We start from the raw sequence: 56,701 nt of genomic DNA, 5'->3' as shown, positions 1-56,701 counted from the left end.
GCGGGGCGAGCCCGGCCAGCACGGCGGCCGTGATCAGCCGGGCGTCCAGCGAGCGCCCGGGGCCGGCGGGCAGGGGCGCACGCTCCAGCAGGTCGTCCAGCACCGACACGGCGTCGTCGTCATCGAGGGGGCAGCCCATGCGGGTCGCGCACCAGTCGCGGAAGGCGGTGAGCTGCCGCTCGGCCGCGCGGGCGCGGGCGATCAGCCGCCGTCCCAGGCCGGGCTCGGTGTGGTCGGGCACGCCTTCCAGGTACATCCGCTCGACGCGGCGTGGGAACAGCTCCAGGTACGCCTGCCCGTACACCGCCCCGTAGGCGTTGCCGAAGTAGCGCAGCCGCGACTGGCCGAGCGCGGCGCGCAGGGCGTCGAGGTCGTGGGCCACCTGCCAGGAGGTGAGGCCCGCGTACGCGGGGCCGGCGGCGATGCGGCAGCTGCGGTCGTAGGCGGCGTTGTCGCGGGCGTAGGCGCGCCAGGCGGCCGGGCCGGGGGTGATCTGGAGCCGCCGGGGGTCGGGGGGCGGGACGGAGCAGCGCACCATGGAGGTGCTCCCCCGGTCGCCGATGCCGCGCGGCTCGACCAGCACCACGTCGAACCACCTGGCCAGCTCGCTCACGGTGTCGGGCCGGGCGCGCACGGCCTGGACGGCGGACTCGTCGCCGGTGTTCACGACCAGCGCGCCGAGGTTGCGGGCGGGGTCCTGGGCGGGCAGCCAGGCCAGGTCGATCTCGGTACGGGGGCCGCGCGGCCTGGCCCAGTCGACGGGCACGGACAGCTTGCCGCACCGCAGCCCGTCGCCGCAGTCCCACCACGCCACCTGCCGCCGCGCCTTCCCGGCGACCCCTGCCCCGGCCGCCCCGGCACCGCCCGCCAGCCGCCCGGACCCACTGGACACCTCCGAGCCGGGACCGCCAGGTGCGGATCGGCCGTAACCACCGGACAGCAGCGGGTCGGACCCGCCGGTCCCCACCGGGCCGAGCCCACCGGGCTCCGTCCACCCGGACCCCGTCCCACCGGAACCACCGGACACCGTCCCGCCGGGGCCACCGGGCGCCGTCCCGCCGGGGCCACCGGGCACCAAGGAACCGCGGCCCCCGGGCGCCGTACCACCGGGACCACCGGACACCAAGGAGCCGGGGCCTCCGGACTCCGTGTCGCGCCTGGCCACTCCCGGAGCGGCCACCGCCGCGCCGGAGGCGACCGCGTGCGGCGACAGTGCGGCCCAGGCGGCGCTCGTGGCGGCGCTCGTGGCGGCGTTCACCGCTCGCGGGGTGGCGGCGGCGTAGGTGGCGGGTGGGGGTGGGACGGTGGTGGCGGTCACGGCGGCCGTCAGCGCGGCCGTGCCCTGGATCATCCGCTGAACCATGCCCACTGCAACCCCTGACAAGTCGCGACGACCAACAGCACAGGCAGTGTCTCAGCGCCCAACCCCGCAGGTCAGAGCCTTGCAAAAGCTCCTGCGTAAAATCTGTGACCCGCTCAGCGAAGTATCCGGAAAAAGGCCCGTATACCCTCCACCAGCGGACCGGGCGCCGCCATGGCCACCATGTGGCTGGGACTGTCCGCCTCTCCCCAATAGACAAGGTCGTTCCCGCGCTCGGCGATCCGCCGCATCACGGCCGGCCCGCCGTGGGTCACCCCGGTCGGCACCACGCTCTGGTCGATGGGCAGGCCCGCCGCCCCTTCGTAGTACGGCCACGACGACGACGCCCCGGTCCCCGTCAGCCAGTAGAGGCCGGCGTTGGTGAGCACCAGGTCCCGGTCCACGGGCTCGTCCCCCGACCCCCACCCGTCGAACTCCTTGAACCTCTCCACGAGGTAGGACAGCTGCGCCACCGGCGAGTCCACGAACCCATGCCCCAGCGTCTGCGGCCGGGCGGCCAGGTAGGCCCCGTACCCGCTGCCGCCGGCCATCCGCTCCGCCATCAGCCCCAGCTGGGCCAGCTCCTCCTCCGTGGCCCCGTCCAGCTCCCCCGGCGCCCCCATCGGGATGCCGAGCCCGGCCGTGATGACGGCGCCGGCGACGTGCTCGGGGTCCAGGGCGGCGAGCTGGGGGGTGACCATGGCCCCGGCGTCGTTGCCGTGCGCGCCGTACCGGTCGTACCCGAGCCCGGCCATCAGCTCCGCCCACGTACGCGCCACCCGCTCGATGCTCCACGGCCGCTCGTCGGCGGGTTCGGGGAACGGCGAGAAGGCGAACCCGGGCAGCGAGGGGGCCACGACGTGGAAGGCGACGTCGGGGTCGAGCCCGTGGCGGCGCGGGTCGGTGAGCGGCCCGATGACGTCGAGGAACTCGGCGACGGTGTTCGGCCAGCTGTGCGTCATGATCAGGGGCAGCGCGCCGGGCTCGGGCGAGCGTACGTGCAGGAAGTGGATCGTCTGCCCGTCGATGCGCGTGGTGAACTGCGGGAACGCGTTGAGCCTGGCCTCCTGGGCCCGCCAGTCGAACCCGTCGGCCCAGTAGCCGGCGAGCTCGCGCAGGTAGGCCACGGGCACGCCCCGGCTCCACCCGCCGGGCAGCTGCGCGGCCCACCTGGTGCGCCGCAGCCGGTCCCTCAGGTCGTCGAGGTCGGCCTGGGGGATGTCGATGTGAAAAGGCTTGATCTCTTCCATGCCGCGAATTTAGGCGGCATTGCGGCAAGGATCGTTCCGCATTGGCCGGCCGCCACGATCAAGTGTGGCCAGGATGCCGAAAAGGCCCCGCACGGTCACCCGTGCGGGGCCTTTCGAAGCCTCAGGCCACCCGGAGGGGCCCTAGGCGGTCAGAGCCGAGCTCAGCTCTGCCCACCCGCCAGCTTCTCGCGCAGAGCCGCGAGCGCCTCGTCCGAGGCGAGCGCACCACTGGCCGGAGCCGACGACGAGGAGCCGCCCTGCGGGGCCTGCGTCTCGCCGCTGTAGGACGAAGGAGCGGCCTCGCCGGCCTCCGCCTCGGCCTTGCGGGCCTCCTCGATCTGCTTCTTGTGGGCCTCGAAACGAGTCTGGGCCTCGGCGTACTGCCGCTCCCACTCCTCACGCTGCCTGTCGAAGCCCTCGAGCCACTCCCCGGTCTCCGGGTCGAAGCCCTCGGGGTAGATGTAGTTGCCCTGGTCGTCGTAGGTCGCCGCCATGCCGTAGAGGGTCGGGTCGAACTCGACCTCGGTCCCGACGCCCTCGTTGGCCTGCTTCAGCGAGAGGCTGATGCGGCGACGGTCGAGGTCGATGTCGATGATCTTCACGAAGATCTCGTCGCCGACCTGGACGACCTGCTCCGGGATCTCCACGTGGCGCTCTGCCAGCTCGGAGATGTGGACCAGGCCCTCGATGCCCTCCTCGACCCGGACGAACGCGCCGAACGGCACCAGCTTGGTGACGCGACCCGGCACGACCTGGCCGATCTGGTGGGTGCGGGCGAACTGCTGCCACGGGTCTTCCTGAGTGGCCTTGAGCGACAGGGAGACGCGCTCGCGCTCCATGTCGACGTCGAGGACCTCGACCGTGACCTCCTGGCCGACCTCGACCACCTCGGACGGGTGATCGATGTGCTTCCAGGACAGCTCGGACACGTGGACCAGGCCGTCGACGCCGCCGAGATCCACGAACGCACCGAAGTTGACGATCGAGGAGACGACGCCCTTGCGGACCTGCCCCTTCTGGAGGGTGTTGAGGAACGTCTGGCGAACCTCGGACTGGGTCTGCTCGAGCCAGGCACGGCGCGACAGGACCACGTTGTTGCGGTTCTTGTCGAGCTCAATGATCTTGGCCTCGAGCTCGCGGCCGACGTACGGCTGCAGGTCGCGGACACGGCGCATCTCGACCAGGGACGCGGGCAGGAAGCCTCGCAGGCCGATGTCGAGGATGAGCCCACCCTTGACGACCTCGATGACGGTGCCGGTGACGATGCCGTCCTCGTCCTTGATCTTCTCGATCGTGCCCCAGGCGCGCTCGTATTGAGCCCGCTTCTTGGACAGGATCAGGCGGCCCTCTTTGTCCTCCTTCTGGAGGACCAGGGCTTCGACGTGCTCTCCGACTTCCACGACGTCAGCGGGATCGACATCGTGCTTGATCGAAAGCTCACGCGAGGGAATGACACCCTCGGTCTTGTAGCCGATATCGAGAAGAACCTCGTCTCGATCGACCTTGACGACGGTGCCCTCGACGATGTCGCCGTCGTTGAAGTACTTGATGGTCTCGTCGATCGCCGCGAGGAAGGCTTCCTCGGACCCGATGTCGTTGACCGCTACCTGCGGGGTGCTCGAGGTGGCCTCAGTGCTGGACGTCATGTGTGGAATTGCTCCGAACGCGGACAGGATGTCGATGTGGCGGATGCGCGGCAGGCCCTCTTCCGCATCAAGCCGAGCAATTACGACATCGACGTGACCGAGCGCGAGCCCGCTCCGTCTGAGGCGCGCGCGAGCCCACAGCGCAGCGATCAGCATATGAGACCTTCGCCACGGGGTCAATCCGGGGAGGAGTTAATAGGCGATGACCTGGAGCCCTCGCTTGGCGACGATATTACCTCGTAGTTCCTCCGGCATGGAGATCCGCTCCGGGTCGCCGTCGCTGACGTAGCGCTCACCAGGATGCTTGTCCAGCCACTCCAGCCAGTATTGGGAGCACCACTTGCGGCACTCGCCCTTCTTGCCGTTGCTCTGGATGCGCTGGATCGCTCCCCGGTCGAACTTTTTCGCGTAGGGCGAAAGAGACGGCTCGGCTCCGGCGAGGAACACGCCGGAAAAATTATACCTTGTACCGTCCCAGGAGCCGGTCCTGGCGGCCTTCTTCGGGCGGGGCAGCGACCCGTACGGCAGGGCCATCGTCTCGGAGGGCGGCGCGCCGAGCTTCTTCAGCAGCCGCTCGGTCCGGACGATCTGCTCCCCCACCCGCTTGCGCTTGAGCATGCGCAGGTTCGGGTGGCTCCAGGTGTGGTTGGCGACCTCGTAGCCATGATCGACCAGCCACCGTACGGCGACCGCCTGGGACTCATGGTCGCGCAGCCCGAACGGCTCCCTGTTGACCCAGAACGTGGCCACCGGCCGGAAACCCGGATGCCGGGAGGCCACCTCCTGGATGACGCCCACGGCCGTGTCGGGCAGGGGGTTGCCGCTCGCGTCCAGCCCGAAGTGGCTGGGATGCCCGTCGTCGAACGTCAGCACGACCGGGAACTTCCCCGCCGGCACCCTGATCTCGCCCCTGACGAACTCCCTGGCGGTGATCGGCACGTAGCCCCGCTCGGCCAGCCTCTCCAGCTCCTTCCTGAGCTGGTCCGGCGTCCGGTCGAGGGAGGCGAGCCGCTTGCGCAGGATGCGGTGGTACATCAGCACCGGCACCAGCCCCGCCTCGTTGGCGCGCACCTGCCGGGCGAACTCGGGCGTGGCCACGACCCCGGGCGGCTGCCCGACCGGGGCCAGGGACGGCGCGGGGCTGCTCTCGACCGTGCCCGCGGCCTTCGGCACGGCATGCGGCCGGGGCGGGCCGGGTAAGAGGCTCAGGCCGATGATGGCGACCGTGATCACCACGATGTTCGCGATGCCGATGATCCGCGTGAGGGACGCTGGTATCCGCACAGAACTCCCGGCCGCTCGGTGAAACCAGGTTCACAGGCTAGTGCAGAACCCCCCGAAACGGCCTGTCGTGTCAGTGGCCCGCGTCCTCCCAGGTGCGCCCCACGCCCACGGAGACCTCCAGGGGCACCCGCAGCTGGTAGGCGGCGTTCATCTGGTCGCACACGAGCTGGGTGAGCCGCTCCAGCTCGCCCGGCGCCACCTCGAACACCAGCTCGTCGTGAACCTGCAGCAGCATCCTGGAGGTCAGCCCCTCCTCGCCGAGCGCCTGGCGGACGTTGAGCATGGCGACCTTGATGATGTCGGCGGCCGAGCCCTGGATCGGGGCGTTGAGCGCCATCCGCTCGGCCATCTCCCGCCGCTGGCGGTTGTCGCTGGTCAGGTCGGGCAGGTAGCGGCGGCGGCCCATGATCGTCTCGGTGTAGCCGTCGGTGCGGGCCTGGGAGACGATGGCGTGCAGGAAGTCGCGCACGCCGCCGAACTCCTGGAAGTATTCCTCCTTCAGCGCCCGCGCCTCGGCCACCGGGATGTTGAGCTGCCCGGCCAGGCCGAAGTCGGACAGGCCGTAGGCCAGGCCGTAGTTCATCGCCTTGATGCGGGCCCGCAGCTCGCCGTCGATCTGCTCGGGCGGCAGGTCGAACACCCGGGCGGCGGTGGCCTGGTGGAAGTCGTGGCCCGACTCGAACGCCTCGATCAGCGACTCGTCGCCCGACAGGTGGGCCATGATGCGCAGCTCGATCTGGCTGTAGTCGGCCGTCAGCAGCGTCTCGTAGCCCTCGCCGACCACGAAGCCCTGCCGGATGCGGCGGCCCTCGGCGGTGCGGATCGGGATGTTCTGCAGGTTGGGCTTCTCCGACGACAGCCGGCCCGTGGCGGCGATGATCTGGTTGAACGTGGTGTGGATCCGCCCGTCGTCGGCGATCTCCTTGATCAGTCCCTCGACGGTGGTGCGCAGCTTCTGCTGGTCGCGGTGGCGCAGCATGATCGTGGGCAGCTCGTGCTCGGTCTGGGTGGCCAGCCAGGCGAGCTGGTCGGCGTCGGTGCTCCAGCCGGTCTTGATCTTCTTCGTCTTGGGCAGGTTGAGCCGGACGAAGAGGATCTCCTGCAGCTGCTTGGGCGAACCCAGGTTGAACTGCTCGCCGACCGCGCGGTGGGCCTCCTCCACGGCGTGCTTGACCGCCGCCCCGAACTCGGCCTCCAGGCCCGCGAAGTATTCGCTGTCGACGGCGATGCCGGCCCGCTCCAGCTCGGCCAGCACCGACAGCAGCGGCAGCTCCACGTCGGCCAGGAGCTGGGTGCCGCCGCGCCCGGCCAGGAAGGTCTCCAGGGACTCGGCCAGCTCGCGCACGGCGTGGGCGCGCAGCGCGAGGTCCTTGGCCGGGGCGTCCTCGTCGTCGCCGAACAGCGCGGCCTGCCCGTTGGGCTCCTCCTCGGCGCGCAGGTCGCGGTGGAGGTAGCGCCGGGCGAGGTCTTCGAGGGCGAAGGTGCGCTGGCCCGGCATCGCCAGGTAGGCGGCCAGGGCGGTGTCGCAGCTCAGGCCGCGCAGCTCCATGCCCTGCGCCCAGAGGGCCAGGATGGGCCCCTTGGCGTCGTGGACGGCCTTGGGCCTGGTGTCGTCGCCCAGCCAGGCCCGCAGGGCCGCCTCGTCGGCCTCGGTGAGCTTGACGGGGTCGATGTGGGCGGCGGTGCCGTCGGGCGAGGCGATGGCGATGGCGTCGATGCGGCCGGTGCCGCTGCCGTAGGCGCCCTTGAAGGCGAGCCCGGCGCGGCCCTCGGGCAGCGCCGACAGCCAGCCGGCCACCCGGTCGGGGCCGAGCAGCACGGTCTCGACCTCGAAGCCCTGCTCGGGCTCCTGCTCGCCGGTGCCGAGCACCTTGAACACCCGCTCGCGCAGCTCGCCGCGGATCTGCAGGGTGTCGAACAGCTTGTTGATCTCCTCGCGCTCCCAGGTGCCCTGCTGGAGGTCGCCGAGATCGACGTCGAGGGGGACGTCGCGGAGCAGCTGGGTGAGCCGGCGGTTCATCAGCACCTGGGCGACGTGCTCGCGCAGCTTGTCGCCGACCTTCCCCTTGACCTCGTCGACCCGGTCGACGAGCGCGGTCAGCGAGCCGAACTCGCGCACCCACTTGGCCGCGGTCTTCTCCCCCACGCTGGGGATGCTGAGCAGGTTGTCGCTGGGGTCGCCGCGCAGGGCGGCGAAGTCGGGGTATTGCGCCGGGGTCAGGCCGTATTTCTCCTCGACCGCCTCGGGCGTGAACCGGGTCATGTCGCTGATGCCGCGCCGTGTCATCAGGACGGTGACGTGCTCGTTGACCAGCTGCAGCGCGTCGCGGTCGCCGGTGACGATCAGGACGTTCATCCCCTGCTCGTCGGCGCGGGTGGCCAGGGTGGCGATGAGGTCGTCGGCCTCGAAGCCCGCCTTGGACAGGCGCGGGATGCGCAGCGTGTCGAGCAGCTCGAAGATGAGCTGCATCTGACCGCGGAAGTCCTCCGGGGTCTCGCTCCTGTTGGCCTTGTAGTCGGCGTATTCCTCATGGCGGAACGTCGGCTCGGACCGGTCGAAGGCCACTGCCACGTGCGTCGGCTGCTCGTCGCGCAGGATGTTGGTCAGCATCGAGGTGAACCCGTAGACCGCCTCGGTGTGCTGACCGTCGGTGGTCATCAGGTTGGCGTCCTTGAGCGCGTAGAACGCGCGATAAGCCAGGGAATGCCCGTCAAGCAGCAGCAGGCACGGGCGGCTGGGGGTCACTTCACTCTTCGGCACGTACGCAGCCTAGTCTGCGTCAGCGACAGAAAACCTGAGCTCGGAAGAGTGGAGGCGTCCCTTTGACGCAGACCAATCCTATAGACGCGTCCCTGTTCGGCGAACTGCACAAGAACACGCTCGCCGACCGGATGGGCATCGAGTTCCTCGAGGCCGGGGCCGAAAGGGTCGTGGGCCGCATGCCGGTCGAGGGCAACACGCAGCCGTACGGGCTGCTGCACGGCGGGGCCTCGGTGGTGCTCGCCGAGACGCTGGGATCGGTGGGGGCGGCGATCCACGCCGGGCCGGACCGGATCGCCGTGGGCATCGAGATCAACGCCACCCATCACCGCTCGGCGACCTCGGGGTACGTCACGGGCGTCGCGACCAGGTCTCATGGCGGCCGCACCCTGGCGACGTACGAGATCGAGATCACCGACGAGGAGGGGCGGCGGGTGTGCACCTCGCGCCTCACCTGCATGCTGCGCGACCGCTGACCCTTCCGTCACTTTCGGGGACCCTTTGCGCAGCGCCCCCGCGGGTCGCTACGGTTGACCGAACAGAGCCCGCGGGGAGGCCCAGTAGAAAACGTGTTCGGCCCCACGTATGCGCGGTGTTCCCGCGTACGGCCGGGGAAGCCCTACATGGCCCCAAAGGCCGTCCCCGCGGGCTCGTCCAGCGTTTTCCGGAGATCGTTACCGATCCGTTCCCTCGAACGCCAGGCGTCTAGCCCGATTTAGCCCCTGACCAGGGTCGTTGTTTCCTCACATGAGTGACACGCACATGTCACTAATTGGTGACGAACGATACTGAACCGGGCGTCGCCAGAATAAGCTCCCGCCATTGCATCCCAGTTGTGCCTGCGATGCGCGCGTGTCGAGAAGGAGGGGCACAACCCCACCTTGACCTACTTGAGGAGCACCATTGCGCAGAGCCGTGATCGCGTTCACGGCCTTCCTGGGTGGACTCATCTTCCTGCTGGCAGGCCCCGCTCACGCGGGTCCCGCCGACTGCCAGGGATTGAGGGGAACACTCAAACTCCAAGGCCAGCCAGTGAACGGCGCCAAAATCGCCGTGACCACCGAGGGCGGACAACCCGTCAAGGAGGTCACAAGTAACGCACAGGGCACGTGGGACGTCCAGGTCGACAATCCAGGTAAGTTCAAGGTCACCCTGGATGTCAGCACCCTTCCGCAGAATGCCGAAGTGCGCGGCGGCAACAACGTCCGCACCCCGACCGTGTACGAGGGCAACTGCTCCACGGTCCTCTTCGCCCTGCAGCCCAAGGCAGCCCCCGGCCAGGCCCAGGAGGACACCAGCGGCCAGACCACGTTCTGGGAGCAGGCCGCCCAGCTGACCTTCGAGGGCGTCAACCTCGGTCTGATCATCGCCCTGGGCGCGCTCGGCCTGTCGCTCATCTACGGGACGACCGGCCTGACCAACTTCGCCCACGGTGAGCTGATCACGCTGGGCGCGGTGATCGCGTATGCCTTCAACGTCGGATTCGGCATCCAGCTCATCCCGGCCGCGATCATCGCCGTGATAGTGGCGGGCGCGCTGGGATACGGCCAGGACCGCCTGTTCTGGGGCCAGTTGCGCAAGCGCGGCACCGGCACGATCGCCATGATGATCATCTCGATCGGTCTGGCGATCCTCCTGCGCAACCTCATCCAGTTCTTCTTCGGCGCGCAGAACGAGAGCTTCGTCGACTACAACACCCAGGCCGGCATCACGGTCGGCCCGATCAGCGCCGCACCGAAGAACTTCTGGGCGATCGGCATCGAGCTCCTCGTCCTCGTCGTCGTGGGCATCGCCCTGATGAAGACCCGCACCGGCAAGGCGGCGCGGGCGGTGGCCGACAACCCGGCCCTGGCAGCCTCCTCCGGCATCAACGTCGACCGGGTCATCCGCATCATCTGGGCCGCGGGCTCCGCGATCGCCGCGCTGGCGGGCATCATGCTCGGCCTGTCGCAGTCGCTGAAGTTCACCATGGGCCAGGACATCCTGCTGCTCATCTTCGCGGGTGTCACCCTCGGCGGGCTCGGCACGGCCTTCGGGGCCCTGGTCGGCTCGCTCGTGGTGGGCATCTTCATCCAGGTGTCCACCCTGTGGGTGCCGCCGGAGCTGAAGTCCGTCGGGGCGCTGGCCGTGCTGATCATCGTGCTTCTCTTCCGGCCGCAGGGCATCCTGGGCCGCCGCGAGCGGATCGGGTGACGGGGGTAACCATGGACTGGCTCACGATTCTCACCACCACCGTCCACGCCGCCATCGGCTGGGAGACCGTGGTGTACGGCCTGGCCGCGATCGGCGTCAACATCCACTTCGGCTACACCGGCCTGCTCAACTTCGGCCAGGCGGCGTTCATGGCCGTGGCCGGGTACGGCCTGGCCGTCGCGGTCACCGTCCTGAACCTGCCGTTCTGGATCGGCATCCTGGTCGGCCTGGGGGCCGTGGTGGTGCTGGCGCTCCTGCTGGGCCTCCCGACGCTGCAGCTGCGCGCCGACTATCTGGCGATCGTCACCATCGCCGCGGCCGAGATCGTCCGGCTCGTCTTCCGCTCGGTGTACTTCAAGGACACCTTCGGCGGCTCGGACGGCCGGCGCGGCTTCAACGGCGACTTCTACGCGATGAACCCCTACCCGCCCGGCCACTACGGCATCGGCCCGTTCGGCTTCGACGAGCGCGTGATGTGGTTCCTCACGGTCGGCTGGGCCGTCCTGCTGCTCAGCTGCGCCGTGGTCTACCTGCTGATGAAGAGCCCGTGGGGCCGCGTGCTCAAGGCCATCCGCGAGGACGAGGACGCCGTGCGCGCCCTGGGCAAGAACGTCTTCTCCTACAAGATGCAGTCGCTGCTCCTGGGCGGCGTCATCGGCTCCTTCGGCGGCTTCTTCTACGGCCTCTACAACGGCGCCGTGCAGCCCGACGTGTTCGGCACCGAGATGACGTTCTTCGCCTACACCATCGTCATCCTCGGCGGCGCGGCCCGCGTCTTCGGGCCGGTCGTCGGCGCGATGATCTTCTGGGTGCTGTTCGTCTTCGTCGGCAACACGCTCGCGGAGCTCGTGGCCCACGGGTACATCCCCTTCATGACCAGCATCCAGGTGGGCCCGATCAGGTACGCCCTGGTTGGACTAGGCTTCATCCTGTTGCTAGTCATCCGGCCACAGGGCATCTTCGGGGACAAGAGGGAGATCGCCATCGATGCGCGATGACACGCTGACCACCAGCCCCAAGGCCACGGCGCTGGCCGCGTTCAAGGACATGCCGCGCGAGCCGGGCGTGCCCAAGCCGGACCCGATCCTCGTCGTGGACAAGGTCGTCCGCCGCTTCGGCGGCCTGACCGCCGTCGACGTGGACCACGTCGAGATCCAGCGCGGCTCCATCACCGCGCTGATCGGCCCCAACGGGGCGGGCAAGACCACGTTCTTCAACCAGCTCACCGGGTTCGACACGGCCGACGCCGGCTCGTGGTCGTTCAACGGGCGCTCCATGAACGGCGTGCCCGCGCACAAGGTCGTCAGGAGCGGCATGGTGCGCACCTTCCAGCTCACCAAGGCGCTGTCCCGGCTGACCGTGCTGGAGAACATGCGCCTGGGCGCCCAGAAGCAGAAGGGTGAGACCTTCTGGCGGGCCCTCGTGCCCGGCTTCTGGCGCGGCCAGGAGGACGAGATCACCGAGCGGGCCGAGGAGCTGCTCGTCCGCTTCAAGCTCGACGCCAAGCGCGACGACTTCGCCGGGTCGCTGTCCGGCGGCCAGCGCAAGCTGCTGGAGATGGCCCGCGCGCTCATGGTCCAGCCCGAGCTCGTCATGCTCGACGAGCCCATGGCCGGCGTGAACCCGGCGCTGACGCAGTCGCTGCTCGGCCACGTCAAGGACCTGCGCGAGCAGGGCATGACGGTGCTGTTCGTGGAGCACGACATGGACATGGTCCGCGACATCAGCGACTGGGTGATCGTCATGGCGCAGGGCGCGGTCATCGCCGAGGGCCCGCCCTCGACGATCATGTCGGACGAGCGCGTGATCGACGCCTACCTGGGCGCCCACCACGACGCGCCGCTGTCCGAGAGCGAGCTGGAGGCCCAGCTACACGAGGCCGAGGCGGCTCTGGAGGCCGAGATCGAAGAGGAGACGAAGTGAACGCCGAAGAGCCGGCCCAGTCACCCGAGCTGTCCCAGGCCGCCATCACCGACCGCAGCGCCCACCTGGAGGGCGCCGAGAGCGCGGTGCTGCGGTGCGACGAGCTGATCGCGGGCTACCTGCCGGGCGTGAACATCCTCAACGGCTCCGACCTGTACGTGAAGGAAGGCGAGCTGATCGGCATCATCGGCCCCAACGGCGCCGGTAAGTCGACCCTGCTCAAGGCCATGTTCGGGCTGGTCAACATCCGCAGCGGCACCGTCCTGCTCAAGGGCGAGAACATCACGAACATGAAGGCCCACTCGCTGGTCTCGCGTGGCGTCGGCTACGTGCCCCAGACGAACAACGTCTTCCCCAGCCTCACCATCGAGGAGAACCTCGAGATGGGCGCCTTCCAGGTGCCGGGGAAGTTCAAGGAGCGCTTCGAGTTCGTGGCCGAGCTGTTCCCCGCGCTCAAGGAGCGGCGCAAGCAGCGCGCCGGCTCCCTGTCCGGCGGTGAGCGGCAGATGGTGGCGATGGCCAGGGCCCTCATGACCGAGCCCTCGGTGCTGCTGCTGGACGAGCCGTCGGCCGGCCTGTCGCCGAAGCTGCAGGACCTGGTGTTCATCCAGGCCCAGCAGATCAACAAGGCCGGCGTGACCGTGATCATGGTGGAGCAGAACGCGCGGCGCTGCCTGCAGATCTGCCACCGCGGCTACGTCCTCGACCAGGGCCGCAACGCCTACACCGGCACCGGGCAGCAGCTCGCCAACGACCCCAAGGTCATCGAGCTCTACCTCGGGACCCTCGCGAGGGCATGACGGGACGAGCGAGACGGGGAAGGGGCTCCCACGGGGCCCCTTCCCCGTTTTTTAATGAGCGTTGTGAAACGTTTGGCGACAGTCGCGCTCATCCTGCCCGCCCTGCTCGTCGGCTGCCAGGACGACACGTCCTCGGCGGAGCAGTACAGCACCGGTGGCGACCCCACCGACAGCCCGTGCGCCCGCGTGGTCTCCTCCATCGGGTACGCGGGCCTCATGCTGGAGCCCAAGGGCCAGGAGGAGCGGCAGAACTTCGAGGATGCCCTCATCGGCCGCCTGGCTGAGGTACGCGGCATCACACTGCAGTTCGGTCCCCGGTTGCCCGCCTCGCTCAGCAGGGCCGTAGAGACCGTCAGGAGGGCCACCGCGGGCCTGTCCAGGAACGACGTGCCACGGGATCGGCAGGTGGCGCTGCTGAAGCAGTACCGGGCGGCGGCCGACCAGATCGTGGCCGGGTGCGAACAGGGCCGGGCAACAGCAAGGGCCCGGTCGGGATGACCGGGCCCTTCCCACGCTACGGGCGATGATCAGCCGGCGATGTTGCCGGTGCGGTACTCAAGCGCCTTGGTGGCGTACTTGTTGTCGTCGCCGTACTGGTAGATGCCGATGGTGGCGACGGCCGGGTCACCGGCCTCGTTGAACTCGACCGGGCCGCTGACGCCCTCGTAGTCGATGTCCTTGCCGGCCTTCAGCAGGTCGACGCACTCCTTGAAGCTCTTGCACTTCTCGCCGCCCTTGCTGACCTCCATCAGCTTGGTCGCGACGTCGGTGCCCGCGTCGCTCTTGGCGGCCTCGGCGGCCAGGGCGATCAGGTTGGCGGCGTCGTAGGACTCGGGGGCGTAGCTGAAGTCCTCGAGCTTGGGGTTGACCTCGAGGAGCTTCTTCTGGAAGTCCTCAGGAGCGGCCGCGCCGGGGATGGTGCCCTTGACGCCTTCCAGGGTGCCCTTGGGCATCTTCACGTAGTTCGTGTTGGACGTGTTGCCGTCCACCATGTACCACTTGTGCTTGCTGGCCGGCATGCCCTGCTTGACCAGCTCCTGCACGACCTTGGCAGTCTCCTCGAAGCCGATGAGGACGATGCCCTTGGGGTTCTTCGCCTTGATCTTGGCGACGTCGGCGGAGAAGTCGGCCGCCTTCGGGTCGTAGTCGACGCGCTCGACGACTTCGGCGCCGCCGTCGGTGACGGTCTTCTGGACCTGGTCGGCCAGGCCGGTGCCGTAGGAGTCCTGCATCGCCATGATGCCGACCGTGTCGTTGCCGTCGGCCACGATCAGGTCACCGAGCACGCGGCCCTGCAGCTTGTCCGGCGGCGACGTACGGAAGTACAGGCCCTGGTCGGCGATGGTGGTGAACTTGTCGGAGGTGTTGGCCGGCGAGAAGTGCACCACGCCCGCACCGGTGATCTTGTCGATCACCGACTCCGACACCGACGAGGAGGCGGCGCCGATGATGGCGTCGGCCTTCTGCGCCAGCAGCTTGTCCACCGACTGCGAGGCGATGTTGGTGGTGGTGTCACCCGAGTCCGTGTCGATCTTCGTCACGGGCTTGCCGAGCACGCCGCCAGCCTCGTTGATCTCCTTGAGAGCGAGATCCACACCCGCGAACTCGGGCGGGCCGAGGAATGCCAGCGAACCGGTCTGGGGCAGCAGCGTGCCGAGGGTGAGCGTGCCGTCCCCCTTGGCCGCGGGCGCGGATGAGGCCGGCGCGGCAGTCTGGGACGTCTGCGTGGCGGTGTCGCCGCCGCCACCACCGCAGGCTGTCAGGGCGAGGCTCGTGGCAGCCACGACAGCCAGCGCCCGCCCCACGGGAGCAATGCGGATCATGAAGTGTCTCCTTCATTTCCAGGCCGGGATCCGTCAGCACCGCCGAGCGTTCCCGATCGAATGACGGAAACGTACAAAACTGCAGCATGTTCCAACCAGATGCGCTGGGGAACTGTCGGCACTTGGATGCGGAGTCGTAATCACTCCTCAACTTACGGGACCTGCGCAAGGACACTTAATGTGCGACGGGTGAAGCGCATTACGCTCCCTCTCGCGATCGCCGTCCTTCTCGCCGGGTGCGGTTCATCGGAGCCGGCCTCCCCGCCGACCGCCGCACCGGCCGCCGCACCGATCACTGGGCCACCTGCGGGAGTATCCGTCTCGCTGGCGCAATGGCGTTCCGACGAGCCCGTGCACGCGCTCCAAGTGGCTGTCCGAAATACTAGTGAAACGCCTGTTTATTTCGCTGACGTCCAGCTTGTCACGCCGTCATTCAAGACGCTGCCGGCGCGGCGGGCCGGCGCCGTCATCGGCAAGACCGAGCGCACGGACCTGCCCATCCCGTACGGCGCCGCCAACTGCTCCCCCAGGGCCTGCCCGAGGTCCAGCCCGCCACCGTCGTGGCCCACGTCCGCACCGGCTCCGAGCAGCCGCGCAAGGTGGTCTTCGAGGTGCCGCACCCCGACCCGCTGCTGGCCAGGCTGCTGCGCGACGAATGCTCGGAGTTCCTCATCAAGCAGGCCACGACCATCGAGTTCGGCCCCGACTGGCGGGAGTCGGGCAAGGTCATGCGGGGCGACCTGGTGGTCACCCGGCGCGGGCAGGGGACGGTCGCCCTGAACGACATCGGCGGCACCACCCACTACATCGCGACGGCGAAGAGCAAGCCGCTGGGGGTGCTGGAGGCCGGGTCGCAGCGGCTGGAGGTGCCTGTTGAGCTCACCCCCGGCCGCTGCGACCCGCACGCGTTCGCCGAGGCCAAGAAGGCCTTCCTGTTCCCCGTACGGGCCGCCATCGACGGGGGCGAGGAGCGCGTGGTGATCGTGACGCCGCCCAAGCCGGTGCAGGACCGCCTCATCGACTACGCGCTGCGGGCCTGCGGGCTGGGCGGCTGAGGGGGTCAGCCCTCGATCTTGCCGGTGCGGTACTCCAGCGCCTTGCCGGGGTACTTGTTGTCGTCGGCGTACTCGTAGACGCCGATCGTCGCCACGGCCGGGTCACCCGCGTCGTTGAACTCGATCGGCCCGCTGATGCCGTCGTAGTCGATGTCCTTGCCGGCCTTCAGCAGGTCGACGCACTCCTTGAAGGTCTTGCACTTCTCGCCGCCCTTGCTCACCTCGGGCAGCTTGGCGGCGATCGACCTGCCGGTGTCGTCCTTGGCGGCCTCGGCGGCCAGGGCGATCAGGTTCGCGGCGTCGTACGACTCGGCGGCGTAGGTGAAGTCGTCGAGCTTGGGGTTGAGCGCGACGAGCTTCTTCCTGAACTCGTCCGGCGCCTCGGCACCCGGGATGGTGCCCTTGACGCCCTTGAGCGTGCCCTTGGGCATCTTCAGGTAGTTGGTGTTCGACATGTTGCCGTCCACCATGTACCACTTGACCTTGTCGGCGCCCAGGCCCTGCTTGACCAGCTCGGCCACGACCTTGGAGGTCTCCTCGAAGCCGACCAGCACGATCGCCTTCGGGTTCTTGGCCTTGATCTTGGCGACGTCGGCGGAGAACTCGGCCGCCTTCGGGTCGTAGTCCACCCGCTCCACGACGCTCGCGCCGGCCTCCTCGGCCGTCTTGGTGATCTGGTCGGCCAGGCCGGAGCCGTACGAGTCCTGCATCGCCATGATGCCGATCGTGTCGTTGCCGTCGGCCACGATCAGGTCACCGAGCACGCGGCCCTGCAGCTTGTCCGGCGGCGCGGTACGGAAGTACAGGCCCTGGTCGGCGATCGTGCTGAACTTGTCGGAGGTGTTGGCCGGCGAGAACTGCACCAGGCCCGCGCCCGTCACCTTGTCGATGATCGACTCCGACACCGACGACGAGGCGGCGCCGACGATGGCGTCGGCCTTCTGCGCCACCAGCTTGTCCACCGACTGCGAGGCGATGTTGGTGGTCGTGTCGCCCGAGTCGGTGTGGATCGTGGCGACCGGCTTGCCGAGCACGCCTCCGGCCTCGTTGATCTCCTTGACGGCCTGGTCGACGCCGGCGAACTCGGGCGGGCCGAGGAACGCCAGCGAACCGGTCTGGGGCAGCACCGTACCGAGGGTCAGCGTGCCGTCCCCCTTCGCCGCCGGCGCCGACGAGGCCGCGGTCGACGGCGCCGCGGAGCTGGGCTGCTGCTCGGCGGTGTCGCCACCGCCGCCGCCACACGCCGTCAGTGCCAGGCTCGCCGCGGCCGCGACGGCCAGAATGCGCCCCGTTGGAGCAATGCGGTTCATATAAGAGACTCCCCCTATCGCAGCGAAGGAACGATCACCTTCGCCGGGTTTTCCGAGCTCAGCATGCCTGTCCGGCGACGTCGGGGGGAGTTCTTACGCGGCTTTTATGCTGATTCGTAATGTCCCAAACACCCATAGTAATGGCATGTTTCATGAGAGTTACGGACACCCCCTGATATGAGATGCCCTGATCCGAAATTTCCGGATCAGGGCATGAACGAGATGGTCCGCCGGGTTGCGCCGGTTCAGCGGGCTCGGCTGCTCAGTGGCTCGGCGGCTTGGTGGCTCGGCGGCTCAGCCGGCGATGTTGCCCTTGCGATATTCGATCGCCTTGGCGGCGTTGAACCGGTTGTCGGCGCCGTACTGATAGACACCGATCGTCGCGACCGACGGGTCACCCACGTCGTTGAAGTCCACCGGGCCGCTGACACCCTCGTAGTCGATGTCCTCGCCGGCCTTCAGCAGGTCGACGCACTCCTTGTAGCGGGTGCACTTCTCGCCGCCCTTGCTCACCTCGGCCAGCTTCCCGGCGATCGAGGCGCCCGAGTCGTCCTTGGCCGACTCCGCCGCCAGCGCGATGAGCGTCACGGCGTCGTACGACTCCGCCGCGTAGGTGTACTCGGCCAGCTCCGGGTCGACCGTCAGCAGCCGCTTCTGGAACGCCTCCGGCGCCGCCGCCCCCGGCAGCGTGCCCTTGACGCCCTCCAGCGTGCCCTTCGGCGCCCTGGCGAAGTTGGTGTTCGACATGTTGCCGTCCACCATGTACCACTTGTGCTTGTCGCTCGTCAGGCCCTGCTTGACCAGCTCCTGCACGACCTTCGCCGTCTCCTCGAACCCGATCAGCACGATCCCCTTCGGGTTCGCGGACTTGATCTTGGCGACGTCGGCCGAGAAGTCGGCCGCCTTCGGGTCATAATCCACCCGCTGCACGACCGTCGCGCCGCCCGCCTCCGCTGTCTCGCTCACCTGGTCCGCCAGGCCGGAACCGTAGGAGTCCTGCATGGCCAGGATCCCGATGGTGTCGTTGCCATCGGAGACCACCAGGTCACCCAGGACCCGCCCCTGCAGCTTGTCCGGCGGCGCGGTGCGGAAGTAGAGCCCCCGATCGTTGATCGTGGTGAACTTGTCGGAGGTGTTGGCCGGCGAGAACTGCACGACCCCCGCCCCCGTGATCTTGTCGATCACCGACTCCGACACCGACGACGAGGCCGCCCCCACGATGGCGTCCATCTTCTGCGCCAGCAGCTTGTCCACCGACTGCGAGGCGATGTTCGTGGTCGTGTCACCCGAGTCGGTGTCGACCTTCGTAACCGGCTTGCCCAGCACCCCGCCGGCCTCGTTGATCTCCTTGAGCGCCAGGTTGACGCCCCCGAACATGGGCGGGCCCAGGTACGCGAGCGAGCCCGTCTGCGGCAGCACCGTACCGATGGCCAGCGTGCCGTCCCCCTTGGGAGCGGCCGAGGAGGGCGCCACGGACGCCGAGCCCGTGGCCTCGGGCCCCGCGGTCGTGCCGCCACCGGAGGAGCAGGCGGCCAGCGCCAGGCACACCGCGGCGACCAGTGCCGGGGCGGCGAGCGGGGCGCGCGAATTGCGGATCATCGAAAGCGTCTCCGTTCGTAACGAGCGGACCTTCCGTCCGCCCATCAGTTACGCGCCGGGACGCCGCCCCGCGAAAGCACCCGAAGCCGGTTGGATGCCCAGTCGTGACCGCACCACAACCCAACGGGTCAAATCACCTGATATAGGGCTTTTTCAGGATCGCTCGGCCGTGTCATCTATAACGATCTGAGCAACCTCACGCATGCTCAGCCGCCGATCCATCGACGCCTTCTGGATCCACCGGAACGCCTGCGGCTCGCTCCAGCCGTGCTGCGCCATCAACTGCCCCTTGGCCCGCTCCACCAGCTTCCTGGTCTCCAGCCGCTCCGACAGGCTCGACACCTCGGCCGCCAGCGCCACCATCTCCTCGTGCCGGCTGACCGCCATCTCGATCGCCGGCACCAGATCCGCCTTCGTGAACGGCTTGACCAGGTAGGCCATCGCCCCCGCGTCCCTCGCCCGCTCCACCAGATCCCGCTGGGAGAAGGCGGTCAGAATGAGGCAGGGGGCGATCCGCTCGGACACGATCCGCTCGGCCGCCGAGATGCCGTCGAGCACGGGCATCTTCACGTCCAGGATGACGAGATCGGGCCTCAGCTCGGCGGCCAGCCGGATCGCCTGCTCACCGTCACCGGCCTCGCCCACGACGACGTAGCCGTCCTCCTGGAGCATCTCCTTGAGGTCGAGGCGGATCAGGGCCTCGTCTTCCGCGATCACTACTCGCCGCTGCGTACTCACGAGCAGAAGAGTACAGACGTCCGGTAGATTAGATCCACGCCGGATCTGCGTGGCCCCAGGTTGAGCTAAGCTTCTGGCTGCGTGATACGGGTGAATTCGGGATTTTCCGGATTCCGGCCCCGGTACCCCAATTGGCATGAGGGAGCGGATTCAAAACCCGTACAGTGTGGGTTCGAGTCCCACCCGGGGCACCGACAACCGCCCGGCCTGCGGCTGGGCGGTTTTGTCGTAGCCCGGTGCCACACTCTCCGCATGCACGATCTCGCCGTACGTGACCGGGCGCTCAGACTGCTGGCTTCGGGGCTGAGTCTCAGCGAGGCAAGCCGCCAGACCGGGGTGCACCGGTCGACTGTCCGCGCGTGGCGGGACAGGCCTGGTCGTTCACCGATGACCGGCACCTGCCCCCGCTGCACCGAGGCCCCCCACGCTCCCGAGCCGCCTGACGCCTACGCCTACCTCCTGGGCCTCTATCTCGGCGACGGCTGCATCTGCTGGGTCGGCGACCAGGCCAAGCAGGTCTGGGCGCTGCGCATCGCCTGCGCCGACAGGTGGCCGGGCCTCGTCCAGGAATGTGTCGAAGCCCTTCGGGCCGTCCGGCCGACCAACAAGGTCCGCGTCATCCAGAAGCGGGGCTGCAAGGATGTCAACTCCTACTCCAAGCACTGGCCGCACCTCTTCCCCCAGCACGGGCCCGGCAAGAAGCACAACCGCGCGATCGTGCTCCATGACTGGCAACAGGAGATCGTCACGGCACATCCCGGGCCGTTGGTGAGAGGGCTCATGCACTCCGACGGCTACCGGGGGCTCAACCGTGTCCGGCACGACCTCGCCGGCGGAATCCGCTGGTACGAATATCCCCGTTACCTGTTCAAGAACGAATCCTCGGACATTCTCGCTATCTGCGGCGAAGCACTCGATCTGCTCGGTGTCGCCTGGCGGTTCAACAAGCGCAACGAGCTGTCCGTCGCCAGGCGGGAGGCCGTCGCGTTGCTCGACCGCCACGTCGGGCCCAAATACTGACCCCCGCAATCGCCCGGGAGCTACCAGGGCACCGTTCCGGCGTCGTCGAAGAAGCCGCCCGTCGGGCCGTCCGGGCCGAGGGTGGCCAGTTCGATGATGATCGCGGCCCCATCCGCCGCCGTGCGGGTGATGCGGAAGGGGAGGTCCTTGGTGAAGTCGGTGGCGCAGGCGCCGGGGGCGGCGGCGTTGACGAGGATGCCGTCCTTGTGGAGCTCCTTGGCGTACTGGACGGTCAGGGAGTTGAGCGCGGTCTTCGACGGCGGGTAGGTCGCGGAGGCGGGCAGGCCGGAGATGTAGTGGGCGGGGTCGGTGTGGTGGGTCAGGGAGCCGACGCCGCTGGAGACGTTCACGATGCGGGCCGCGGGTGAGCGTCTGAGGAGGGGGAGCATGGCGTTGGTGACGGTGAGGACGCCGATGACGTTCGTCTCGAGGACCGCGCGCATCGTGCGCGCGTCCGTGGCGCTGGGCTGCGGGCCTATGGGGCCGGAGATGCCGGCGTTGTTGACGAGCACGTCGAGGCGGGTGAGGGAGCCGGCGGCGGCCTGGACGGTGTCGGGGTCGGTGACGTCGAGGACGATCGGGCGCACGTCGGCCCCGGTCGCGCGCAGGCGGTCGGCGGCCTCCTCGCCGCGGGCGCGGTCGCGGGAGCCGAGCAGGACGGTCATGCCCCGGGCCGCGAGCCCGGCGGCCACCTCGTACCCGATGCCCTTGTTCGCCCCGGTCACCAGGGCGGTGGTGGTGTTCTCGGTCATGTCAGGAAGCACATCATCGCGGCCGGGCCGCGGGCCAACACCGGGTGGGTCATGGGCAATACCCTGGAGGTATGGAGACGCGCGAGCTGGCCTATTTCGCCGCCGTCGCGGAGGAGCTGCACTTCGGGCGGGCGGCCGCGCGGCTGGGCATGGCGCAGCCGCCGCTGTCCCGGGCGATCCAGCAGCTGGAGCGGCGGCTGGGCGTGCGGTTGTTCGAGCGGTCCAGCCGTGGGGTGTCGCTGACGCCGGCGGGTGAGGTGCTGGCCCGGGAGGCGGTGAAGGTGCTCGACGCGGTGGCCGCCGCGACGGCGCGTACGCGGCGGGCCGGGCTGGACTCGCCCCGGCTGGTGGTGGCGCTCAAGCCGGGCGGCGACGGGGGGCTGCTGCCGGACATCCTGACCGCCTACGGTTCCCGTCCCGACGCGGTGGACGTGGAGCTGGCGCTGTGCGGGGTGGCGCAGCGGGCCCAGCTGGTCCGTGACGGCACGGCGGACGTGGCGTTCCTGCACGTTCCGTACGAGGACCTGACGGGGTTCGACAGCGAGCCGCTGCGGGTGGAGGGCACCGTGGCCGTCATGCCCATGGGGCACCCGCTGGCGGGGCGGGCCTCCGTGTGCCTGGCCGACCTCGACGCCGACCCGACGCCCCGCTGGCCGGGGCGGCATCCGGAGGTCACCGATCCGGCGATGTTGATGCAGCTCGTGGCCCTGGGGCGGATGATCGTGGTGGCGCCGGAGTCGGTCAGGGGGCAGATACGGCGCGATCTGGCGTGCGTTCCGGTCCTGGACGCGGAGCCGACGACGGTGGTGCTGGCGTGGGCGGAGGAGACGCGGTCGCGCGCGCTGGCCGCGTTCGTGCGCACAGCGACGGAGGTGGCCGGGCGCCTCACGCACGCGCGGGGGTGACGGAGGTGGCCGGGCGCCTCACGCACGCGCCGGGGTGACGGAGGTGGCCCGGGCCGCCGCTGGCCTGCGCTCAGGAATGGCGTCCGCCTGGCCGCCACCGCGGTCGTGGGGTCGGGGGATGGATGGCGGGGGGACTTTTCGGGATCGCTCCCACCGGGAATAGCCGGTTCAAGATCGATGAATACGGGGGGTGGGGCGGGATGCCGTTGAGCATGGCGGTGCGGGAGGCGTTCCTGGCGGAGCCGCACATCGCGAGCCTGGCCGTGGAGGCGGGTGACGGGCGGGCGCCGCTGACGGTGCCCGTCTGGTACGACTACAGTCCCGGCGGCGAGATCCGGTTCCTGACGGACGGCGACTCGCTGAAGGCCAGGTTGATCTCGAAGGCGGGCCGGTTCTCGATGATGGTGCAGCGGGTCAGCCCGACCTACCGGTACGTCTCGGTGGAGGGGCCGCTCGTGCACTCCGGGCCGACGACGATGGAGGACCTGACCCGGATCTCGGCCCGCTACCTGCCGCCCGACGCCGTGTCGGGGTACGTCCAGGGCTCGGATCTGAACGTGCTCGTGACCTTCAGGATGCGGCCGGAACGCTGGCTCTCGGCCGACCTGGGCGCCCTCGGCTGATCTGCGAAACGGTAGTTTTGGCCCGTGACTGCTATCGATCCCACTTCGACCGGCGCCGTCGGCACCGGCCTCGCGACCATCGCCGCCGACGGCACCGTACTCGACACCTGGTTCCCCGCCCCCGAGCTGGGCGACGCGCCCGAGTCGGGCACGCGGCGGCTGTCCGCCGAGGAGGCCGGCGAGCTGGCCGGGCTGATCGGCCCCGATCCGGCGCGGGGCGTGGACGTGGTGGCGGTGCGCACCGGCATCGCCAAGCTCTCCGAGCCGCCGGCCGACACGCATGACGTCTATCTGCGCCTGCACCTGATCTCCGCCCGCCTGGTCCGGCCGAACGGGGTCAACCTGGACGGGATCTTCGGCCTGCTGGCCAACGTGGTGTGGACCAACTTCGGGCCGTGCCCGGTGCCGGACTTCGAGCGTACGCGGCTGCGGCTGCGGGCGAAGGGGCCGGTGACGGTGTACGGGGTGGACAAGTTCCCGCGCATGGTCGACTACGTGCTGCCCTCGGGGGTGCGGATCGCCGACGCCGACCGCGTACGGCTGGGGGCGCACCTGGCCGGCGGCACCACGGTCATGCACGAGGGGTTCGTGAACTTCAACGCGGGCACGCTCGGCGCGTCCATGGTCGAGGGCCGCATCTCGGCCGGTGTGGTCGTCGGCGACGGCTCCGACGTCGGAGGTGGCGCCTCCATCATGGGGACGCTGTCGGGCGGCGGCAAGCAGGTCATCTCGGTGGGCGAGCGCTGCCTGCTGGGCGCGAACTCGGGCCTGGGCATCTCGCTGGGCGACGACTGCGTGGTGGAGGCCGGTCTGTACGTGACGGCGGGCACCAAGGTCGCCCTGCCGGACGGCACGGTGGTCAAGGCGGCCGAGCTGTCGGGGTCGGACGGCATCCTGCTGCGGCGCAACTCGCAGTCGGGCGCGGTGGAGGCGGTGCCGCGCAAGGGCGGCGGCATCGAACTCAACGCCGCCCTGCACGCCAACGACTGACCCGGGTCGGTGCGGGTGGCCCGGCGGCCCTTGGATGGCGTCAGGGCTCCCTTGCACCACGTCGGGGGCCCACAGCGCGCTCCGTAACGGCGCTGAGCCGGTGAAGGGTCAGCGGCCGTTTCCTGGAGGGCCAGCAGCCGAAGTGCGGCGGGTGGCAGGCCACGGCGGAGCGTAAACGGAAAGGCCGCTGACCTGGGTCAGCGGCCTCGGCGGTGGAGAAGGTCAGTGCGCGTGGCTGACGGCGGAGCCGATGGTGTGGACGCGCAGGGCGTTGGTGGAGCCGGGGGTGCCGGGAGGGGAGCCGGCCACGATGACCACCTTGTCACCCTTCTCCAGCCTCCCCAGCGACAGCAGCGACGCCTCCACCTGCCGCACCATGTCGTCCGTGTGGTGCACGAACGGCACGTGGAACGTCTCCACCCCCCACGTCAGCGAGAGCTGCCCGCGCACGTGGGGCGCGGAGGTGAAGGCCAGCAGCGGGATCGGCGAGCGGTAGCGGGCGAGCCGCCGCGCCGTCTCACCCGACATGGTGAACGCCACCAGCGCCTTGGCCCCCACGATGGCCCCGACCTCGGCCGCGGCGCGGGCGATGGCGCCGCCGGTGGTCTCCGGCATGCGCTCCAGGGTGTGCGTGGCGTGCAGGGAGGCCTTCTCCGCGGCGCAGGCGATGCGGTCCATCGTGGAGACGGCCTCGATCGGGTAGTTGCCGACCGAGGTCTCGCCGGAGAGCATGACGGCGTCGGCGCCGTCCATGACCGCGTAGGCCACGTCGGAGGCCTCGGCGCGGGTGGGGCGCGGGGAGTTCATCATCGAGTCGAGCATCTGGGTGGCGACGATGACCGGGCGGGCCTTCTCGCGGCACAGCTCGATGATGCGCCGCTGCACGATCGGGACCTGCTCCAGCGGCAGCTCGACGCCGAGGTCGCCGCGGGCCACCATGATGCCGTCGAAGGCCTCGACGATGTCGGGCAGGCGGTCGACGGCCTGCGGCTTCTCGATCTTGGCGAGCAGCGGGAGGCGTACGGCCTCCTGCTCCATGATGTTGCGCACCACGTCGGCGTCGGACGGGCGGCGGACGAACGACAGGGCGATCATGTCGAAGCCGGTGCGCAGCGCCCAGCGCAGGTCGGCCTCGTCCTTGTCGGTGAGCGCCGGGGCGCTGACGTTGATGCCCGGCAGGTTGAGGCCCTTGTTGTCGGAGATCATGCCGCCGATGACGACGCGGGTGATGACGCGGTCACCCTCGACGCGGGTGGCCTCCAGCACGAGGCGGCCGTCGTCGACCAGGATCGTGTCACCGGGGCGGACGTCGTTGGGCAGGCCCTTGTAGGTGGTGGAGACCTGCTCGCGGTCGCCCGGCACGTCTTCGGTGGTGATGGCGAAGACGTCACCGAAGCCCAGCCGGACGGGGCCTTCTTCGAAGGTGCCGACCCGGATCTTGGGACCTTGCAGGTCGGCGAGCACGCCTACGCCGCGGCCGAGGTCGGCCGCCACCTCCTTGACCCGGTCGTAGACCTCTCTGTGCATGTCATGATTGCCATGGCTGAGGTTGAACCGTGCCACGTCCATGCCTGCGGCGATCAGCTCGCGGAGGCGTTCTTTGGAGGAAGTGGCGGGGCCTAGGGTGCAGACGATTTTCGCACGACGAGTCACGAGTCCTACCTTAATTGGTACAGACCACTTGGCAGTCATTGACGACGGAGAACGTACCCGGCGTAGGAGAACAGAACGAGAACGGCGACCCCCAGTCTCGCCAAGTTCGTGTACTGCTCCGGGTAGATCACGCCTTCGATGTAGTGGTCGATGAAGCCGCTTGCGGGCAGTGCCTCCTGTCCGGCGTGGCGGCGCGCCCAGTCCTCGACGAGGGTCAGCGGGCATTCGACGCCGGTCAGGATCGAGAGCACCCCCCATGCGGCGACTGCGAGGTGCGCCCAGATAGTACGCCGCCAGCGCCATGCGACGAACCCGCCCACGGCCATGTAGACGAGAAAGGTGAAGTGCACCACCATCGCGGCGTCCGCGAGAAGGCGATACATCATGACTTGACGGTAGGGAGCCGCGGCCCCGGCGTCCACACCTCACCGCCCGGTGGCCCCCGCCTCCCGGATCTCGGGTCCGTACCTCAGAAGCTCTCAAGGCTCGACGGTGGCCGCCTTCCAGGCGTCCACGATGCCGTGGCCGTAGAAGCCGTTGTCGGCGGTCCCGCCCTCGCAGTCGTGCGTCTCGGTCTGGCCGAACGCCTTGTAGACGTACTGGCGGGGCGAGGGGCACGCCTTCTGCGCGGCGGTCTTGTAGAGCAGTTCCTCCACGGTGGCGGGGGCGAGGTCGAGCCCGCCCTTGCCGGGCTTGCCGAAGCGGCTGACGAGGATCGCGGCGACGCCGGCGGCGTGCGGCGAGGCCATGGAGGTGCCTTCGAGGTACTGGTAGTAGGCGCAGCTGCCGCCGGTGCAGTCCTTGACGACGTCCGCGCCCTTGGGCTCGCCGGAGGCGTCGATGCGCCCCGCGGCGCGCAGCACGTGCTCGGGGGCGGCGGCCAGGATGGACCTGGTGGCCTTGGTGCCCTGCCCGTCGAGCACGTCGCCGCCGGGCGCCGAGACGTCGGTCTGCTCCACGCCGTAGTCGCTGTAGATGGCCTTGCGGCCGGAGGGGCCGAGGGCGGAGACGGAGATGACGCCGCCGGACTCGGCGGGCACGTTGATGCAGGAGTTGTCGATCCGGCGCTCCTTCTCGTCGCCCTTGGGGTAGCCGGGGCTCTGCTTGTCGACCTGCGGGCGGCCGAGGTCGGTCGAGCCGTTGCCGAGGGCGGAGACGAGCGTGACGCCCTTCTGGCGGGCGTAGTCGAGGGCGCGCTGCATGCCGGTGATGATGGCGCGCTGCTCGAGCTGCTGCTTCTTGGTGTCGGACTGGTTGGAGGCGCAGTTGAACAGCCAGGGGTCGACGAAGTAGCTCATGTTCACGACGTCCACGCCGATGTCGCCGGCGTAGGTGAGGGCGTCGAGGCTGGGCTTGAGGAAGAAGAACCCGGAGTCCTGGCCGGCCCGGAGGTTCACGATCTGGACGGCGGGCGCGACCCCGGCGATGCCCTTGCCGTTCACGGGTGAGGCGATGGTGCTGGCCACGTGGGTGCCGTGGCCGTCGTCGTCCACGTCCACGGCGTCCTTGCAGTTTGCGGCCTCGCAGGGGCCGTCGAGCGTCTCGCCGTACTCGTCCTTGGGCTTGTCGGTGACGAAGTTGCGGCTGAGCTCGCGGTTGAAGTTGGCGGCGAGGTCGGGGTGCTTGCCGTCGACGCCGGTGTCGATGACGCCGACGAGGACCTGCTTGGTGCCGGGGGCCTTCGCGTTGGCGCGGTCGGCGCCGATCATCCGCATGTCCCACTGGCGGCCGGCGAGCGGCTCGCCCCTGCTCTTGGTGAACGAGTCCGCGTCGGGGAAGGCTCCGGCGGTACGGCGGGCGGTGGCGAAGCCGATGCGGCGGTCCGGCGAGACGCCGACGACGGCCCTGTCCTCGCCCACGGCCTCCTCGAACCCGTCGCCGTCGCCGCTGGCCATGAGGTACCCGAGCCGGGTGTCCACCGAGACCGTGGTGCCGCCGGCGCGCTCGACGGCGGCCTCGGCCGCGCGCTGCTTCCCGCCGGCGTAGAAGACGAGGTATTCGGCCTGCGGGGCGGTGGGCTCGCGGGGCGCGGCGGGCGAGCAGGCACCGGCCGCGAGCAGGGCGGCCAGCGCCGTCAAGCCAGAGGCGACCCGCCGCATTGTTCCCCCATCTCACCGACTCGCCGCAGAACCTGAATCTTCCCGACAGTCAACCAGTGATGCAACTTAGTGGTGAAATTTCGGTCGATGGTGGGCGAAGCGTACCCATGGTGGGGGTCCGCTTCGGCTGATCGAGGACGAGCGGGCCCGGCTGCGCGTCCGGGACGCCATCGCCCGCGCCTGCCGAGCCGGCGCCTGCCGAGCCGGCGCCTGCCGAGCCGGCGCACGCCGTTGCCGGGGCCGTACGGGACGGCCCCGGCGGGGACGGCTCAGACCAGCGGCCGGGCCGTCGGCAGGATCGGGTACGGCAGCGCCGTGTCGCCGGTCAGGAACCGGTCCACCCCGGAGGCGGCGGCCCGCCCCTCGGCGATGGCCCACACGATGAGCGACTGCCCGCGGCCCATGTCGCCGGCCACGAAGACGCCGTCGACCTTGGACATGTACGTCTTGTCGCGGGCCACGTTGCCCCTGGCGTCGTAGAAGCCGTCACCGGCGACCTCGGCCAGGTCCTGCAGCAGCGCGCCCTTCTCCGGCCCGAGGAAGCCCATGGACAGCGTGACCAGCTCGGCCGGGATCTCCCGCTCGGTGCCAGGGATCGGCTTGAACCCGGCCTGCGGCCCCTCGACCTCGACCAGCCGCAGCGCGCGCACGTTGCCGTCGTCGTCGCCGACGAACTCGGTGGTGGAGACCGCGTACACCCGCTCTCCGCCGCCCTCGGCCAGCTCCTCGTGGGCGCTCTCCATCTTGAACAGGATGGGGAACGTCGGCCACGGCTGGCTGCCGGGCCGCGAGGCCGGCGGCTGCGGCATGATCTCGAGCTGGGCGACGGACTTGGCGCCCTGCCGGATCGCCGTGCCGATGCAGTCGGCGCCGGTGTCACCGCCGCCGATCACCACCACGTGCTTGCCCTCGGCCGAGATGGGCGGCTTGGGGAAGTCGCCCTCCTGGACCTTGTTGGACAGCGGCAGGTATTCCATCGCCTGGTGGACGCCCTTGAGCTCGCGCCCGGTCACCGGCAGGTCGCGCCACTGGGTGGCGCCGCCGGACAGCACCACGGCGTCGAACTGCTCGCGCAGCTCGGCGGCGGTGATGTCCACGCCGACGTTCACGCCGGTGCGGAACTCGGTGCCCTCGGCCCGCATCTGCTCCAGGCGGCGCTCGATGTGCCGCTTCTCCATCTTGAACTCGGGGATGCCGTAGCGCAGCAGTCCGCCGATCCGGTCGGCCCGCTCGAACACCACCACGTCGTGCCCGGCCCTGGTGAGCTGCTGGGCGGCGGCGAGCCCGGCGGGGCCGGAGCCGACGACCGCGACCCTCTTGCCGGTCTTGACGGCCGGCGGCTGCGGGGTCACCCAGCCCTCGGCGAACGCCCGGTCGATGATCTCGACCTCGACCCGCTTGATCGCCACCGGGTCGGAGTTGATGCCCAGCACGCACGCCGCCTCGCACGGAGCCGGGCAGAGCCTGCCGGTGAACTCCGGGAAGTTGTTCGTGGCGTGCAGGCGCTCGATGGCCTCGCGCCAGTCGGTGCGGTGGACCAGGTCGTTCCACTCGGGGATGAGGTTGCCCAGCGGGCAGCCGTTGTGGCAGAACGGGATGCCGCAGTCCATGCAGCGGGCCGCCTGCTTGGTCAGCTTCTCCTGCGAGAAGTCCTGGTAGACCTCGCGCCAGTCGCTGATGCGGACGTCCACGGGGCGGCGCGCCGGCAGCTCCCGGTCGTGCGTGAGAAAACCCTTCGGGTCAGCCATTCGGTACGCCTCCCTTAACCCTGAACCGCGGCGGCCATGACCGCCTCGTCGATGTCCCTGCCTTCGGCGCGGGCGGCCTCGGCGGCCTCCATCACCCTCTTGTAGTCGGTCGGCATGATCTTGCCGAACCGGCCGAGCGCCTCGTCCCAGTCGGCCAGCAGCTGCTTGGCGACCGGCGAGCCGGTCTCCGCGAAGTGCTTCTCGACCGTTTCCTTGAGGAACTCGGTGTCCTCCTCGGTGAGCGCCTCGATGGCGACCATCTCGCGGTTGACCCGCTCGGGCTTGAGGTCCAGCAGGTACGCGATGCCGCCCGACATGCCGGCCGCGAAGTTGCGCCCGGTCGGGCCGAGCACGACGGCCTTGCCGCCGGTCATGTACTCGCAGCCGTGGTCGCCCACGCCCTCGACGACCGCCGTGGCGCCGGAGTTGCGCACGCAGAACCGCTCGCCCACGACGCCGCGGATGAACACCTCGCCGGACGTGGCGCCGTACAGGGCGACGTTGCCGGAGATGATGTGGCCGTCGAGCGGGGCCTCCTCGTGCGGCCGGACGGTGATCCGCCCGCCGGACAGGCCCTTGCCGAGGTAGTCGTTGGCGTCGCCGGTCAGCCGCAGCGTGATCCCGCGCGGCACGAAGGCGCCGAACGAGTTGCCCGCCGAGCCGGTGAACGAGATGTCGATCGTGTTCTCCGGCAGGCCCTTGCCGCCGTGGCGCTTGGTGACCTGGTAGCCGAGCATGGTGCCGACCGTGCGGTTCACGTTGCGGATGGGCAGCTCGAGCGTGACCGGGGTGCCGTCCTTGATGGCGCCCTCGGCGAGCTGGATGAGCGTGTTGTCCAGCGCGTGCTCCAGCCCGTGGTCCTGCCCGACGATCCGGCGCAGCGCGGTGCCCGCGGGCAGCTCGGGCTGGTGCAGGACCGGCGACAGGTCGAGGCCGCTGGCCTTCCAGTGGTCCTCGGCCGCCGTCATGTCGAGCATCTCGACGTGGCCGATCGCCTCGTCGAGCGAGCGGAAGCCCAGCTCGGCCAGGTATTCGCGGATCTCCTCGGCGATGAACTCGAAGAAGTTGACCACGAACTCGGGCTTGCCGGTGAACCGCTTGCGCAGTTCGGGGTTCTGCGTGGCCACGCCCACCGGGCAGGTGTCGAGGTGGCAGACCCGCATCATCACGCAGCCGGAGACGACCAGCGGGGCGGTGGCGAAGCCGTACTCCTCGGCGCCGAGCAGCGCCGCGATGACGACGTCGCGGCCGGTCTTGAGCTGGCCGTCGACCTGGACCACGATGCGGTCGCGCAGGTCGTTGAGCAGCAGCGTCTGCTGGGTCTCGGCCAGGCCGAGCTCCCACGGGGCGCCCGCGTGCTTGAGCGACGTCAGCGGCGACGCGCCGGTGCCGCCGTCGTGCCCGGAGATGAGCACCACGTCGGCGTGCGCCTTGGACACGCCCGCCGCGACCGTGCCGACGCCGACCTCGGCGACCAGCTTCACGTGGACCCTGGCCTCCGGGTTGGAGTTCTTCAGGTCGTGGATGAGCTGGGCCAGGTCCTCGATCGAGTAGATGTCGTGGTGCGGCGGCGGCGAGATGAGGCCGACGCCGGGCGTGGAGTGCCGGGTCTTGGCGATCCACGGGTAGACCTTGTGGCCGGGCAGCTGGCCGCCCTCGCCGGGCTTGGCGCCCTGGGCCATCTTGATCTGCAGGTCGGCCGCGTTCACCAGGTATTCGGAGGTGACGCCGAACCGGCCGGAGGCCACCTGCTTGATCGCCGACCGGCGGGCCGGGTCGTACAGGCGCTCGGGGTCCTCGCCGCCCTCGCCGGTGTTGGACTTGCCGCCGAGCTGGTTCATCGCGATGGCGAGCGTCTCGTGCGCCTCCATCGAGATGGAGCCGTACGACATCGCGCCCGTGGAGAACCGCTTGACGATCTCGGAGACCGGCTCGACCTCCTCGATCGGGATCGGGCTCCCCTTGCGCAGCTTGAACAGGCCGCGCAGGGTCATCAGCCGCTCCGCCTGGGAGTCGACGAGGTTCGTGTACTCCTTGAAGATCTCGTAGCGGCGGGTCCTGGTGGCGTGCTGCAGCTTGAAGACGGTCTCGGGGTTGAACAGGTGCGGCTCGCCCTCGCGCCGCCACTGGTATTCGCCGCCGACCTGGAGCTTGCGGTGGGCGTTCTCCACGCGCGGGTAGGCGTGCTGGTGACGCTGCCTGACCTCTTCGGCCAGCACGTCGAAGCCGACGCCGCCCAGTCGGGAGGTGGTGCCGGTGAAGCAGGCGTCGATGACCTCCTGGCTCAGGCCGAGCGCCTCGAAGATCTGCGCGCCGGTGTAGGAGGCCACCGTGGACACGCCCATCTTGGACATGACCTTGATGACGCCCTTGCCGTACGCCTTGATCAGGTTGCGCACGGCCTTGCGCTTGTCGATCGGCAGCGCGCCGGTGTCGACCAGGTCCTCGATGGTCTCGATCGCGAGGTAGGGGTTGATCGCGGCGGCGCCGTAGCCGATCAGCAGCGCCATGTGGTGGCACTCGCGGGCCTCGCCGGTCTCGATGACCAGGCCGATCTTGGTGCGGGTCTTCTCCTGGATCAGGTGGTGGTGCACCGCGCCGGTCAGCAGCAGCGACGGGATCGGGGCGAGGGTGTCGGAGGAGCCGCGGTCGGACAGCACGATGATGCGCGCGCCGTCCGCGATCGCCTGGGACGCCTCGGTCCTGATCTCCTGCAGCCGCCGCAGCAGCGCCTCGCCGCCGCCGGCGACCTCGTACAGGCCGCTGATGACGTACGGGTGGAAGCCGGGCAGGTCGTGCTCGTCGTTGATGTGGATGATCTTGGCGAGCTCGTCGTTGTCGATCACCGGGTACGGCAGCACGAGCTGGCGGCAGGAGCTCGGCCCCGGGTCCAGCAGGTTGCCCTCGGGCCCGATGGTGCTGGCCAGGGAGGTGACCAGCTCTTCCCGGATGGCGTCCAGCGGCGGGTTCGTGACCTGCGCGAACAGCTGGGTGAAGTAGTCGAACAGGAGCCGGGGCTTCTCGCTCAGCACGGCGACGGGCGTGTCGGTGCCCATGGAGCCGATCGGCTCGGCACCGCTCTTCGCCATCGGCGACAGGATGATCCGCAGCTCTTCCTCGGTGTAGCCGAAGGTCTGCTGCCGCTTGACGAGCGCCTCGTGCGTGGGGATCTCGCGCTGGCGGGCCGGCAGCTCCTCGAAGCGGACGAGACCGGCGTGCAGCCAGTCGGCGTACGGCAGCTCGGCGGCGAGCTCGGCCTTGATCTCGTCGTCTTCGATGATCTTGCCGCGGGCGGTGTCGATGAGGAACATGCGGCCCGGCTGCAGGCGGCCCTTGCGGACCACGTCCTCGGGCTTGAAGTCGAGCACGCCGGCCTCGGAGGCCAGCACGACCAGGCCGTCGGCGGTCACCCAGAAGCGGCCGGGGCGCAGGCCGTTGCGGTCGAGCACGGCGCCGGCCAGGGTGCCGTCGGTGAACGTGATCGAGGCCGGGCCGTCCCACGCCTCCATCATCGAGGAGTGGAACTCGTAGAAGGCCCGGCGCGCCGCGTCCATCTCGGTGTGGTTCTCCCACGCCTCGGGGATCATCATGAGCACGGCGTGCGGGAGGCTGCGGCCGCCGATGTGCAGCAGCTCGAGGGCCTCGTCGAAGCTGGCGGTGTCGCTGCCGTCCGGGTCGCAGATGGGGAAAAGTCGCGAAATATCGCCTGGAATGTGGGCGGACTCCAGCATCGCCTCGCGAGCCCGCATCCAGTTGCGGTTGCCCTTGACCGTGTTGATCTCGCCGTTGTGCGCGATGTAGCGGTAGGGGTGGGCCAGCGGCCAGCTCGGGAAGGTGTTGGTGGAGAAGCGCGAGTGCACCAGCGCGATGGCGCTCTCGTAACGCTCGTCGCTCAGGTCGGGGAAGAACGGCTCGACCTGCTCGGGCGTGAGCATGCCCTTGTAGACGATCGTCCGGGCGGACAGCGACGGGAAGTAGACGTCGGCCTCGTGCTCGGCCCGCTTGCGCAGGCAGAACGCGAGCCGGTCGAGCTCCAGCCCCTCACGCCCGTCGGGGGCGGCGACGAAGAGCTGGGCGAAGTGCGGCATCACGGCCCGGGCGCTGGGCCCCGGCAGGTCGCGGTCGACCGGCAGCTCCCGCCAGCCGAGCACGGTCAGGCCCTCCTCGGCCGCGATCTCCTCGATCAGCCGGGTGGCCACGCTCCTGGCCTCACCGTCGAAGGGCAGGAAGGCGATGCCGGTCGCGTACGCACCGGCGGAGGGCAGCGCGAACGGCACGCTCGCGCGGTAGAACCCGTCGGGAATCTGCGTCAGGATCCCGGCTCCGTCGCCGGTGTCCGGCTCGCTACCCTTGGCCCCCCGGTGATCGAGATTGCACAGCGCCGTCAGCGCCTTGACCACGATGCCATGATCACGGCGCCCCGCGACGTCGGCGACCATGGCGACACCGCAGGCATCGTGCTCGTTGGCGGGGTGGTACAGGCCCTGGGGCTCGGGGAACCCGAGGTGGGCAGCAGGCATTGAATCCCTCCCGTCGTCTTCGTCTGTCTCAAACTGCTCTACAGGCGGGGACGACGTTGGCCCTGCTGCATATCGTGGGTAGAGGTTACCCCACCCTGCCGGAATGGTGCCCGCCGCGTCCGCATTGCGAACATTCGCGTGGTCCCAACATCCGAACTCCCTATCCCAAACCCCGGACCTGGCTGGCGAAATTCCCGATCCAGACGACGGAAATGCGGTACCGGGAGCGAGTCCTCCGGATGCCGGCAGGGTCCCGATAGGGTTTGCCCATGGAGCGCGACGGGGTCGAACGGTTGCTCGCCGAGGCCGGGGCAGACAGCAGGCGGTTGCGGCACGCCCTGACCCTGGTCTGCGACGGCCAGTGGTGGACCCTGGCCGGCCTGGTCAGGGAGACCGCCACGTCCAGGCGTACCGTCGAGGCCCTGCTGCGCGAGCTCGTCCTCGAGCGCGACGGTGACCGGCTGCGGGTCCCGCTCGCCGACACCCCCGCCTATCAGGACCTGCTCGCCCTGGCCCCGCCGCCGGAGGACCCGGTGGCCCACCTGCTCCCCCACTACGCCCACGTGCTCGACCGCCTCACCGCCCTCGTCGCCAAGGCCCCGCGCGCCCGCCACGTGCTCGACCACGTCTCGGCCACGCCGGAGACCGTGCTGCGCCGGGCGCTGCTGCTCGGCGCCCGTTTCTGGCTGCCCGGCGCCCGCCTGCTGTGCGTGGGCGACCACGACCTGACCTCGCTGGCCGTCAAGCTGGTCCACCCCGGCACCGACGTCACGGTGGTCGACGTCGACGAGCGCATCCTGGCCTACATCGACGACCAGGGGCTGGGCGTCCGCACCCGCTGGGCCGACCTGCGGCTCGGCCTGCCCGCCTCCGCCAGGGACCACGACCTGGCGCTCACCGACCCGCCGTACACGCCGGAGGGGACGGGGCTGTTCGTGGCGCGGGCCGTGGAGGGGCTGAAGGACGAGGGGCGGGTGCTGCTGGCGTACGGGGCGAGCGAGCGGACCCCCATGCTGGCGCTCAAGGTCCAGCAGGAGCTTTCGGAGCTCAACCTCGCCTACGAGGCCATCTATCCCGATTTCAACCGCTATTTCGGGGCAGAGGCCATCGGTTCGGCCGCCGACCTGTACATCCTGCGGCCCACCACCAAGACCCGCCCGGCCGTTCAGTCCCGGCTGAGCCGCCAGGCCACCGCCATCTACACCCAGGGCCCGCAGGCCGTGGAGAGCGCGGAGAGCGCGGTGAGCGCGGTGAGCGCGCCCTCGGCCTCCGAGGAGGCCCTTTCGGGGTTCGGGCCCGACCTGCTGGTGGGCGACTGGCCCAAGGAGCTCGCCCAGCCCCGGGTCAGGCTCTCGACGTGGCTCGCGAAGCCGTACGCGGCCGCGCCGGAGCGGGTGGCCGTGGCCGTGCCGGCGGGCCTGGAGGCGGCGCTGCCGCGCCTGCTCCTGGCCACGCGCGCCGCGCACGTACGCGTGCTGTGCCCCGGCTCACCGCCCCCGCTGCCCGAGGTGCTGTCGGCCGTCTACACGCTGAGCGAGGCGGGCGACGGCCTGCTGGACGCCGTACGCCTGCCGCCGCCGGCGGGCGAGGCGGACTCGGTGCTGCGCAGGATCCTGGACAACGGGCACGCCAAGCTGGCGAACACGTGGCGGGAGGCGCTCATCGCGGTGGCCCGCGCCCAGGGCACGACGCTGACGAAGAACGAGGCCCGCTCCCTGATCCGCGAGGCCGCCGACTGGTCGGACGACCTGACCCCGCTGGAGACCCCGCTCCACCACCTGTCCGCCCTCCCGGCCGCCGTCACCACCACAGTCACAGCCCTGACCACCATCACCTCCTGACCCGGCACCCACCCACCACCAGACCGGACCACCGGACCGGACCACCGGACCGGACCGCCGGACCGGACCGGACCGCCGGACCGGACCACCGGACCTGATCCCGCCCCCGGCCACCCCACAGGGGGCCGTGACGCTCACTGCCGCACTCGACCCCCGAGCGGCATTGCCCCACGCCTGGCCCGCGCCGGGCGACCGGACCGCCCCCGCGCACACCCCTGCGCACGGACACCCGAGCACGCCAGGCGACCCCGCTGACGATCGGGGCCGGTTGGTGTGCGGTCAGGTTGCGGCGACGATGCGGCCCTGGACCACCCGGCCGAGGCCGTCCAGCGAGACGAGCGCGGTGACCAGGTCCTGCGCGGGTGCGGGCCCTCCGACCCAGCTCACCGTCACGTAGTGCCCCATGGCGCGGGCCTGGGCGCGGCTCCCGGCGGGGTCGAACGCGACCTCCTGCCGTACGAACCCGTCCTTGCGCAGGGCCGCCACCAGCGCGTCGGCCGCCCGCCCGTCGCCGAGGTTGAAGATGACGAACTGGCCCACCATGGAGCCGCCCCTGTACGTCGCCTGGAGCGCCTGCGTGCAGCCGGCCGCCGTGGCGCCCCAGAGCACCTCGTCGCACTCGGTGAACTCGCGCGTCGCCTCCAGGGTCAGGCTGCCCAGGCTCCGGGCCGCCGGGGTGAAGACCTCTTGCAGGGTCAGCGGGGCGGCGTCGTTCTGGCGGGTTTCGATGGCCGCGTAGAAGGCGGAGGTGGGCTCGGCGTGGAAGGCGGCCGGGCGGGGATCCTCGCCGCGCAGCCACAGCCAGCCCGCCACGGCGACGACCGCCACGCCGGCGAACACGATCGGGAGAAGCACACGCCGGGACATCAGGACGACGGCCCCGTGATCGAGACGACGCGGCGGTAGACGGCCTTCTCCGCCCCGCGCAGGGCCAGCGTGAGGGAGACGAAGTCGTCCCTGGCCGTGGGCTCGGTGCCGTCCACCTTGCCGAGCCACACCAGCCCGACGTAGTGGCCGAGGGCGTAACCGCCCGCCTCCGAGTAGCCACCGGCCGGGAAGGCGGCCTTGGTGGAGGACAAGGGCCGCGCCCATCCGCCTCGGTAAAGCGTCTTCAATGACTCGACCAGCTCGGCGGCCGACTGGCCGTCCTTGAGGTTGAGTAGCGTGTACTGGCCGATGTAGCGGCCGTCGGAGCTGGCGTACAGGCCACGGGCGGCCTGGGTGCATCCGGCGTCCGACACCTGCTCGAGGAGGACCCCACCCCACAACGCCGCCGAGCAGTCGGCGTCGAGCTGCTTGGCGACGAGCTTGAGCTTGAGCTTCTTGGAGACGGCCAGCTCGCTCTGGCCGAACACCTCCTTCTCGGTCAGCGCCTTGCCGTCCTTGGTCCGTTCGGTCACGGGGTCGAACAGCTTGGGCGAGCCCCAGCCGCGGAACACCTGGGGCACGGCCGCGTTGGGACCGAGCACGGCGGCGCTGGCCTCCCGCTCGGGCGTGTAGGTGCCGAGCGAGCCCACGACCGCCACCAACCCCACGACGGCGGCGATCGCGGCGACGACGCTGGTGATGATGACGAGCAGCCGTTGCTGGTCGGGCCGGAAGCCCCAGTCGGTGAGCACCGGGAACTGCCAGTCGGAGCGGGGGGTACGGCGCCGCTTGCGCGACGCGGCCGTCGCCGCCCACTGCCCGCCTTCGTCGGCGTCACCCCCGCCTCGCCCGTTGTCGACCCCCAGGCCGAGCTCACCGGCGGGCCACTCGCCCGCGTCGGAGTCCTCCGTCGAACGCCGCCCGCCGCCGAACGCCTTCCGGCCCCGTTTACGGGAGTCCTCCGGCTTCCGGCCACGCCCTTCCGCCCGCCGACCATGGTCCTCAAGCCCGCCCGCCTGCTGGCCGCCCGCTTGCTGGCCACCAGCCTCCGACCCGGCCGCCTGCCAATCGCCGCTGACCGACCCGGCAGCTTGCCAGTCACCGCTGCCCACCGGCTCCGCGGACCGGCTGCCGCGGGCGCGGGCCGCCCTCCGGCTGCTACGGCTGCCCGTCGATCGCCTGGCCCGCTCTCCGCCGGCCGCCGGCTGTTCCGCACCGGCCGTTTCCCGGGCGGCACCCGCACCGGACCGGCCGCCGTCCTCGGAGCCGCCCAGAGCCCAATTGCCGCCGTCAGCGTCGGCAGACTGCCAGCCACCGTGATCCGTGCCCCCGGACTGCGCGCCTGCAGATGCGCCCGCAGATTGCCAGCCACCGGCGTCGGCGCCTGCGGCGGACCGGCCGCTGCCGGCGGCACGCCGCCCGGCCCGGCCGCCGTCATCGGCACCAGCGGAGGATCGGCCGCCCTGCGAGGGCCAGCCACCGCCATCGGTCCCGGCAGCCTGACCGCCGCCGTCCCTGCCCTCGGCCTGCCAACCGCCGCCGTCCCTGCCCGTGGGCTGCCAACCGGCGGCATCCCTGCCCTCGGCCTGCCATCCGGTGCCATCCGCCCGCCGGCCACCACCGTCGGTGCCGGGGGCCGCGTGGCTGCCTCGGCCGCGGCCGGTCGCGTCCGTGTTCCCGCCGGTGCGCCCGCCGTTGGAGCCGGGCGTGGCTCTTCTCCGGGCCATCACAGCCCCGCCGCCCCGATCAGGTTCCCGACGGCGAACGTGACCGCCGCCGCCACCGCCCCCACCACGAGCTGGCGCACTCCTGAGTACCACCAGCTACGCGCCGTCACGGCCGAGACCAGCGCGCCCGCCACGAACAGCGCCACGCACGAGACCGCGGCCGACACCACCAGCTCCCGGGCCCCGAACAGGTACGGCACCAGCGGCAGCACCGCCCCGACCGCGAACGACAGGAACGACGAGACCGCGGCCACCGTCGGCGACGGCAACTCGCCCGGGACGACCCCGAGCTCGTTGCGCGAGTGGACCTCCAGCGCCCGCTCAGGGTTCCGGGAGATCTGCCTGGCCACCTCGGCGGCCAGGTCGGGCGTCACACCCTTGTCGACGAAGGTCTGGGCCAGCTCCGCCTGCTCGTCCTCCGGATGGCGGGCCAGCTCGCGCCGCTCGACGGCGATCTCTGCCTGGGCGAGCTCGCGCTGGCTGGCCACCGAGACGTACTCGCCGCCCGCCATGGACAGCGCCCCGGCGGCGAGCCCGGCGACGCCGCCCAGCGCGACGACCCTGGTGTTGGCGGTGCCACCCGCGACGCCCGCGATCAGCGCGAAGTTCGACACCAGGTCGTCCATCGCGCCGAACACCGATGGCCGCAACCAGCCCCCGGTGACGTCACGATGACGGTGGTGGGCCTCCGCGCGACCGCTCATCGCGTGTTCTTCTCCTTCGTCACGGGTTCGGGGTCGGAAAGCTCCGCGGGCTCGGCGGAGTCCCCGGAGTCCGCGGAGTCCGCGGAGTCCGCGGAGTCCGCGGAGTCCGCGGAGTCCCCGGAGGCGGCCTTCTGCTCCTCGGCCGCCGGCTTCTCGACCTCCAGGGCCTCCGCCTCGGAGGTCTCGCCCTTCGGCTCCCCAGGTTCGGGGGCCCCGGGTTCGGAAGCCGGGCCCTCCCCGGTGTCCGGTGACGCCTTCTCCGGCGAGGCGTCGTCCGAGGACTCGCCCGTGCCGGGGTCGGCCTGGCCGGACGAGTGCGCCGGGTCGACCACTTCCGTGCCGGGTTCGCCCTCCGACGGCGGCACCACGACCTCCACGCCCGTCTTGTTCCGGGTCGCCCAGAAGAACACCAGCGCGCCGACGAACAGCACGATCGAGGTCCACTGGTTGATCCGCAGCCCGAGGAACTCCACCGCATGGTCGACGCCGCCCACCGGGTCGATGCGCAGCCCCTCGATCCAGAAGCGGCCGAGCGTGTAGCCCGCGACGTAGAGGGCGAACAGCCGTCCGTGGCGCAGCGTGAGGCGGCGGCCGAGGAAGATGAGCGCGAAGCCCAGCGCCACGTCCCAGAGCGACTCGTACAGGAACGTCGGGTGGTAGAGGACGCCGGGCTCGCCGCCGTGGTCGACGTCGATCTCCAGGCCCCAGGGCAGCGTGGTCGGCGAACCGTACAGCTCCTGGTTGAACCAGTTGCCCCAGCGGCCGATGGCCTGCGCGAAGGCGATGCCGGGCGCGACCGTGTCGGCCATGGCGCTCATGGAGATGCCGCGCTTGCGCACGTACAGCCACACGCCGACGGCGCCGAGCGAGATCGCGCCCCAGATGCCGAGGCCGCCCTCCCAGATGTACAGCGCCTTGTAGGGCTCCTTGATCGCGCGGTCGCCGAAGTAGGTCTGCCAGTCGGTGATGACGTGGTAGAGGCGGCCGCCGATCAGGCCGAAGATGACCGCGGGGACCGCGATGTCAATGATCGTCCCCTTCTGGCCACCGCGAGCGCGCCAGCGCCGCTCGCTCAGCCAGACGGCGACGATGACGCCGAGCACGATGCATAGCGCATAAGCCCGGATCGGGATGATTCCGAGATACCAGACCCCTTCGGCAGGGCTGGGAATCGAGGCAAGGGGCATGTCAGGTGAGGGTAGCGGAAGCGAGCCTACTTAGCCGCCTCCGTAATCTCATCGCGCAGTTGCGACGGGCTGAACAGTACCTGATTGTCGATTTCTGTACCGTTCAGTTTCACCGTCGGCGTGTGGGTGAGCTTCTGCTCTTCGCTGACCTTCTTGCTGTACGCCAGTTGCGCCTGAGCGTGCTTCTGCGACGTGACGCACTCGTCGAAGCCCGGAGCGGTCACCCCGGCCTCCTTGCCCCACTGCTTGAGCTGGTCGGGCAGGAAGCCCTCCGCGGTCTCCGAGGGCTGGTTCTCGAAGAGCAGGTCGTGGAAGGCCAGCCACTGCTTGCCGTCCGCGACGCACCGGCTCGCCGCGCCCGCGCGTACGGAGTTGGACTTGGTAGGCTCCTGCGAGAAGATCGTGATCGGGTGGAAGACGACCTTGGCCTTGCCCTCGGCGGCGAGGTTCTTGAAGGTCTGGCCGCTGACCCGCTCCAGCTCCTTGCAGGCCGGGCACTGGAAGTCCTCGTAGATGTCCACGACGGGCGCGGTGACGCCGGCCTTGGCCATCACGGCGGTGCCGTCGGGCTGCACGGCGATCGGCGCGAGGGCCGTGGTGGCCTCCTCCGGGCGCGAGGTGCTGGCGGCATACCACCAGCCCGCCCCGACCGCGGCCAGCGCGACCACGCCGGCGGTCACGTAGGTCACCACGCGCTTGCGCTTGTCGCGGGCCCGTGCGGCGGCCTGCTGCTCCTTGATCTTCTCGCGCGCCGTCTGAGACTTCGTCTTCGTACGTTCGCCCTTGCTCATCAGTCGTCCTCCTCCTCATCTCCAGTGTCGCCCCCGAGGCCGAGGGCTCCGTCGAGCGCGAAGCGGCCCGGCGGGAAACGCGCGGCCCAGGCGCCGAGCAGCACGAGGCCGAAGTCGCGCAGGATGTCGAGCAGGTAGGTCGGCTCCTGTCCCTTCCCCAGCTGGCCGCCGCCGCCGAAGCAGCCGCAGTCGATCCGCAACCCGTTCGCCCACGCCCAGGCGATGCCGAACACGAACGCGAACATGAGCAGCCCCGCGATCACCGCGGCCACCCTGGTCAGCAGACCGACGACCAGCAGCACGCCGACCACGATCTCCAGGATCGGCAGGGCGTAGCCCACCGCGACGGCGATCGATTCGGGCAGCAACTGGTAAGCCTTGACCGCCACGACCGAGTCGGCCGGGTTGCCGATCTTGAGCGCGCCCGCCACGATCAGCACCCCGCCCAGGACGAGCCGGGCGGCGGTCGTCACCCAGGGTATCGCTGACGTCGCCTTCAGTGACGATTGTGACGCGGTCACGAGTGTTCTCCTCTGTCTCTGCGCCGGGAGGCGCACAGTACCGGGATCTCATCCGATCACGCCTGGGATAAGCATCAGCTAAGGCAGGATTCCGTCGCCGAGCTGGGAGAGTTGCCACTTTTACTCGCTTAAGTTAAAAATTACTTATGCAAGTAAAAAGGGACGAGTCGGTTACGACTGCCGCCCGGCGGGCACAGATCGTGGCCGCGACCATCGCGACGATCGCCGAGCTCGGCTACCACCAGGCGTCCTTCGCCCGGATAGCCGAGCGGGCCGGGCTCAGCAGCACGCGGTTGATCTCGTACCACTTCGACGGCAAGGACGACCTGATGGGTCATGCCATCACCTCGATCTACGGGGACCTGTCGGCGTTCATGAGCCGGCGGGTGAGCGCGCGGACGACGCCCGGGGCGGCGCTGGAGACCTACATCCGGTCGCTGGTGGAGTACATCAGGGACCACCGTGCCGAGATGCGCGCGGCCACGGAGATCTTCCTCAACTTCCGGCCGGAGGGCGGCTCGTCGGCGCAGGACGCGGCCACCAACCTGTCGGCTCTGTCGCACATCGAGCGGCTGCTGGCCTGGGGGCAGGAAAGCGGGGAGTTCAGGCGGTTCAACACCCGGGTGATGGCCATGGCGGTCCAGCGCTCGCTGGACGGGCTGCCGTTCCTGCTGGAGGCCGACCCCGGCGCCGACCTCGACGAGTACGCCGAGGAGCTGGCCGGACTGTTCGCCAGGGCGACGCGCGCATGAGCACCCGGCTGAGAGGGCTGGCCACGCTGGCGATCGACATCGGCCTGCCGATGGGCCTCTACTACGTGCTGCGCGCCGCCGGAGTCGAGTTCCACACCGCGCTGGTGGTCAGCTCGTTCATCCCGGGCCTCGGCGTGCTCTCCGACCTCGTACGCGGCCGCAGACCGGACCGGCTGGGCCTGTACATGACGGTGATGATGCTGGCCAGCGCCGCCACCTCCGTGCTCGTCCAAGACGCCCGGTTACTGCTGGCCAAGGACGGCTGGTTCACGGCGGTCGCGGGCCTGTGGTTCCTGGCCAGCGCGCGCGGCGAGCGGCCGCTGGCGTTCGTGTTCACCCGCTTCCTGCTGGAGGGCCGGATCGGGCCCAACCGGGAGTCGTGGGACGTGCTGTGGGAGCGGCTGCCGGCCTTCCGCCGCATCTGGCGCGTGGTGAGCGTCATCTACGGCGTCGGCCTGCTGGTGGACGCGGTGGTGCGGGTCGTGATCGCCTACACCCTGCCGGTGGACGCCGTGCCCGGCGTCAACACCGCCCAGTACGTCGTCTGGCTGCTGCTGATGCAGGTCGTCATCAACGTCTACCTGGTGCCCACCGGCGTGTACAGCCGCTGGTCCCCGCTGTACGCCGAGCTCAGGCACAGCTGAGCCGGGCCCCGCCCCAGTCCGCGTGGTCGTTGCCGTTGCCGTCCCCCGCGTCGCCGGCCACGAGGTCCACGTACCGGGCGCCGGTCAGGTCGGCGCTCAGCTCGTACGCCGCGTCGGCGGCCCGCAGCACCGGGCTGCGCGCCCGCTCCGCGCCGTCGGCCACCACGGCGAACTCCACGGATCCGCGCGTCGCCTGCACGTCGTCAACACCGACGAAGGCCGTGAAGTTCGTACACCGCCCGCCCAGGTAGAAACGCACTTTGGCCGGCGCATGCGTGCCGAGCCCCTTGTCGAACGCCCGCCCGCTGATCACGATGGGCCCGCCGTCGGCCGGCCCGCTGTCGCCGTTGGACCGGTCGCGCTCCACCGGGCCCCAGCCGTTGTCGGCCACCACCCACTCCAGGTCGCTCGCGTACGCGTCGGCGGCGGGCGGGGGCGGCAGCGTGCGCACGGACGCCGTGGCGGTCAGCGTCCTGGCCGCCCCGCCGACGGTGTAGCCGGCGGTGGCGGCCAGCTCGTACGTGCCGTACGGCGCGTCGGCGGACGGCGTCACCCGCCACGTCGTGGTCAGCTTCCCGCCGGGCTCCACGGAACCACCGCCGTCGCCCTCCACGGTCCACCCCTCCGGCACCTCCAGCCGCACCGCCACGTCCTGGACCGCCACCTCCTCCAGGTTCGTGAAGGTGGTGGTGACCTCGTTGGCCGCCCCCTGCTCGAACGCCTCCGAGGCGGGCACCAGGTCCAGCGACCCGCACGCCTGTCCCTCCGGCGTGGCGCCGAGGTCGGTGACGGCGAAGTCGTCGAGGACGAAGTCGGCCCCCGCCAGCTCGGGCCGCAGCGAGCGCAGCCCGACCCAGACGTCGCCGCACCCGGCCACGACCCGCTCGGTGAACCGGGTGGTGGCGCGCCGCTCGGGGATCGGCGTGCGCCGGGTCTCGACGGCGGCGCCGCCCTGGTCGTAGCCGGTGACCCACTGGTAGGTGCCGGCCAGCGCGTTCTGGTAGCTGAACGACACCTCGTAGGCGTGCCCCGGCTCGAACCGCGCCGTGTGCGGCAGCGTCCGGTAGATCAGGCCCTGCCGCTCCTCGTGCGCCTTCAGCGACCAGTCGCCGTTCAGCACGTCGTCCACCGTCTTGCCGTTCCACCCGGCCTGCGTGTACGGCTCGTGCCGCTCGGACAGGTGCGTACGCGCGTCGAACGACCCGCCCGCGTCCCCCTTCACGAACGGCCCCCACCCGGGCTCCACCGACTCGAACGTCTCCACCGCGCCAACCGGCTCCCGCTCGAACACGCGCACGTCGTCCACCCGCACGTCCCCGCTGGTGTCCCCGCCCGTGTCCCCATCCGTGTCCCCATCCGTGTCCCCATCCGTCTCCGCTGCCGTGATCCGCAGCGTGGCCGCCCGGCCGGACGCGGTGAACGTCACCTTCATCCGCTGGAAGTAGGTGTCGTGCTTCTCGTCGGAGGCGATGTAGTTCCTGGCCGTGGAGCGCAGCACCGTCACCTCCTGCCCGCCCGCCTCCAGGGTGGTCGCGCGCGTCCTGCCGGGTTCGACCTCGACGAACGCCGAGGCGGTGTAGGTCCGGCCCGGCCGCAGGCCCCGCAAAGGCTGCTCGATCCGTGCCCGGGCGCCCGAGGCGAGCAGCGCCACCCGCCGGCCCAGCTCGTCGCGCTCGACGCTGACGGGCCCGCTGACGCTCCAGCCGTCGAGGCGGTCGCCGTTGAAGCCCGGGTCGCGCAGGCCGCTCCCCTGGCCCCAATCCGGGTCGGCCGGCCGGGGCGCCCTGCCGGGATAGAGCACGTAGGGCACGCCCGGCTCGGCCCGCAGGGTGATCCTGCCGCCGGCCGGCGTGACCGTGCCCACCTGGACGCGGCCCTGGTCGGTGAGCGCGTACACGGTCATCGCCCGGTCGGCCTCCCACGTCGTCTCGCCGCCGGCCGGGTTGTAGTGGTAGAGCCTGCCCTTCCACGGCAGCAGGTACGTCCCGCCGTCGAGCACCTTGCGCCCGCCGGCGAACAGCTCGCGCTTCCCGTTCCGGTACGTGCCGCGCACGCCCCCGGTGAACACGATCTCGTCGGCGTTCCAGTCCATGATTCTCTGCTGCTGCAGGAACTTGACCGGCAGGTTGTGCTCCCAGATGTTGCGGTAGAAGGCGGTGAAGTCGTTCTCCGCCGTCCAGCCCTCGAACTCGACGATGCGGGCGTTGCCGAGGATGGGATGGGCGTTCCAGACGTCCTTCTCGTGGTTGCGGGCGAATCTGATGATCTGCGAGTTCAGGCCCTTGTTGGTGACCCCGCCGTAGTTGAGGTCGTTGGCCCAGTGCGCCCACAGCGACGAGCGCTCCAGCTTGTCCGACCACTCGGTGGTCACCTGCCAGCCCTGCGCGCGCAGCTCCGCCAGCGTGCGGTCGGCGACCCAGCCGTACGGCCGGAACACGTCCACGTACAGCACCGCGAGGTTCCTGCCGGTCTCCTCGCGCAGCTGCCGGAACCTGCGCGCGAGGGTGCCCCGCGTCAGGTCGCCGCGCTGGTCGATCAGGTACGCCTGGTCGAGCCAGTTCCAGCCCTTGGCGTCCTTGTTCACCAGCTGCTCGTCGAAGTTCCTGGCCTCGGGGTAGGCCTCGGTGGCGTTGACGTGCACGCCGAACGTGGCGTTCCACCCCCGGCCGGCGTCGAGCAGCGCGTTCAGGTCCTTCAGGCCGCCGGCGCGGCGGTTGTAGTTGCCGCCGTAGTCGGGGTGCGCGGCGTCGTGGCCCTCGGACTGGTAGCCCTTGAGCAGCGCCAGCTGCCCGAGCCCGTCGGTGGCCAGCGAGATGCGCTTGACGTCGTCGAGCGTGCGCAGGAACGGGTGCGTGGCCTGGCTGGAGAAGTTGAACGGGATGTGCGTCACCACCCGGTCCTTGGTCTGCTCCGCGCCCGGGGGCCGCACGCCGATGCTCCGGAACGCGATCGCGCCGTCCTGCCAGTCGAGCGTGCCGTCGCCGTTGGCGTCGGGGGTGAGCACGACCTTCGCCCAGGGCCGCTCCTCGGTGAACGGCGCGCCCGTCGCCCGGTGGGTCCACTGGCCGCTCCAGACGCCCACCCGTACCGTGCCGTCGGGGTCCTTCCTGGCCTGGTGCCAGAGCCGGGCGGCGTCGCGGTCCGTCACGCCCGAGGGGCGGTCGTAGGTGGAGTTCGACTCGACGGCGGCGGCCAGCCGGTCGGTGTTGACGATCGCGTACGTCGCCCCGACCGGCGCCGGCTCCGCCGCCGTACCGGCCGTGACCTGGGCGAAGACGTCGGCGGTGCGGGTCGAGTTCGGGTCCAGGCGGGTGAACGCGGTGGCCGCGCCCGGCTGCGCGCTCGACACGGACACCAGGTCGTGCCCCGGCAGGTCGATGGTGTGCACCCGGAACGCCTCGGTGTCGGTCACCCGGTCGATCGAGAACGTCGTCACCCTGCCCCTGACGCCGATGCCGGCCTCCAGCACGACCCCGTCGCCGAACGCCAGCCGGTAGCGGGCCGTGGCGCCGTCGTTACCGGTCAGCGTGACGTCGGCGGCCCTGGACTGGCCGTTGAGCACGACGGCGGGCACCCCCGTGCTGCCGCCCAGCGTGGCGCCGCTCGCCCGGTCGGTGTAGCCCAGGACGCGCGGGAACGCCGGGTCCAGCTCCACGCGCAGGTCCGCCGACGAGATCGCGATCGGCTCGGCCACGCGCGCGGGCCGCGGCGGCAGGTCCTGCGCGGTGGGGCTCGGGGGCGGCGGGCCGGTGGGTGAGGGGTCGGGCGAGGGCAGCTCGTACGTCGGAGTCGGCGCCGGCTCGGGAGAGGGCGGATCGGCGCCCGGCCTTTCCGCGACTGCCGGGGCGGCCATGGCCGTGGCCGCGAGCGCGAGGACCGCTGCGAGGATTACGGGACGCATAGGTGTCCTTCCGGGGTCATGCGTCACACCGCTCGGGAGCCCCGATCATCACCCGCGGCGGACTCGCACGCCATGGACTTGCGCGTCAGATTTCTACAATCCCCTCATTTTTCCTGACAAAAAGCGTTAAGCGCGGCCCCCACCATGGGGAACCGCGCTCCGGAGCGACGGTGCCTAGCGGCGCACGCCCTGGGCCATCTCCCTGGCCAGGACCCCGATGGACGCCCGGCCCGCGGCCTCGTCGGGGGCGTCGAGGATGCGGCGGATGAACGCCGAGCCCACGATGACGCCGTCGGCGTAGGCCGCCACCTCGGCCGCCTGCGCGCCCGTGCCGACCCCGAGGCCCACGCACACCGGCAGGTCGGTGTGCGCCCGGGTGCGCTGGACCAGGCCCTCGGCGGCGACGTTGACGCTCTCCCTGGCGCCGGTGACGCCCATCAGGGAGGCCGCGTAGACGAAGCCGGTGCAGCAGTCGACGACCGCCTTGATGCGCTGCTCGGTGGAGCTGGGCGCGACCAGGAACACCGTGTCGATGCCCGCCGCCGCGGACGCCGCCCGCCACGGCTCGGACTCCTCGGGCGTCAGGTCGGGCGTGATCGTGCCCACGCCGCCCGCACTGGCCAGGTCGCGCGCGAACCGGTCGGCGCCGTATTTGTCGATCGGGTTCCAGTACGTCATGACGAGCGTGGCGGCGCCGGTGGCGGCGACGCCCTCGACGGTGCGGAACACGTCGGCGATGCGCGTGCCGTTGGTCAGCGACCTGTGCACGGCGTCCTGGATCGTCGGCCCGTCCATGAGCGGGTCGGAATAGGGCAGGCCGATCTCGATGACGTCGCAGCCGGCCTCCACCAAGGCCGCGGCGGCGGAGATCGCGCCTTCCTTGGTGGGGAAGCCGGCGGGCAGGTAGCCGACGAGCGCGGCCCGGTTGTCCGCCTTCGCCTTGGCGAAAACCGTCTGAAGAGTCGTCATGTCTGTCCGTTTCGAAGGTCGAGTCTCACCATGATGCCCTGCCGCGCACCCGCCCCAGAATCCCCCGCGCCGGTCGGACGCAGGTGTGTCGCGGACGCTCGACCGGCCCGGCGCAGGCCGTCGGCGGTCCACGGTGTCAGAGGTTGAAGTATTTCATCGCCGTGCCCATGTCCTTGTCGCCCCGGCCGGAGAGGTTGACCAGGATGGTCGCCTCGGGGCCGAGCTCGCGGCCCAGCTCCAGCGCGCCCGCCAGGGCGTGGGAGGACTCGATGGCCGGGATGATGCCCTCTGTCCTGGCCAGCAGCGAGAACGCGGCCATCGCCTGGTCGTCGGTGATGCCGTGGTAGGTGGCCCGGCCGGAGTCCTTCAGCCAGGCGTGCTCGGGGCCGACGCCCGGGTAGTCGAGCCCGGCCGAGATGGAGTGGGACTCGATGGTCTGGCCCTCGTCGTCCTGCAGCACGTAGGTGCGCGAGCCGTGCAGCACGCCGACCGACCCCGCGGTGAGGGTGAGCGCGTGCTCGCCGCTCTCCAGGCCGTGGCCGGCGGCCTCGTAGCCGTGCAGCGCCACGTCCTTGTCGCCGATGAAGGCGTGGAAGATGCCGATCGCGTTGCTGCCGCCGCCGACCGCCGCGCACACCGCGTCGGGCAGGCTGCCGGTCAGCTCCAGCATCTGGCGGCGGGCCTCGACGCCGATGATGCGCGCGAAGTCGCGCACGATCTCGGGGAACGGGTGCGGCCCGGCGACCGTGCCGAACAGGTAGTGGGTGCTGTCGACGTTGGTCACCCAGTCGCGGAAGGCCTCGTTGATGGCGTCCTTCAGCGTCTGGGAGCCGTTGGTCACCGGCACCACGGTGGCGCCGAGCAGCTTCATCCTGGCCACGTTGAGGGCCTGGCGCTCGCAGTCGACCGCGCCCATGTAGATGACGCACTCCAGGCCGAGCAGGGCCGCGGCGGTGGCGGTGGCCACGCCGTGCTGGCCCGCGCCGGTCTCGGCGATCACGCGCTTCTTGCCCAGCCGCTTGGTCAGCAGCGCCTGGCCCAGCACGTTGTTGATCTTGTGGGCGCCGGTGTGGGTGAGGTCTTCCCGCTTGAGCACGATCCTGGCGCCACCGGCCTGCTCGCTGAAGCGCGCCACGTCGGTCAGCGTGGTGGGCCGGCCCGCGTAGGTGCGCAGCAGGTGATTGAACTCGCGCAGGAACTGCGCGTCGTTCTTGGCCTTCTCGTAGACCGCGGCCACCTCGTCGAGCGCCGGGATGAGCGCCTCGGGCACGTAGCGCCCGCCGAAGATGCCGAACTTGCCGTGCACGTCGGGGTCGTCGCCGGCCGCGCCGTTGCCCGCCAGGTCGGCGGCGGTCAGGATGGAGCCTTCGTTTGCCACTGCTATCCCTCTGCTGAGTGGTCGGGGCGCGTCGACGGATGGGCGCCGGCGGTCACCAACGCCTCCACAGCCTTGCGCGGGTCCTTGCCGGTGACCAGGCTCTCCCCCACCAGGACGGCGTCGGCGCCGCCACGGGCGTAGGCGAGCAGGTCGTGCGGGCCGCGCACGCCCGACTCGGCAATCTTGATCACATTATCGGGGATCTTCGGCGCCAGCTTCGCGAAGACATCGCGGTCGACCTGGAGTGTCTTCAGATTGCGCGCGTTGACCCCGATGACCCGGGCGCCGGCGGCCACGGCCCGCTCGAGCTCCTCCTCGGTGTGCACCTCGACCAGCGGGGTGAGCCCGATCGACTCGGCCCGCTCGATCAGCGACACCAGGGCCGGCTGCTCCAGGCAGACCACCATGAGCAGCGCCAGGTCCGCGCCGTGGGCGCGGGCCTCCCAGAGCTGGTAGGAGGTGAGGATGAAGTCTTTGCGCAGGATCGGGATGTCGACCCGGGCGCGCACCGCGGCCAAATCTTCGAGACTGCCGCCGAACTTGCGCCGCTCGGTCAGCACGCTGATGACGTGGGCGCCACCCGCCTCGTAGTCGGCCGCCAGCGCCGCCGGGTCGGCGATCGCGGCGAGCGCGCCCTTCGACGGGCTGGAGCGCTTGACCTCGGCGATCACCGAGATCCGGTCACCCCCGAGCGCGGCCATCGCGTCTCTGGGCGGCTGCGCCCGCTCGGCCCGCTGCTTGAGCTCGTCCATGGAGACGGCCTGCTGACGTGCGGCGAGGTCGGCGCGCACCCCGTCGAGGATGTCGTCGAGGACACTCGGCCCTTCCGTCCGCTCACTCACGCGCTTGGGGTCCCTCCGGTCGGCTTCTGGGGGTGGCGGAGAGTTCGCGTCGCGTCCGCTCTCTGCCTTGTCCTGCGATGGTATCGGCCCCTGTGTGGTCACCTCACCACCGGTCCCCATGGTGGACGCCGCCTAGGGGGCGAGGAACGCCCCGAAAGGCAGATTACGGACGACCCAGTAGACCATGACCACCCCGATGAACGCCCAGAGCCACGCCGGATGGGCCAGCGTCGTGCGTCTGGGCCTGCCCTGCCAGGCCCGCACCACCCACCTGCCCCACCAGAACAGCAGGAACGGGACGGTGGCCACGGCGAGGGGGTTGAGGCCGAGCGCGGCGACCGGGTCGAGGTGGGCCAGCGCGTGGATGGTGCGCAGCGTGCCGCAACCCGGGCAGTAGAGGCCGGTGAGCCACAGGAACGGGCAGGTCGGGTAGTGCCCGGGCTCGTTGGGGTCCACCGTGCCGACGACCGCGAAGACGGCGCCTGTCGCCGCCGCAACACCGAGCGGCGCGAGCAGGCCCTTGAGGCGTTGCCGGCCGCGCCGCTCAGTCGTTGCGATGCTCATGCTCCCAGTATCCGCCTTCCGGTTCGTGCTGGTCGTCGGCCCACGGCCTAGTACGTCGTCGAGTACGTGGACATGCTGGCGGCGAAGATCACGAAGAACAGGACATAGGCGATGACGATCAGGCCGTAACCGATCGCGCCGATGATCAGGCTGCGCTTCCACCAGGTCTTGGCCTCGTCCGCCGCCTGCTGCGCGCCACCGAAGTCGCCGACCTGCCACTTCTGGTTCACCTGCGACGACTTGACGATCGACACGATGCCCAGCGGGAGGCAGCAGAACAGGGTGGTGAGGATGGCGGGGACGAGCTGGTTGTCCGGCGGGGTCCCGCCGCCGGGTGCGCCGCCGTAACCGCCGCCGTAGCCGCCACCGCTCGGGGGCTGCTGACCGTAGCCACCGCCGTAGCCGCCGCCGCTGGGGGGCTGCTGGCCGTAACCGCCACCGCCGCTCGGGGGCTGCTGACCATAACCGCCACCGCCGCTGGGGGGCTGCTGACCGTAGCCACCGCCGTAGCCGCCGCCACCGCTCGGGGGCTGCTGACCGTAGCCGCCGCCCGGCGGCTGGGCGCCGTAGCCACCGTCGCCCTGGTTACCGTAACTCATGCTAATGACCCCTCATGTCGTCATCTTTGAGTCGAGTTGCGCGCGGCAGCCTAGCGAGAAACCATCTCCTACGTGGATCAACGTCCATTTTGCGGACAATTCGTAATCGGAACGCAAGCGGGTCGTCACGCCCCGGCTACGCCCGCGGCACGTTACTGACGGGTCAGTAGTCGTACGAGGACGACACCCCGGCGCTCAGACCCATCAGGGTCAGGAAGAAGCCGCCGAAGATCAGCCAGCACAACACCCAGATCACGACCGTGATGTACGAGGTGACGAGCCCGCCCACCGCCATGCCCGCACCCTCCTCGCCGGTCCGCTTGATCCGGTTGAGCGCGATGTGCCCGAGGATCACGCCCGGGATACTGGTGACGCCGCAGAAGATCAGGCCGATGATGCCCAGGACGAGCGAGGCCACCGCCATGCCGTTGGTGGAGCGGGGCTGCTGCGGCGGCCCGTAGCCGTAGCCCTGCTGCCCATAGCCCTGCTGCCCATAGCCCGGCTGCCCATAGCCCGGCTGCCCGTAACCCGGCTGCCCGTAGCCCTGCTGCGCGTAGCCGCCGTAGCTGGGCGGCTGCTGACCGTAGCCGCCGCTCGGGGGCATCTGACCGTAGCCGAGGTTCTGCGGCTGGCTGCCCGGCTGCTCGCCGTAGCCGCCGCTGCTCGGCGGCTGCTGCCCGTAGCCCCCGCCACTCGGCGGCTGCTGGCCGTAACCCCCACCCCCGCTCTGGGGTTGCTGGCCGTAGCCGCCGCCGTAGCTCGGCGGCTGCTGGCCGTATCCGCCTCCGGGAGGCTGCGCGCCATAGCCGCCGTTACCGCCCTGATCCCCGTAGCTCATGAGCTGGCTCCTCATATCTTCGTGGCGAGTTGCAACGGCAGCTTATTGAGGAAACGTTTGCCAAGCAGACAAGGATTCAGAACAGTGGAGGATTCGTCACCATCGAGTCTCAGCGGGATTCGGTGGGGTCGTCACCCCGGTCGAGCGCGTCCCACAGCGCCCGGTCGTCCTTGACCTGCGCCCCCGCTCCGGCGGCCGGAGCCGACTCCCGGTCGTAGCGCGCCGACATGCCGGCCCACCTGCCCCCGCGCACGACCGCGAGCGCTCCCCCGGCGACCATCAGCACGGCCCCGGCGGAGGCGACGACGGGCCCCAGGGGCACGACCTCCCAGGGCAGCTCGGCGGCGCCGCGCAGCACGTTCTGCTCGCGCAGCCAGCCGCTGACGTTGTCGTCCCCGAGCGCCGTCCAGACCCCCAAACCGGCGCCGGCCCCGCACAGGGCGAGCAGCACGCCGACGGCGCGGCGGCCCGCGCCCTTGGTCGCCAGCACGGCCACCACCCCGGCCAGCCCGGCCAGCGCCACGGGGGTCAGGACGGGGCTGAGCTCGCCGCCGGTGGGCGCGGTCGCGTCGAGCCCCTGCAGCACCCGCACCCAGGACTGGCCGGCCGCGATCAGCACGAGCAGGCAGCCCGCGGCGGTCGCCACCACCCAGCCCCACAGCTCCCCGCGCCGCGCCGCGGGCCTTGTCGCCGTCTCCATCGCCGTCTCCATCGCCGTCTCCATCGCCGTCCCTAGCCGAGCGGGAGCTCGAGCTGGTCGGCGTCGAAGCAGGTGCGGTCTCCCGTGTGGCAGGCCCCGCCCTTCTGGTCGACCCTGACCAGGATCGTGTCGCCGTCGCAGTCGAGCGCCACGGCCTTGACGTGCTGGACGTTGCCGGAGGTGTCGCCCTTGACCCAGAACTCCTGGCGGCTGCGGGACCAGTAGGTGGCCCGGCCGGTGGTGAGCGTCCGGTGCAGGGCCTCGTCGTTCATCCAGGCCAGCATGAGCACCTCGCCGGTGTCGTACTGCTGGGCGATCGCGGGGACCAGGCCTGCGGAGTCGCGCTTCAACCGGGCGGCGATCTTCGGATCGAGGGACATGCTGCCATTCAACCAGCCGCGCCCCGTGCCCCCGCCACATGGGCGCGCCCAGGTCAGCCGAGCGCCTGGGAGAGCGTGTCGTAGATGGGGAACAGCGGCGCCAGGTTCGTCCGCCGCAGGCGCCGCAGCACCTGCCCGTCGGGCGCGACCAGCGCCATGGTGCCGTCCCTGTCGCGCAACGCGGCCAGCTGCCGCACCAGGACGCCGAGCCCGGTCGTGTCGATGAAGGTCAGCGCGCTGAGATCGACCACCAGCCGGGGCCCGTGCGTCTCCACCGCCTCGTCCAGGCACCTGCGGACCTTCGAGACGTTGTCCGCGTCCACCTCGCCCGCCAGGCTGACCACGACGAGCTCCCCGTGCCGGCGCCGCGACATCTCCAGCACGTCCACGCCCATAGTCCTCACGACCCCTCCCGTGGGTGGCTCCGCCGAAAAGGTACACCGCCCTGCGGCTCGTCACGGTGGGTTTTGCAGAGAATGCGGTACGTGATGGCATGGCGAGGAGTAATTTCGGACCTGACGCGTGCTAGGGAGGGCGCCAACGTGGTCCACGTCGCGGGCTCTGTCCTCGATCCCGACCTGGGGGATCACGTCTGCCTGCCGTTCGAGGACGAGCGGGAGCGGATGACGGCCACACGGCTGTTCACGATGAACGGCCTGCGCCGCCGTACCAAAGTAGTGATCATCACGCACGCCGACAGCCCCGAGCGGACGCGTGACTGGCTGGCGCCGCTGGTGCCGGGGTTCGCCGACGCCGAGTCCGCCGGGCAGGTGGAGATCCTGGCCTGCGCCGACACCCACTTCACCAACGGCTCCTTCGACCCGGGGCGGGTGTACGCGGGGCTGGCCGACGCCAACGACCGGGCCCGCAGGCACGGGCAGCACGGCGTGTACGCGCTGGTCGACGCCTCCTGGGGGGTGGGCGACGTGCCCGGGCACGCGGCGTTCGAGGCGGCGGCCAACGAGCTGTTCGGGGAGCGGTGGCTGGCGGCCGTGTGCCAGTACGACCGCCGGCTCTTCCCCCGCGACGCCATCGAGCGGGCCGCCTCGGTGCACCCGATCTCGCCGGAGCAGGCGGTGCTGCGCTTCGCCAACACCTGCTCGCCCCGGGGGCTGAAGGTGTGGGGCGACATCGACCTCACCAACCGCCCGGCGTTCGCCTCGTTGCTGGGACGGCTGGAGGAGGAGCCCGGCGAGGTGGTGATCGACGCCTCCGGCCTCGACTTCATCGACGCCGGCTCGGCCCAGCTGCTGACCGTCACGGCCATGGCCAGGCCGCGCGGGAGCACCGTGGTCGTGTGCCGCGACACCATGGCCAGGGTGCTCCGGCTGATCAGGGCGGACGAGTACATCACGGTGCGCCGGGTGGGCGATGTGTAGACAGGTGCTGTGCGCGAGCTTCGCGCGCGGCCGCATCACGATGCTGCGCAGGACGGTCGCCGAGCACGCCGCGTACGAGGGGCTGGCCGGGCGGAACCTGGAGGACTTCGTGCTGGCGGTCAACGAGGTCGTCACGAACGCGGTCGTGCACGGCGGCGGGTACGGGCGGCTGCGGCTGTGGTCGCACGGCGGGCGGCTGTGGTGCGAGGTCACCGACGAGGGGCCGGGGCTGCCGGCGGGGTGGGTGGGCGACATGCGGCCGCCCGCGGGGTTCGAGTTCCGCGGGCGGGGGTTGTGGCTGACGAGCATGTTGTGCGATCAGGTCACGATCGTGTCCGGGCCCCGGGGCACGACCGTGACCTTCGCGGCCCTGAGGGAGTGAGCCTCAGGAGCGCGCCGAGATCCACGAGGCGTGCAGGTCGGCGTACACGCCCGGGCTCTTGACCAGCTCGGCGTGCGAGCCCCGCTGCACCAGGCGGCCGGCGTCGAAGACCAGGACCTCGTCGGCGTTCTCCGCCGTGGACAGGCGGTGCGCGATCGAGACGGCCGTGCGGCCCCGGGTGACGCCTTCCAGGGCGCGTGCCAGGCGTACCTCCGTGGCCGGGTCGACCGCCGAGGTGGCCTCGTCCAGCAGGAGCAGGTCGGGGTCGGCGAGGTAGGCGCGGGCCAGGGCGACGAGCTGGCGCTCGCCCGCCGACAGCGACTCGCCGCGCTGCCCGACCGGCGTGTCCAGGCCGGCCGGCAGGCCCTCCAGCCAGTCGGTCAGGCCCAGCTCGGTCAGGGCCAGCCCGATCTCCTCGGTGGTGGCCGAGGGCTTGCCGTAGCGGATGTTCTCCTCCAGCGTCCCGTCGAACAGGAAGCCGTCCTGCGGGACCATCACGATCCGCTCGCGCAGGGAGGAGAAGCGCACGTCGCGCAGGTCGTGCCCGTCCACCGTGACGCGCCCCGAGCCGGGGTCCATGAGCCGCGTCAGGAGCTTGGCGAACGTGGTCTTGCCCGACCCGGTCTCCCCCACCACGGCGACGCGGGAGCGGGGCGGGATCTCGACCGAGACCTCGCGCAGCACCGGCACGCCGCCGGGGTAGGAGAAGTGCACGTCCTCGAAGGCGACCTCGATGGGGCCGCGGGGCAGCTCCACGCCCTTGTCGCCGGGGTCGGCCACGTCGGGCGGGGTGTCGATGACGCCGAGGATGCGGCGCCAGCCGGCGACCGCGTTCTGGGCCTCGTTCAGCACCTCGGTGGCGGTCTGCAGCGGCGAGACGAACAGCGTCACCAGGAACAGGAACGCCACCAGCTGCCCCTGCGTGATGTCGCCCGACAGACCCAGCCGCACGCCGAGCAGCACGATGCCGGCGATGGCGACGGCGGCCACGATCTCGGTCAGCGGGAAGACGAAGCCGACGATGGTCTGCGCCCTGATCTGGGCCTTCCTGTTGGCGTCCACGGCCGTGTCGATGCGCTCGGCGGTGCGGCGCTCGGAGGCGTAGGCCCTGATGACGGTGGCGCCGACGACGGACTCGCTGACCGCGGCCAGCATGTCGCCGGTGCGCTCGCGTACGACGGTGTAGGCGCGCGACAGCAGCCGCTGGAAGCGCGGCAGGGCGATCATCAGCGGGATGAAGCTGACCCAGACCAGCAGGGTGAGCTGCCAGGAGTAGACGAACATCAGGACGGTGGCCACGAAGAGCTGGCCGAACGCCACGATGATCATCAGCCCGCCCCACTGCATGAAGTTGCTGATCTGGTCGATGTCGTTGGTGACGCGGGAGACCAGGGCGCCGCGGCGCTCGGTGTTCTGGGTGAGCACCGACAGGTCGTGCACGTGCCGGAAGCCGCGTACGCGCAGGGTGGCCAGGGAGGACTCGGTGGCCTTGTACAGGCGGACGTTCATGGCGTACGCGGCCACGGCCGTGAGGACGACCGCGGCGGCGCAGATCAGGACGGCGGTGGTGATGTACGGGAGGTCGGGGGTGCCGGTCTTGAGGCCCCTGTCGATCGTCTGCTGGACCGCGATCGGCACGATGATCTTGCCGATGGTGGCGACGACGGCCAGCGCCAGGGTGCC

General features: G+C 70.5%; 48 protein-coding genes and 1 tRNA gene (2 of these 49 cut by a window edge). 17 read left to right on the top strand and 32 right to left on the bottom strand.

Features of this window, described 5'->3' with window-relative positions:
* The 5 genes from ACBJ59_RS07095 to polA form a co-directional block, all read right to left on the bottom strand.
* Nucleotides 1-1,351 carry the 5' portion of an alpha/beta hydrolase gene (locus ACBJ59_RS07095; RefSeq protein ID WP_375109334.1) on the bottom strand. It extends 563 nt beyond the left edge of the window, so 1,351 of the gene's 1,914 nt are visible here — the first part of the coding sequence; its start codon is at nt 1,349-1,351; its stop codon lies beyond the left edge, outside the window.
* Between the two features lie 125 nt (nt 1,352-1,476).
* The gene (locus ACBJ59_RS07090; RefSeq protein WP_375109333.1) at nt 1,477-2,610 is read right to left on the bottom strand and encodes an epoxide hydrolase family protein; all 1,134 of its coding nucleotides are present in this window, start codon (nt 2,608-2,610) and stop codon (nt 1,477-1,479) included.
* A 161-nt stretch (nt 2,611-2,771) separates the two neighbouring features.
* On the bottom strand, nt 2,772-4,256 hold the full coding sequence (gene rpsA, locus ACBJ59_RS07085; RefSeq protein ID WP_364118574.1) for a 30S ribosomal protein S1: 1,485 nt from the start codon (nt 4,254-4,256) through the stop codon (nt 2,772-2,774).
* Nucleotides 4,257-4,448: 192 nt separating this feature from the next.
* Entirely contained in the window at nt 4,449-5,540 is a 1,092-nt protein-coding gene (locus ACBJ59_RS07080; RefSeq protein ID WP_375109332.1) for a polysaccharide deacetylase family protein, read from the bottom strand.
* A gap of 70 nt (nt 5,541-5,610) precedes the next feature.
* Nucleotides 5,611-8,301, bottom strand: coding sequence for a DNA polymerase I (polA, locus tag ACBJ59_RS07075; RefSeq protein WP_375109331.1), 2,691 nt, complete (start codon nt 8,299-8,301; stop codon nt 5,611-5,613).
* Nucleotides 8,302-8,432: 131 nt separating this feature from the next.
* Here polA and ACBJ59_RS07070 point away from each other — a divergent pair, with 131 nt between their 5' ends.
* The 6 genes from ACBJ59_RS07070 (at nt 8,433) to ACBJ59_RS07045 (ending at nt 13,715) form a co-directional block, all read left to right on the top strand.
* Nucleotides 8,433-8,777: a PaaI family thioesterase gene (locus ACBJ59_RS07070; protein ID WP_375109529.1), complete on the top strand. Its 345-nt coding sequence runs from the start codon at nt 8,433-8,435 to the stop codon at nt 8,775-8,777.
* Between the two features lie 556 nt (nt 8,778-9,333).
* Nucleotides 9,334-10,494: a branched-chain amino acid ABC transporter permease gene (locus ACBJ59_RS07065; protein ID WP_375109330.1), complete on the top strand. Its 1,161-nt coding sequence runs from the start codon at nt 9,334-9,336 to the stop codon at nt 10,492-10,494.
* An 11-nt stretch (nt 10,495-10,505) separates the two neighbouring features.
* Nucleotides 10,506-11,492, top strand: coding sequence for a branched-chain amino acid ABC transporter permease (locus tag ACBJ59_RS07060; protein WP_375109329.1), 987 nt, complete (start codon nt 10,506-10,508; stop codon nt 11,490-11,492).
* A 49-nt stretch (nt 11,493-11,541) separates the two neighbouring features.
* A complete protein-coding gene (locus ACBJ59_RS07055) occupies nt 11,542-12,417 on the top strand; it encodes an ABC transporter ATP-binding protein (protein ID WP_375109528.1) in 876 nt (291 codons plus the stop codon).
* Entirely contained in the window at nt 12,414-13,217 is an 804-nt protein-coding gene (locus tag ACBJ59_RS07050) for an ABC transporter ATP-binding protein (protein ID WP_375109328.1), read from the top strand. Before ACBJ59_RS07055 ends, ACBJ59_RS07050 begins: the two co-directional genes overlap by 4 nt.
* A 63-nt stretch (nt 13,218-13,280) precedes the next feature.
* Entirely contained in the window at nt 13,281-13,715 is a 435-nt protein-coding gene (locus ACBJ59_RS07045) for a hypothetical protein (RefSeq protein WP_375109327.1), read from the top strand.
* 29 nt (nt 13,716-13,744) lie between these two features.
* On the opposite strand, the gene ACBJ59_RS07040 is transcribed toward ACBJ59_RS07045, so the two are convergent.
* A complete protein-coding gene (locus ACBJ59_RS07040; protein WP_364118566.1) occupies nt 13,745-15,040 on the bottom strand; it encodes an ABC transporter substrate-binding protein in 1,296 nt (431 codons plus the stop codon).
* 560 nt (nt 15,041-15,600) lie between these two features.
* Here ACBJ59_RS07040 and ACBJ59_RS07035 point away from each other — a divergent pair.
* Nucleotides 15,601-16,095: a hypothetical protein gene (locus tag ACBJ59_RS07035; RefSeq protein WP_375109326.1), complete on the top strand. Its 495-nt coding sequence runs from the start codon at nt 15,601-15,603 to the stop codon at nt 16,093-16,095.
* A gap of 5 nt (nt 16,096-16,100) precedes the next feature.
* Here the strand turns inward: ACBJ59_RS07035 and ACBJ59_RS07030 are convergent, their stop codons facing one another.
* The 3 genes from ACBJ59_RS07030 to ACBJ59_RS07020 form a co-directional block, all read right to left on the bottom strand.
* Nucleotides 16,101-17,405 carry an ABC transporter substrate-binding protein gene (locus ACBJ59_RS07030; RefSeq protein WP_364118562.1) on the bottom strand — a complete coding sequence of 435 codons (1,305 nt, stop codon included), beginning with the start codon at nt 17,403-17,405 and terminating at the stop codon, nt 16,101-16,103.
* Nucleotides 17,406-17,699: 294 nt separating this feature from the next.
* Nucleotides 17,700-19,004 (bottom strand): ABC transporter substrate-binding protein, encoded by a 1,305-nt coding sequence (locus ACBJ59_RS07025; protein WP_375109325.1) that lies wholly within the window; start codon nt 19,002-19,004, stop codon nt 17,700-17,702.
* Between the two features lie 153 nt (nt 19,005-19,157).
* Nucleotides 19,158-19,742, bottom strand: a complete 585-nt coding sequence (locus tag ACBJ59_RS07020; RefSeq protein WP_364118559.1) for a response regulator — start codon at nt 19,740-19,742, stop codon at nt 19,158-19,160.
* 116 nt (nt 19,743-19,858) lie between these two features.
* Between ACBJ59_RS07020 and ACBJ59_RS07015 the strand changes: the two genes are divergently transcribed.
* Together ACBJ59_RS07015 and ACBJ59_RS07010 are read left to right on the top strand one after the other, a co-directional pair.
* Nucleotides 19,859-19,933: transfer RNA gene (locus ACBJ59_RS07015), tRNA-Leu, on the top strand.
* 61 nt (nt 19,934-19,994) lie between these two features.
* The gene (locus tag ACBJ59_RS07010) at nt 19,995-20,762 is read left to right on the top strand and encodes a helix-turn-helix domain-containing protein (protein ID WP_375109324.1); all 768 of its coding nucleotides are present in this window, start codon (nt 19,995-19,997) and stop codon (nt 20,760-20,762) included.
* Between the two features lie 20 nt (nt 20,763-20,782).
* On the opposite strand, the gene ACBJ59_RS07005 is transcribed toward ACBJ59_RS07010, so the two are convergent.
* Complete coding sequence (locus tag ACBJ59_RS07005) at nt 20,783-21,514, bottom strand: SDR family oxidoreductase (RefSeq protein ID WP_375109323.1); 732 nt, start codon at nt 21,512-21,514, stop codon at nt 20,783-20,785.
* Nucleotides 21,515-21,585: 71 nt separating this feature from the next.
* Between ACBJ59_RS07005 and ACBJ59_RS07000 the strand changes: the two genes are divergently transcribed.
* The 3 genes from ACBJ59_RS07000 (at nt 21,586) to dapD (ending at nt 24,032) form a co-directional block, all read left to right on the top strand.
* Nucleotides 21,586-22,419: a LysR family transcriptional regulator gene (locus ACBJ59_RS07000; protein ID WP_375109322.1), complete on the top strand. Its 834-nt coding sequence runs from the start codon at nt 21,586-21,588 to the stop codon at nt 22,417-22,419.
* A gap of 200 nt (nt 22,420-22,619) precedes the next feature.
* The gene (locus ACBJ59_RS06995) at nt 22,620-23,042 is read left to right on the top strand and encodes a pyridoxamine 5'-phosphate oxidase family protein (RefSeq protein ID WP_375109321.1); all 423 of its coding nucleotides are present in this window, start codon (nt 22,620-22,622) and stop codon (nt 23,040-23,042) included.
* A 24-nt stretch (nt 23,043-23,066) separates the two neighbouring features.
* Entirely contained in the window at nt 23,067-24,032 is a 966-nt protein-coding gene (gene dapD, locus ACBJ59_RS06990; protein WP_375109320.1) for a 2,3,4,5-tetrahydropyridine-2,6-dicarboxylate N-succinyltransferase, read from the top strand.
* Nucleotides 24,033-24,254: 222 nt separating this feature from the next.
* On the opposite strand, the gene pyk is transcribed toward dapD, so the two are convergent.
* The 5 genes from pyk to gltB all read right to left on the bottom strand — a co-directional run bounded on the left by pyk (nt 24,255) and on the right by gltB (nt 34,052).
* Nucleotides 24,255-25,685, bottom strand: a complete 1,431-nt coding sequence (gene pyk, locus ACBJ59_RS06985; protein WP_364118548.1) for a pyruvate kinase — start codon at nt 25,683-25,685, stop codon at nt 24,255-24,257.
* Between the two features lie 35 nt (nt 25,686-25,720).
* Nucleotides 25,721-26,071 carry a DUF2784 domain-containing protein gene (locus ACBJ59_RS06980; RefSeq protein ID WP_364118547.1) on the bottom strand — a complete coding sequence of 117 codons (351 nt, stop codon included), beginning with the start codon at nt 26,069-26,071 and terminating at the stop codon, nt 25,721-25,723.
* Nucleotides 26,072-26,164: 93 nt separating this feature from the next.
* Entirely contained in the window at nt 26,165-27,784 is a 1,620-nt protein-coding gene (locus tag ACBJ59_RS06975; RefSeq protein WP_375109319.1) for a S8 family serine peptidase, read from the bottom strand.
* Nucleotides 27,785-28,053: 269 nt separating this feature from the next.
* The gene (locus tag ACBJ59_RS06970; RefSeq protein WP_375109318.1) at nt 28,054-29,532 is read right to left on the bottom strand and encodes a glutamate synthase subunit beta; all 1,479 of its coding nucleotides are present in this window, start codon (nt 29,530-29,532) and stop codon (nt 28,054-28,056) included.
* Nucleotides 29,533-29,546: 14 nt separating this feature from the next.
* Nucleotides 29,547-34,052 carry a glutamate synthase large subunit gene (gltB, locus tag ACBJ59_RS06965; protein ID WP_375109317.1) on the bottom strand — a complete coding sequence of 1,502 codons (4,506 nt, stop codon included), beginning with the start codon at nt 34,050-34,052 and terminating at the stop codon, nt 29,547-29,549.
* A 269-nt stretch (nt 34,053-34,321) separates the two neighbouring features.
* Here gltB and ACBJ59_RS06960 point away from each other — a divergent pair, with 269 nt between their 5' ends.
* Nucleotides 34,322-35,893 carry a bis-aminopropyl spermidine synthase family protein gene (locus tag ACBJ59_RS06960; protein ID WP_375109316.1) on the top strand — a complete coding sequence of 524 codons (1,572 nt, stop codon included), beginning with the start codon at nt 34,322-34,324 and terminating at the stop codon, nt 35,891-35,893.
* Between the two features lie 279 nt (nt 35,894-36,172).
* Here the strand turns inward: ACBJ59_RS06960 and ACBJ59_RS06955 are convergent, their stop codons facing one another.
* From ACBJ59_RS06955 to ACBJ59_RS06930, 6 genes are all read right to left on the bottom strand, one after another.
* Nucleotides 36,173-36,760 (bottom strand): hypothetical protein, encoded by a 588-nt coding sequence (locus ACBJ59_RS06955; RefSeq protein WP_375109315.1) that lies wholly within the window; start codon nt 36,758-36,760, stop codon nt 36,173-36,175.
* Nucleotides 36,760-37,872, bottom strand: coding sequence for a hypothetical protein (locus tag ACBJ59_RS06950; protein ID WP_375109314.1), 1,113 nt, complete (start codon nt 37,870-37,872; stop codon nt 36,760-36,762). The genes ACBJ59_RS06955 and ACBJ59_RS06950 overlap by 1 nt, the downstream gene beginning before the upstream one ends.
* Before the next feature lie 614 nt (nt 37,873-38,486).
* Complete coding sequence (locus ACBJ59_RS06945) at nt 38,487-39,191, bottom strand: VIT1/CCC1 transporter family protein (RefSeq protein WP_375109313.1); 705 nt, start codon at nt 39,189-39,191, stop codon at nt 38,487-38,489.
* Nucleotides 39,188-40,294, bottom strand: a complete 1,107-nt coding sequence (gene lgt, locus ACBJ59_RS06940; RefSeq protein ID WP_375109312.1) for a prolipoprotein diacylglyceryl transferase — start codon at nt 40,292-40,294, stop codon at nt 39,188-39,190. The genes ACBJ59_RS06945 and lgt overlap by 4 nt, the downstream gene beginning before the upstream one ends.
* Before the next feature lie 110 nt (nt 40,295-40,404).
* Complete coding sequence (locus ACBJ59_RS06935; protein WP_375109311.1) at nt 40,405-41,169, bottom strand: thioredoxin domain-containing protein; 765 nt, start codon at nt 41,167-41,169, stop codon at nt 40,405-40,407.
* The gene (locus ACBJ59_RS06930) at nt 41,169-41,690 is read right to left on the bottom strand and encodes a MauE/DoxX family redox-associated membrane protein (RefSeq protein WP_375109310.1); all 522 of its coding nucleotides are present in this window, start codon (nt 41,688-41,690) and stop codon (nt 41,169-41,171) included. Before ACBJ59_RS06930 ends, ACBJ59_RS06935 begins: the two co-directional genes overlap by 1 nt.
* A 146-nt stretch (nt 41,691-41,836) precedes the next feature.
* Here ACBJ59_RS06930 and ACBJ59_RS06925 point away from each other — a divergent pair, with 146 nt between their 5' ends.
* Both ACBJ59_RS06925 and ACBJ59_RS06920 read left to right on the top strand, forming a co-directional pair.
* Nucleotides 41,837-42,442, top strand: a complete 606-nt coding sequence (locus tag ACBJ59_RS06925) for a TetR/AcrR family transcriptional regulator (protein ID WP_375109309.1) — start codon at nt 41,837-41,839, stop codon at nt 42,440-42,442.
* Nucleotides 42,439-43,086 (top strand): VC0807 family protein, encoded by a 648-nt coding sequence (locus ACBJ59_RS06920; protein ID WP_375109308.1) that lies wholly within the window; start codon nt 42,439-42,441, stop codon nt 43,084-43,086. The genes ACBJ59_RS06925 and ACBJ59_RS06920 overlap by 4 nt, the downstream gene beginning before the upstream one ends.
* Here the strand turns inward: ACBJ59_RS06920 and ACBJ59_RS06915 are convergent.
* The 10 genes from ACBJ59_RS06915 to ACBJ59_RS06870 all read right to left on the bottom strand — a co-directional run bounded on the left by ACBJ59_RS06915 (nt 43,073) and on the right by ACBJ59_RS06870 (nt 53,652).
* Nucleotides 43,073-46,987 carry an endo-alpha-N-acetylgalactosaminidase family protein gene (locus ACBJ59_RS06915; protein ID WP_375109307.1) on the bottom strand — a complete coding sequence of 1,305 codons (3,915 nt, stop codon included), beginning with the start codon at nt 46,985-46,987 and terminating at the stop codon, nt 43,073-43,075. The genes ACBJ59_RS06920 and ACBJ59_RS06915 overlap by 14 nt on opposite strands.
* A 174-nt stretch (nt 46,988-47,161) precedes the next feature.
* Nucleotides 47,162-47,956, bottom strand: a complete 795-nt coding sequence (gene trpA, locus ACBJ59_RS06910) for a tryptophan synthase subunit alpha (protein WP_375109306.1) — start codon at nt 47,954-47,956, stop codon at nt 47,162-47,164.
* 136 nt (nt 47,957-48,092) lie between these two features.
* The gene (trpB, locus tag ACBJ59_RS06905) at nt 48,093-49,316 is read right to left on the bottom strand and encodes a tryptophan synthase subunit beta (protein ID WP_375109527.1); all 1,224 of its coding nucleotides are present in this window, start codon (nt 49,314-49,316) and stop codon (nt 48,093-48,095) included.
* 20 nt (nt 49,317-49,336) lie between these two features.
* A complete protein-coding gene (gene trpC / locus ACBJ59_RS06900; RefSeq protein WP_375109305.1) occupies nt 49,337-50,176 on the bottom strand; it encodes an indole-3-glycerol phosphate synthase TrpC in 840 nt (279 codons plus the stop codon).
* Nucleotides 50,177-50,308: 132 nt separating this feature from the next.
* Complete coding sequence (locus ACBJ59_RS06895) at nt 50,309-50,740, bottom strand: DUF2752 domain-containing protein (protein WP_364118518.1); 432 nt, start codon at nt 50,738-50,740, stop codon at nt 50,309-50,311.
* A 47-nt stretch (nt 50,741-50,787) separates the two neighbouring features.
* On the bottom strand, nt 50,788-51,339 hold the full coding sequence (locus ACBJ59_RS06890) for a CD225/dispanin family protein (RefSeq protein ID WP_375109304.1): 552 nt from the start codon (nt 51,337-51,339) through the stop codon (nt 50,788-50,790).
* 163 nt (nt 51,340-51,502) lie between these two features.
* On the bottom strand, nt 51,503-52,177 hold the full coding sequence (locus tag ACBJ59_RS06885) for a DUF4190 domain-containing protein (RefSeq protein ID WP_375109303.1): 675 nt from the start codon (nt 52,175-52,177) through the stop codon (nt 51,503-51,505).
* Nucleotides 52,178-52,286: 109 nt separating this feature from the next.
* Nucleotides 52,287-52,889, bottom strand: coding sequence for a Trp biosynthesis-associated membrane protein (locus ACBJ59_RS06880; protein WP_375109302.1), 603 nt, complete (start codon nt 52,887-52,889; stop codon nt 52,287-52,289).
* Between the two features lie 20 nt (nt 52,890-52,909).
* Entirely contained in the window at nt 52,910-53,257 is a 348-nt protein-coding gene (gene hisI / locus ACBJ59_RS06875) for a phosphoribosyl-AMP cyclohydrolase (RefSeq protein ID WP_375109301.1), read from the bottom strand.
* Nucleotides 53,258-53,310: 53 nt separating this feature from the next.
* Nucleotides 53,311-53,652, bottom strand: coding sequence for an STAS domain-containing protein (locus ACBJ59_RS06870; protein WP_375109526.1), 342 nt, complete (start codon nt 53,650-53,652; stop codon nt 53,311-53,313).
* 147 nt (nt 53,653-53,799) lie between these two features.
* Between ACBJ59_RS06870 and ACBJ59_RS06865 the strand changes: the two genes are divergently transcribed.
* Both ACBJ59_RS06865 and ACBJ59_RS06860 read left to right on the top strand, forming a co-directional pair.
* Nucleotides 53,800-54,636 carry an MEDS domain-containing protein gene (locus ACBJ59_RS06865; protein WP_375109300.1) on the top strand — a complete coding sequence of 279 codons (837 nt, stop codon included), beginning with the start codon at nt 53,800-53,802 and terminating at the stop codon, nt 54,634-54,636.
* Nucleotides 54,629-55,018 carry an ATP-binding protein gene (locus ACBJ59_RS06860; protein ID WP_375109299.1) on the top strand — a complete coding sequence of 130 codons (390 nt, stop codon included), beginning with the start codon at nt 54,629-54,631 and terminating at the stop codon, nt 55,016-55,018. Before ACBJ59_RS06865 ends, ACBJ59_RS06860 begins: the two co-directional genes overlap by 8 nt.
* Nucleotides 55,019-55,021: 3 nt before the next feature.
* Here the strand turns inward: ACBJ59_RS06860 and ACBJ59_RS06855 are convergent, their stop codons facing one another.
* On the bottom strand, nt 55,022-56,701 hold the 3' portion of the coding sequence (locus ACBJ59_RS06855; RefSeq protein WP_375109298.1) for an ABC transporter ATP-binding protein. It continues 99 nt past the right edge of the window; only the last 1,680 of its 1,779 coding nucleotides appear in the window; the start codon falls outside the window, past its right edge; it ends in the stop codon at nt 55,022-55,024.

The organism is Nonomuraea sp. MTCD27, assembly GCF_041950495.1.
GTDB lineage: Bacteria > Actinomycetota > Actinomycetes > Streptosporangiales > Streptosporangiaceae > Nonomuraea.
Note: the sequence above shows the minus strand (reverse complement) of the source record. Positions and strands in the feature narration are given on the sequence as shown.

What these genes read in the sequence shown, in the direction of transcription:
- gltB (WP_375109317.1), bottom strand. Translation starts at nt 34,052, where the DNA reads ATGCCTGCTGCCCACCTCGGGTTCCCCGAGCCCCAGGGCCTGTACCAC.
- ACBJ59_RS07055 (WP_375109528.1), top strand. Translation starts at nt 11,542, where the DNA reads ATGCCGCGCGAGCCGGGCGTGCCCAAGCCGGACCCGATCCTCGTCGTG.
- hisI (WP_375109301.1), bottom strand. Translation starts at nt 53,257, where the DNA reads ATGTCCCTCGATCCGAAGATCGCCGCCCGGTTGAAGCGCGACTCCGCA.
- trpA (WP_375109306.1), bottom strand. Translation starts at nt 47,956, where the DNA reads ATGACGACTCTTCAGACGGTTTTCGCCAAGGCGAAGGCGGACAACCGG.
- rpsA (WP_364118574.1), bottom strand. Translation starts at nt 4,256, where the DNA reads ATGACGTCCAGCACTGAGGCCACCTCGAGCACCCCGCAGGTAGCGGTC.
- ACBJ59_RS06970 (WP_375109318.1), bottom strand. Translation starts at nt 29,532, where the DNA reads ATGGCTGACCCGAAGGGTTTTCTCACGCACGACCGGGAGCTGCCGGCG.
- ACBJ59_RS06955 (WP_375109315.1), bottom strand. Translation starts at nt 36,760, where the DNA reads ATGTCCCGGCGTGTGCTTCTCCCGATCGTGTTCGCCGGCGTGGCGGTC.
- ACBJ59_RS07025 (WP_375109325.1), bottom strand. Translation starts at nt 19,004, where the DNA reads ATGATCCGCAATTCGCGCGCCCCGCTCGCCGCCCCGGCACTGGTCGCC.
- ACBJ59_RS06890 (WP_375109304.1), bottom strand. Translation starts at nt 51,339, where the DNA reads ATGAGTTACGGTAACCAGGGCGACGGTGGCTACGGCGCCCAGCCGCCG.
- ACBJ59_RS06885 (WP_375109303.1), bottom strand. Translation starts at nt 52,177, where the DNA reads ATGAGCTACGGGGATCAGGGCGGTAACGGCGGCTATGGCGCGCAGCCT.
- ACBJ59_RS06895 (WP_364118518.1), bottom strand. Translation starts at nt 50,740, where the DNA reads ATGAGCATCGCAACGACTGAGCGGCGCGGCCGGCAACGCCTCAAGGGC.
- ACBJ59_RS06960 (WP_375109316.1), top strand. Translation starts at nt 34,322, where the DNA reads ATGGAGCGCGACGGGGTCGAACGGTTGCTCGCCGAGGCCGGGGCAGAC.
- ACBJ59_RS06860 (WP_375109299.1), top strand. Translation starts at nt 54,629, where the DNA reads ATGTGTAGACAGGTGCTGTGCGCGAGCTTCGCGCGCGGCCGCATCACG.
- ACBJ59_RS06920 (WP_375109308.1), top strand. Translation starts at nt 42,439, where the DNA reads ATGAGCACCCGGCTGAGAGGGCTGGCCACGCTGGCGATCGACATCGGC.
- ACBJ59_RS06925 (WP_375109309.1), top strand. Translation starts at nt 41,837, where the DNA reads ATGCAAGTAAAAAGGGACGAGTCGGTTACGACTGCCGCCCGGCGGGCA.
- ACBJ59_RS07030 (WP_364118562.1), bottom strand. Translation starts at nt 17,405, where the DNA reads ATGAACCGCATTGCTCCAACGGGGCGCATTCTGGCCGTCGCGGCCGCG.
- ACBJ59_RS06880 (WP_375109302.1), bottom strand. Translation starts at nt 52,889, where the DNA reads ATGGAGACGGCGATGGAGACGGCGACAAGGCCCGCGGCGCGGCGCGGG.
- ACBJ59_RS06945 (WP_375109313.1), bottom strand. Translation starts at nt 39,191, where the DNA reads ATGAGCGGTCGCGCGGAGGCCCACCACCGTCATCGTGACGTCACCGGG.
- ACBJ59_RS07060 (WP_375109329.1), top strand. Translation starts at nt 10,506, where the DNA reads ATGGACTGGCTCACGATTCTCACCACCACCGTCCACGCCGCCATCGGC.
- ACBJ59_RS07000 (WP_375109322.1), top strand. Translation starts at nt 21,586, where the DNA reads ATGGAGACGCGCGAGCTGGCCTATTTCGCCGCCGTCGCGGAGGAGCTG.
- ACBJ59_RS06915 (WP_375109307.1), bottom strand. Translation starts at nt 46,987, where the DNA reads ATGCGTCCCGTAATCCTCGCAGCGGTCCTCGCGCTCGCGGCCACGGCC.
- ACBJ59_RS06870 (WP_375109526.1), bottom strand. Translation starts at nt 53,652, where the DNA reads ATGGGCGTGGACGTGCTGGAGATGTCGCGGCGCCGGCACGGGGAGCTC.
- ACBJ59_RS07090 (WP_375109333.1), bottom strand. Translation starts at nt 2,610, where the DNA reads ATGGAAGAGATCAAGCCTTTTCACATCGACATCCCCCAGGCCGACCTC.
- ACBJ59_RS06995 (WP_375109321.1), top strand. Translation starts at nt 22,620, where the DNA reads ATGCCGTTGAGCATGGCGGTGCGGGAGGCGTTCCTGGCGGAGCCGCAC.
- ACBJ59_RS06980 (WP_364118547.1), bottom strand. Translation starts at nt 26,071, where the DNA reads ATGATGTATCGCCTTCTCGCGGACGCCGCGATGGTGGTGCACTTCACC.
- ACBJ59_RS07005 (WP_375109323.1), bottom strand. Translation starts at nt 21,514, where the DNA reads ATGACCGAGAACACCACCACCGCCCTGGTGACCGGGGCGAACAAGGGC.
- ACBJ59_RS07040 (WP_364118566.1), bottom strand. Translation starts at nt 15,040, where the DNA reads ATGATCCGCATTGCTCCCGTGGGGCGGGCGCTGGCTGTCGTGGCTGCC.
- ACBJ59_RS06975 (WP_375109319.1), bottom strand. Translation starts at nt 27,784, where the DNA reads ATGCGGCGGGTCGCCTCTGGCTTGACGGCGCTGGCCGCCCTGCTCGCG.
- ACBJ59_RS07010 (WP_375109324.1), top strand. Translation starts at nt 19,995, where the DNA reads ATGCACGATCTCGCCGTACGTGACCGGGCGCTCAGACTGCTGGCTTCG.
- ACBJ59_RS07070 (WP_375109529.1), top strand. Translation starts at nt 8,433, where the DNA reads ATGGGCATCGAGTTCCTCGAGGCCGGGGCCGAAAGGGTCGTGGGCCGC.
- ACBJ59_RS06935 (WP_375109311.1), bottom strand. Translation starts at nt 41,169, where the DNA reads ATGAGCAAGGGCGAACGTACGAAGACGAAGTCTCAGACGGCGCGCGAG.